The organism is Streptomyces sp. NPDC002643, from assembly GCF_053592555.1.
This window is the reverse complement of the sequence record NZ_JBSFVY010000021.1, coordinates 129074-179293: the sequence shown is the minus strand read 5'-3', so window position 1 is coordinate 179293 and position 50220 is coordinate 129074. Positions and strand designations below refer to the sequence as shown.

At 70.8% G+C, this 50220-nt stretch carries 44 protein-coding genes; 24 read left to right on the top strand and 20 right to left on the bottom strand.

Going from position 1 to position 50220, the window contains the following annotated elements:
- Positions 1-181: 181 nt before the first annotated feature.
- On the top strand, positions 182-832 hold the full coding sequence (locus tag ACWD4G_RS29445) for a class I SAM-dependent methyltransferase (RefSeq protein ID WP_451298650.1): 651 nt from the start codon (positions 182-184) through the stop codon (positions 830-832).
- A gap of 49 nt (positions 833-881) precedes the next feature.
- On the opposite strand, the gene ACWD4G_RS29440 is transcribed toward ACWD4G_RS29445, so the two are convergent.
- Positions 882-3107 (bottom strand): restriction endonuclease, encoded by a 2226-nt coding sequence (locus tag ACWD4G_RS29440; protein WP_451298648.1) that lies wholly within the window; start codon positions 3105-3107, stop codon positions 882-884.
- A 222-nt stretch (positions 3108-3329) separates the two neighbouring features.
- Between ACWD4G_RS29440 and ACWD4G_RS29435 the strand changes: the two genes are divergently transcribed.
- The 3 genes from ACWD4G_RS29435 to ACWD4G_RS29425 all read left to right on the top strand — a co-directional run bounded on the left by ACWD4G_RS29435 (position 3330) and on the right by ACWD4G_RS29425 (position 6667).
- A complete protein-coding gene (locus tag ACWD4G_RS29435) occupies positions 3330-4289 on the top strand; it encodes an N-acetylmuramoyl-L-alanine amidase (RefSeq protein ID WP_451298646.1) in 960 nt (319 codons plus the stop codon).
- Positions 4290-4667: 378 nt separating this feature from the next.
- Positions 4668-5519, top strand: a complete 852-nt coding sequence (locus ACWD4G_RS29430) for a hypothetical protein (protein WP_451298644.1) — start codon at positions 4668-4670, stop codon at positions 5517-5519.
- 116 nt (positions 5520-5635) lie between these two features.
- Complete coding sequence (locus tag ACWD4G_RS29425) at positions 5636-6667, top strand: LLM class F420-dependent oxidoreductase (protein WP_451298642.1); 1032 nt, start codon at positions 5636-5638, stop codon at positions 6665-6667.
- A 251-nt stretch (positions 6668-6918) separates the two neighbouring features.
- Here ACWD4G_RS29425 and ACWD4G_RS29420 read toward each other — a convergent pair whose 3' ends face one another.
- Genes ACWD4G_RS29420 through ACWD4G_RS29410 form a run of 3 tightly spaced genes read right to left on the bottom strand, consistent with a single transcriptional unit; the run spans position 6919 to position 10111 of the window.
- On the bottom strand, positions 6919-7989 hold the full coding sequence (locus ACWD4G_RS29420) for a prenyltransferase (protein WP_451298640.1): 1071 nt from the start codon (positions 7987-7989) through the stop codon (positions 6919-6921).
- On the bottom strand, positions 7986-8732 hold the full coding sequence (locus ACWD4G_RS29415; RefSeq protein WP_451298638.1) for a class I SAM-dependent methyltransferase: 747 nt from the start codon (positions 8730-8732) through the stop codon (positions 7986-7988). Before ACWD4G_RS29415 ends, ACWD4G_RS29420 begins: the two co-directional genes overlap by 4 nt.
- Positions 8726-10111, bottom strand: coding sequence for a glycosyltransferase family 4 protein (locus ACWD4G_RS29410; RefSeq protein ID WP_451298636.1), 1386 nt, complete (start codon positions 10109-10111; stop codon positions 8726-8728). The genes ACWD4G_RS29415 and ACWD4G_RS29410 overlap by 7 nt, the downstream gene beginning before the upstream one ends.
- Before the next feature lie 256 nt (positions 10112-10367).
- Here ACWD4G_RS29410 and ACWD4G_RS29405 point away from each other — a divergent pair, with 256 nt between their 5' ends.
- Together ACWD4G_RS29405 and ACWD4G_RS29400 are read left to right on the top strand one after the other, a co-directional pair.
- Positions 10368-11000, top strand: a complete 633-nt coding sequence (locus ACWD4G_RS29405; RefSeq protein WP_451298634.1) for a TetR family transcriptional regulator — start codon at positions 10368-10370, stop codon at positions 10998-11000.
- A gap of 354 nt (positions 11001-11354) precedes the next feature.
- Positions 11355-12377 carry a YihY/virulence factor BrkB family protein gene (locus tag ACWD4G_RS29400; protein ID WP_451298632.1) on the top strand — a complete coding sequence of 341 codons (1023 nt, stop codon included), beginning with the start codon at positions 11355-11357 and terminating at the stop codon, positions 12375-12377.
- Positions 12378-12404: 27 nt separating this feature from the next.
- On the opposite strand, the gene ACWD4G_RS29395 is transcribed toward ACWD4G_RS29400, so the two are convergent.
- Together ACWD4G_RS29395 and ACWD4G_RS29390 are read right to left on the bottom strand one after the other, a co-directional pair.
- Positions 12405-12638 (bottom strand): ferredoxin, encoded by a 234-nt coding sequence (locus ACWD4G_RS29395; RefSeq protein ID WP_451298630.1) that lies wholly within the window; start codon positions 12636-12638, stop codon positions 12405-12407.
- The gene (locus ACWD4G_RS29390; RefSeq protein WP_451298628.1) at positions 12638-14152 is read right to left on the bottom strand and encodes an aldehyde dehydrogenase; all 1515 of its coding nucleotides are present in this window, start codon (positions 14150-14152) and stop codon (positions 12638-12640) included. The genes ACWD4G_RS29395 and ACWD4G_RS29390 overlap by 1 nt, the downstream gene beginning before the upstream one ends.
- 256 nt (positions 14153-14408) lie before the next feature.
- Here ACWD4G_RS29390 and ACWD4G_RS29385 point away from each other — a divergent pair, with 256 nt between their 5' ends.
- A complete protein-coding gene (locus ACWD4G_RS29385; protein WP_451298626.1) occupies positions 14409-15437 on the top strand; it encodes an MBL fold metallo-hydrolase in 1029 nt (342 codons plus the stop codon).
- Here the strand turns inward: ACWD4G_RS29385 and ACWD4G_RS29380 are convergent.
- Together ACWD4G_RS29380 and ACWD4G_RS29375 are read right to left on the bottom strand one after the other, a co-directional pair.
- Positions 15418-16647: a Cmx/CmrA family chloramphenicol efflux MFS transporter gene (locus ACWD4G_RS29380; RefSeq protein ID WP_451298624.1), complete on the bottom strand. Its 1230-nt coding sequence runs from the start codon at positions 16645-16647 to the stop codon at positions 15418-15420. The two genes, ACWD4G_RS29385 and ACWD4G_RS29380, sit on opposite strands and share 20 nt — an antisense overlap.
- A gap of 315 nt (positions 16648-16962) precedes the next feature.
- Complete coding sequence (locus ACWD4G_RS29375; RefSeq protein ID WP_451298622.1) at positions 16963-17673, bottom strand: phosphotransferase; 711 nt, start codon at positions 17671-17673, stop codon at positions 16963-16965.
- A 409-nt stretch (positions 17674-18082) separates the two neighbouring features.
- Here ACWD4G_RS29375 and ACWD4G_RS29370 point away from each other — a divergent pair, with 409 nt between their 5' ends.
- From ACWD4G_RS29370 to ACWD4G_RS29350, 5 genes are all read left to right on the top strand, one after another.
- Entirely contained in the window at positions 18083-18493 is a 411-nt protein-coding gene (locus ACWD4G_RS29370; RefSeq protein WP_451298620.1) for an aggregation-promoting factor C-terminal-like domain-containing protein, read from the top strand.
- Positions 18494-18813: 320 nt separating this feature from the next.
- Complete coding sequence (locus ACWD4G_RS29365) at positions 18814-19539, top strand: hypothetical protein (protein ID WP_451298618.1); 726 nt, start codon at positions 18814-18816, stop codon at positions 19537-19539.
- Between the two features lie 277 nt (positions 19540-19816).
- A complete protein-coding gene (locus ACWD4G_RS29360; protein ID WP_451298616.1) occupies positions 19817-21415 on the top strand; it encodes a sensor histidine kinase in 1599 nt (532 codons plus the stop codon).
- A gap of 191 nt (positions 21416-21606) precedes the next feature.
- Positions 21607-22002: a sensor histidine kinase gene (locus tag ACWD4G_RS29355; RefSeq protein WP_451298614.1), complete on the top strand. Its 396-nt coding sequence runs from the start codon at positions 21607-21609 to the stop codon at positions 22000-22002.
- Positions 21990-22676 carry a response regulator transcription factor gene (locus ACWD4G_RS29350; RefSeq protein ID WP_451298612.1) on the top strand — a complete coding sequence of 229 codons (687 nt, stop codon included), beginning with the start codon at positions 21990-21992 and terminating at the stop codon, positions 22674-22676. Before ACWD4G_RS29355 ends, ACWD4G_RS29350 begins: the two co-directional genes overlap by 13 nt.
- A 120-nt stretch (positions 22677-22796) precedes the next feature.
- Here the strand turns inward: ACWD4G_RS29350 and ACWD4G_RS29345 are convergent, their stop codons facing one another.
- Positions 22797-23129: an ATP-binding protein gene (locus ACWD4G_RS29345; protein WP_451298610.1), complete on the bottom strand. Its 333-nt coding sequence runs from the start codon at positions 23127-23129 to the stop codon at positions 22797-22799.
- A 229-nt stretch (positions 23130-23358) separates the two neighbouring features.
- Between ACWD4G_RS29345 and ACWD4G_RS29340 the strand changes: the two genes are divergently transcribed.
- Positions 23359-24216 carry a helix-turn-helix domain-containing protein gene (locus ACWD4G_RS29340; protein ID WP_451298608.1) on the top strand — a complete coding sequence of 286 codons (858 nt, stop codon included), beginning with the start codon at positions 23359-23361 and terminating at the stop codon, positions 24214-24216.
- Entirely contained in the window at positions 24176-24460 is a 285-nt protein-coding gene (locus ACWD4G_RS29335) for a DUF397 domain-containing protein (RefSeq protein WP_451298606.1), read from the top strand. Before ACWD4G_RS29340 ends, ACWD4G_RS29335 begins: the two co-directional genes overlap by 41 nt.
- Here ACWD4G_RS29335 and ACWD4G_RS29330 read toward each other — a convergent pair.
- Complete coding sequence (locus tag ACWD4G_RS29330; RefSeq protein ID WP_451298604.1) at positions 24443-28786, bottom strand: nSTAND1 domain-containing NTPase; 4344 nt, start codon at positions 28784-28786, stop codon at positions 24443-24445. The genes ACWD4G_RS29335 and ACWD4G_RS29330 overlap by 18 nt on opposite strands.
- 355 nt (positions 28787-29141) lie before the next feature.
- A complete protein-coding gene (locus ACWD4G_RS29325; RefSeq protein ID WP_451298602.1) occupies positions 29142-30311 on the bottom strand; it encodes a steroid 3-ketoacyl-CoA thiolase in 1170 nt (389 codons plus the stop codon).
- A gap of 231 nt (positions 30312-30542) precedes the next feature.
- Here ACWD4G_RS29325 and ACWD4G_RS29320 point away from each other — a divergent pair, with 231 nt between their 5' ends.
- Positions 30543-31778 (top strand): cytochrome P450, encoded by a 1236-nt coding sequence (locus ACWD4G_RS29320; RefSeq protein ID WP_451298600.1) that lies wholly within the window; start codon positions 30543-30545, stop codon positions 31776-31778.
- A gap of 22 nt (positions 31779-31800) precedes the next feature.
- Positions 31801-32541, top strand: a complete 741-nt coding sequence (locus ACWD4G_RS29315) for a VOC family protein (protein WP_451298598.1) — start codon at positions 31801-31803, stop codon at positions 32539-32541.
- Positions 32542-32555: 14 nt separating this feature from the next.
- On the opposite strand, the gene ACWD4G_RS29310 is transcribed toward ACWD4G_RS29315, so the two are convergent.
- On the bottom strand, positions 32556-34580 hold the full coding sequence (locus tag ACWD4G_RS29310; RefSeq protein WP_451298596.1) for a bifunctional glycosyltransferase 87/phosphatase PAP2 family protein: 2025 nt from the start codon (positions 34578-34580) through the stop codon (positions 32556-32558).
- Positions 34581-34929: 349 nt separating this feature from the next.
- On the opposite strand from ACWD4G_RS29310, the gene ACWD4G_RS29305 reads away from it, so the two are divergent.
- Both ACWD4G_RS29305 and ACWD4G_RS29300 read left to right on the top strand, forming a co-directional pair.
- The gene (locus ACWD4G_RS29305; RefSeq protein ID WP_451298594.1) at positions 34930-36438 is read left to right on the top strand and encodes a DUF2330 domain-containing protein; all 1509 of its coding nucleotides are present in this window, start codon (positions 34930-34932) and stop codon (positions 36436-36438) included.
- A gap of 148 nt (positions 36439-36586) precedes the next feature.
- Positions 36587-37258 carry an O-methyltransferase gene (locus ACWD4G_RS29300; RefSeq protein ID WP_451298592.1) on the top strand — a complete coding sequence of 224 codons (672 nt, stop codon included), beginning with the start codon at positions 36587-36589 and terminating at the stop codon, positions 37256-37258.
- A gap of 75 nt (positions 37259-37333) precedes the next feature.
- Here ACWD4G_RS29300 and ACWD4G_RS29295 read toward each other — a convergent pair whose 3' ends face one another.
- A complete protein-coding gene (locus tag ACWD4G_RS29295; RefSeq protein ID WP_451298590.1) occupies positions 37334-37729 on the bottom strand; it encodes a hypothetical protein in 396 nt (131 codons plus the stop codon).
- Between the two features lie 138 nt (positions 37730-37867).
- Here ACWD4G_RS29295 and ACWD4G_RS29290 point away from each other — a divergent pair, with 138 nt between their 5' ends.
- Positions 37868-38269, top strand: coding sequence for a DnaJ family domain-containing protein (locus tag ACWD4G_RS29290; protein ID WP_451298588.1), 402 nt, complete (start codon positions 37868-37870; stop codon positions 38267-38269).
- A 134-nt stretch (positions 38270-38403) separates the two neighbouring features.
- On the opposite strand, the gene ACWD4G_RS29285 is transcribed toward ACWD4G_RS29290, so the two are convergent.
- Both ACWD4G_RS29285 and ACWD4G_RS29280 read right to left on the bottom strand, forming a co-directional pair.
- On the bottom strand, positions 38404-38835 hold the full coding sequence (locus ACWD4G_RS29285) for a hypothetical protein (protein WP_451298586.1): 432 nt from the start codon (positions 38833-38835) through the stop codon (positions 38404-38406).
- A gap of 14 nt (positions 38836-38849) precedes the next feature.
- Entirely contained in the window at positions 38850-39512 is a 663-nt protein-coding gene (locus ACWD4G_RS29280) for a hypothetical protein (RefSeq protein WP_451298584.1), read from the bottom strand.
- 135 nt (positions 39513-39647) lie between these two features.
- Between ACWD4G_RS29280 and ACWD4G_RS29275 the strand changes: the two genes are divergently transcribed.
- Positions 39648-40217 (top strand): GNAT family N-acetyltransferase, encoded by a 570-nt coding sequence (locus ACWD4G_RS29275; RefSeq protein WP_451298582.1) that lies wholly within the window; start codon positions 39648-39650, stop codon positions 40215-40217.
- Here the strand turns inward: ACWD4G_RS29275 and ACWD4G_RS29270 are convergent.
- The gene (locus ACWD4G_RS29270) at positions 40192-42345 is read right to left on the bottom strand and encodes a DHA2 family efflux MFS transporter permease subunit (protein ID WP_451298580.1); all 2154 of its coding nucleotides are present in this window, start codon (positions 42343-42345) and stop codon (positions 40192-40194) included. The genes ACWD4G_RS29275 and ACWD4G_RS29270 overlap by 26 nt on opposite strands.
- Positions 42346-42838: 493 nt before the next feature.
- On the opposite strand from ACWD4G_RS29270, the gene ACWD4G_RS29265 reads away from it, so the two are divergent.
- Positions 42839-43849: a peptidoglycan-binding domain-containing protein gene (locus ACWD4G_RS29265; protein ID WP_451298578.1), complete on the top strand. Its 1011-nt coding sequence runs from the start codon at positions 42839-42841 to the stop codon at positions 43847-43849.
- Positions 43850-43973: 124 nt separating this feature from the next.
- Positions 43974-44312, top strand: coding sequence for an antibiotic biosynthesis monooxygenase family protein (locus ACWD4G_RS29260; protein ID WP_451298576.1), 339 nt, complete (start codon positions 43974-43976; stop codon positions 44310-44312).
- A gap of 45 nt (positions 44313-44357) precedes the next feature.
- On the opposite strand, the gene ACWD4G_RS29255 is transcribed toward ACWD4G_RS29260, so the two are convergent.
- Positions 44358-45686, bottom strand: coding sequence for a hypothetical protein (locus tag ACWD4G_RS29255; RefSeq protein ID WP_451298574.1), 1329 nt, complete (start codon positions 45684-45686; stop codon positions 44358-44360).
- Positions 45687-45857: 171 nt separating this feature from the next.
- Complete coding sequence (locus ACWD4G_RS29250) at positions 45858-46232, bottom strand: winged helix-turn-helix transcriptional regulator (RefSeq protein ID WP_451298573.1); 375 nt, start codon at positions 46230-46232, stop codon at positions 45858-45860.
- Between the two features lie 52 nt (positions 46233-46284).
- Between ACWD4G_RS29250 and ACWD4G_RS29245 the strand changes: the two genes are divergently transcribed.
- Positions 46285-47202: an NAD(P)-dependent oxidoreductase gene (locus ACWD4G_RS29245; protein WP_451298571.1), complete on the top strand. Its 918-nt coding sequence runs from the start codon at positions 46285-46287 to the stop codon at positions 47200-47202.
- A gap of 133 nt (positions 47203-47335) precedes the next feature.
- Here the strand turns inward: ACWD4G_RS29245 and ACWD4G_RS29240 are convergent, their stop codons facing one another.
- Both ACWD4G_RS29240 and ACWD4G_RS29235 read right to left on the bottom strand, forming a co-directional pair.
- Complete coding sequence (locus ACWD4G_RS29240) at positions 47336-48010, bottom strand: HAD family hydrolase (protein WP_451298569.1); 675 nt, start codon at positions 48008-48010, stop codon at positions 47336-47338.
- Positions 48011-48224: 214 nt separating this feature from the next.
- Positions 48225-48806, bottom strand: a complete 582-nt coding sequence (locus ACWD4G_RS29235; RefSeq protein ID WP_451298567.1) for a TMEM165/GDT1 family protein — start codon at positions 48804-48806, stop codon at positions 48225-48227.
- A gap of 484 nt (positions 48807-49290) precedes the next feature.
- On the opposite strand from ACWD4G_RS29235, the gene ACWD4G_RS29230 reads away from it, so the two are divergent.
- Positions 49291-49935, top strand: a complete 645-nt coding sequence (locus ACWD4G_RS29230) for an HNH endonuclease family protein (RefSeq protein ID WP_451298565.1) — start codon at positions 49291-49293, stop codon at positions 49933-49935.
- The last annotated feature ends 285 nt before the right edge of the window (positions 49936-50220 follow it).

The following is a 50220-nucleotide window of genomic DNA, read 5'->3' as shown; positions in this document are numbered from 1 at the left end:
GGCTCAGCAAAGTTCACGCCATCCAACCCCCGAGCAGTACGTCCCGCCTGCGACGGACTGACACACCGGCCCGGCCCCGCCCCACCCCACCCACCCCACGCGCCCCCCGACCGCCTGTCAGTGCCCCGTGACAGCATTGGCCCCCACACGACCACCAGGCACGACAACCACGGAGGACCCCATGTCCGAGGCGCCCAAGCCGGAGATCCTCACCGCGTTCGAGGCGGCCAAGGGGTTCATGCCCGTGGATGAGGGGCTGGCCCTCTACGCGGCGGCCGTAGAAGCAGGGCGCTTGGCGCTGCCACTGCTGGAGGTCGGTACGTACTGCGGTCGCTCCACGATCCTGCTGGCCGACGCCGCCCGCCAGTCCGGGACCACGGCGATCACCGTCGACCACCACCGGGGCAGCGAGGAGCAGCAGCCGGGGTGGGACTACCACGACAAGGACACCGTCGACCCCGAGGTCGGCCGCATGGACACGCTCCCCACGTTCCGCCGCACCCTCCACAGAGCGGGCCTGGAGGATCACGTGGTCGCCGTAGTGGGCCGCTCCCCCCAGGTCGCCGCCTTCTGGAAAACCCCGCTCGCCCTCGTCTTCATAGACGGCGGCCACACAGACGAACACGCCACCGCCGACTACGAGGGCTGGGCCCCCCACATCGCCGCCAACGGCCTCCTCGTCATCCACGACGTCTTCCCGAACCCCGTGGACGAGTTCACCGGCCAGGCCCCGTACCGCATCTACCTCCGCGCCCTCGCCTCCGGCGCCTTCACGGAAGTATCCGAGCAGAACTCGCTGAGGGTCCTACGACGCACGGGCACGGGCATCTGACCCAAGCCACACCGATCCCGAAACCCCTACTCCGCCCCATCCCGAGCCCCTACTCCACATCGATCCCGAAGTCCTGGACAAGCTCCTCCAGCCCACCCCGATACCCCCTCCCACCGAGCACGAAGTCCCAGTCGCCCCCCGCCCGCCGGCGGAACGACCCGAGGACCAGGGCGGTCTCGCCGGGCCGGCCGTCGGAGACGTCGAGCGTGCCCTGTTCGGCCCGTGAGGCGTCCAGGAGTCGGATACGGGCATCGGTGAAGCCGGACAGATCGGCGTCGGGGTTCACGGCCGGATCGACCGCCGCCACCAGGACCAGCCGATCGGCCGTGGCCGGGAGCGCGTCGAACGACACCTGGATCGCGGCCTTGTCGGGCGGGGCGACGGCGGACAGGGCCCGGACGGCGCCGTCAGGGGTGTGGGAGTTGTTGAAGAAGACGAAGTGGTCGTCGCTCAGAACGCGGTTGCCGTGGCAGACGAGCGCGCAGACATCGAGGGCGACTCCACCACCCCAGGACATGCCGAGCACGCTGTGGTCGTCCGAGCCCCCGGCGGAGGCCGCGCCCCCACCGCCGTCCGGACCCATGGCTGCCGACACCCGGGCGTCCGGACCGGCCCCTGCCGGGACCCGGGCGTCCGGACCCGCCCCTGCCGGGACCCGGGGATCAGCGGCCGCCCCCGCCGACACCCGAGGGTCCGCTGCCGTGCGCTGGGCGGGAACGGGCCCCCGGCCCCCCGCCCCCAGGCGCCCCCGCAGCCCATGCCGATGCAGAAGGTCGACGAGCTCGGCGCCGGAGACGAGTTCGAGCGGCTTGCCGTTCGCGAAGGTGTGGGAGCCGGGCCCGAACTTGGAGGTGGTCACAAGGACACCCTTGTTGGCGCCGTTGGCCTGGACGGTGCCGTAGAGGTCGCGGACGGCGGTCGGCGGCACGGTGTTGCGGTAGCGCTTGACCTGGACGACGATCTTGCCGCCCCGGATCGGCGTGGGGTCGAGGGCGTCGACATCGACACCGCCGTCGTTCGAGCGCTGAGTAGTCACCGCCTGCATCCCCATGGCCCGGAACAGCTCCGCGACCAGCGCCTCGAAGGCGAGCGGGTCCATCTCCAGCAGATCGGGTTCCTCGTCGCCGCCGTGGGTGACGACGCCGTTGCCGACGTCGTCGGGCCGCCGGCCGGGCCGTACGGGCGCGCGCTGGTCCGGCTTGGCGGACAGCTGCCCACGCAGCCCGTCCGAAAGACAGTCGACCGCGCTGACCTGCGCCAGATGCAGCCCGGCAAACACCGAACGCGAGGCCATGACGGTCAGCAGGAAGATCTCGGTACGCCGCCCGGTGGCCGGATCGTGATCATCGACGAACCCGTTCAACGCGACCGACTCCAGCGCGCCGAACTCGTCGGCGGCGAAGAGATCGTGCAGCACCAGCAGGGCGCACTGGGCGAGGACGTCCCGGTAGAGGGAGCGCCGCTGGGTGACCGGGCGGGGCCGCTCCTTGTCCTGGTCGGTGCTCGGCATGTAGACGACGGACTTCGCCTCGGGGACGACGTCGTAGCGGGGCAGCTCCCAGTCCAGGACGAGTTGGCGGGCGGCGGAGTCGTACGCGGCCGAGACGCGGCGCGGGAAGCCGTCGGGCCAGGCGGCGGAGGCGTAGAGGGCGGCGGAGAAGTAGTCGACGACGGCGTCGGGGTCGCCACCGCGCAGAGCCGTGGTCATCTCGATGATCCCGGCGTTGTGGCGCCGGATCTCGGCCCTGCGACCCTCCGCCCACTCGTCGTACTGCCGCTGGTACTGGGCCAGTTGGTGCTGCCGCTGGGCCTCCGCGGCCTGGGCGGCGTGCCAGTCGTGCTCGAAACGGGCCCGCGCCTCGGCCTGAGCCTGGGCACGACGCTGGGCGCCCCATCCACCGGGCTGGGCCTGGTAGTGGTTGGGGTCCGGCATGGGCACGGGGTGGGCGAGCGGGCCGGGGGCGAACGGCTCCAGTTGCTCGGACCGGGTGAGCGAGCCCGCCCGGAACGCCGGCGCCCGGCACCCCGCGACGAGCAGCCTCTCCAAGCCATCGACGGCCGCGTCGAGCTCCTGGCTGCGCCGCCGGGCCTCGGCCTCGCGATGCGCACGGTACGCCGCCTGCTGCTCGCGTTGACTACGAGCCAACTCCCGCTCGTGCGCACGCTGTTGGCGCTCGTACTCCCGCTGCTGCCTGGCCCGCGCCTCCAACTGGCGCTGCTGCTGACGCTGTGCCTCGGCCCAGATCCCGACCAACCCGTTGGAACGACGACTCATCCGCTACAGGCCCTCCCCACAGGGCCGCGCGCGTCGCGCGGCGAAGCCCTGCCCCACAACCAGACGTAACTGCACGACTCTATCCGGCGACGACGAATACGCCCATTCGAGGGCCGACAGGGTCAGCGGGGCCGGGGGCGGGGAAACGCCACGGCATCTCGAAACGGGGTCCGGTGGTGCCGTAGCCGGTGCCGGCGGCGTGGGCCCCGTATGGTGGCAGGCGTGTCGTACGTAGGTCCGGACTTCGATCCGCCCCAGCAGCGCCGTTCCGCCCTCCGTCGTCCGCTGACCGTGGCGGTGGCCGCGGTCACGGTGGGGGCGGTGGCCGGTTGGGGTGTCTGGCAGGCCGTCGGCGCCTCGGGGAACGGCGGCGACGGGTCCGACCGCGCGGCGGCTCCCCAGCCCCGATCGACGACCCCGCCCCCGACAAGCCCCACGCCGCCCTCCGACGACGCCGGCAAGGACGGCGGCACCCCCACCCCATCGCCCTCCGCACCGGCCGCCGACGGCCCCCTCAAGGGCAAGGTCGTCGTCATCGACCCGGGCCACAACCCGGGCAACTTCCAGCACACGGCCGAGATCAACCGCAAGGTGAACATCGGTACGACGATGAAGGAGTGCGACACGACGGGGACGTCGACCAACGACGGTTACCTGGAGGCGAAGTTCACGCTGGACGTGTCGCGGCGGGTGCGGGAGATCCTCCAGGCCCAAGGCGCCACCGTGAAGTTCACACAGGACGGCGACCGGTCCTGGGGCCCGTGCATCGACGAGCGGGCGCGGATCGGGAACGAGGCGAAGGCGGACGCGGTGGTGTCGATCCACGCGGACGGTTCGGGCACCGGCAACCGCGGCTTCCACGTCATCCTGCCGGGCGCGGTGCACGAGGGCGCCGCCGACACCCGCCCCATCGTCGACTCCTCCCACGACCTCGGCGTCCGTATCGCCGGCAAGTTCGTACGCGCCACCGGCAGCGCCCCCTCCAACTACATCGGCGACGGCACCGGCCTCGACACCCGCACCGACCTCGGCGGCCTCAACCTCTCCACCGTCCCCAAGGTCTTCATCGAATGCGGCAACATGCGCGACCCCCAGGACGCCGCCCTCCTCACCAGCCCCGACTGGCGCCAAAAAGCGGCCCAGGGAATCTCGGACGGCATCACGGGCTTCCTGGAGATGTGAGCCAAACCCCGTCCCCCGTCACACATCGGGACCTGGGCGGTCTCAATCTCTCAACAGTTCCGATGGTGTTCACCGAGTGCGCCGGTTCGCGCGGTATCCATGACGCGGCACCGGCCGATCAGCGGGTGCCTGGCGGCAGAACGGGGCACAGGGATTCTCCAGCGCGTTTCTGGGATCTCTGAGGGAATCGTGAGATTCCTGCGAGGGTAGCGGGCGGGTCGTGATCGTCGGACAGATCCCGGCGGACACCCACGTCGGACGGGCGATATGGTCGTCCTACGATGAGGGGCCACCCCCGCGCTTCCCACCTGGGCCTGAGGGCGACATGGTGACAGCGACGCCTCCACCGATGACGAGACGACTGACGAAGGACCTGAAGTGAATATCCGCTCCCTCACCAGAGGCGACGGCGTCGTGATCGGAGCAGCGGTATTGCTGTTCATCGCGTCGTTCCTCGAGCTCTACTCCATCGACGGGGTTCCCGACAGCTACGACATCCCGAACGCCTGGGAGAGCGGGCCGACCCTGCTCAGCGTCTTCCTCGCGGGGATCTTCGGTGCCGCCTTCATCGTCGTCGCCCGGGGTCTGCCGCAGGCGCCCAAGGTCGCGGGTCTCGACCTCGGCCAGTTCGGTATCGCCTTCACGGTCTTCGCGGCCTGGAGCGCGCTCGGCAACATCTTCGACCCGGCCTCCGGCATGGACAACATCGGCACCGACTCGGACAGTGGCTTCGAGTCCGGCACCGGCCTCATCCTCGCCCTGATCGCCACCCTGATCATGGCCGCCGCGGCTGTCGCCACCCCCCTCGTCCCCGCCCTCAAGGCCGCGCTGGTGGGCGCCCCGCGCCCGGCCGCGCCGCAGCCCTACGGTGCTCAGCCGCCCGGTGGTTACGGCTACCCGGGTGCCGGTGCGCAGGCGCCGTTCGGTGCGGGTCAGCCGCAGCCTGGACAGCCGGGGCAGCCGGGGCCGGGTGCGCCGTTCGGTGGTCCGCAGCAGGCCGCAGCGGCTCCGCAGCAGCAGCCGCCGGCCGCCGACTTCTCGCCGTTCTGGTTCGCCGTCCCGGTGGCCCGCCCGCTGTTCGCGGAGGACGGTTCCCAGTCGACCATCGCCGAACTGGCCCCGGGTACCTGGTACCTGGCGGTCGAGCAGCGCGGCCCCGCGCTGGTGGCCCAGACCCAGGACGGCCGTCGCGGTGTCCTCCAGGACACCAGCGGCATCCAGCGCGGCTGACCCGCACCACAAGCCCGCACGGCCCCTCACCCCTTTCGGGTGCGGGGCCGTTGTCGTACAGTCGCAGCCCCACCCCTAAGCTGACGCACCGTCAGAACAGAACCGGAGGCTGGCGCATGCGGCTCGGTCTCGTACTCGGCTACTGGGGGCGCGGCCCCTCGCCCGACCACATCCCGCTCGCGCGGGAGGCCGAACGGCTCGGCTACGACTCCGTCTGGACCTCCGAGTCCTGGGGCTCGGACGTGTTCACCCCGCTCACCTGGATCGCCGCGCACACCTCACGCATCAAACTGGGCACGGCGATCGCGCAGATGGCCGCCCGTTCACCGACCACCACCGCGATGCACGCCCTCACCCTGGACCACCTGTCCGGCGGCCGTGTCCTCCTCGGCCTCGGCCTCTCCGGCCCGCAGGTGGTGGAGGGCTGGTACGGCCGCCCGTTCCCGTCCTCCCCGCTCACCGCGACGAGGGAGTACGTCGATGTCGTACGCCAAGTCCTCAGACGCGAGGCCCCCGTTCAACTGAACGGCCGCTTCCACCCGCTCCCGTACGGCAACGAACCGAACGCGGCCCCGGGCGGCTCCAGCACCGGTCTCGGCAAACCCCTCAAGTCCATCACCCACCCCCTCCGCCCCGACCTCCCGATCCTCCTCGGCGCCGAGGGCCCCAAGAACATCGCGCAGACCGCCCGCATCGCCGACGGCTGGCTTCCGCTGTACTGGTCGCCGAGCCGGACGGAGATGTACGAGACCGCGCTGACGGACGCGCCCGAGGACTTCCTCGTCGCCCCCATGGCCCGGGTCACGGTGTGCGACGACATCGCCGAGGGCTTGCTGCCCGTCAAGGCCATGCTCGGCTTCTACATCGGCGGAATGGGCCACGCCAAACGCAACTTCCACGCCGACCTCATGGCCCGCATGGGCTACGAGGAGGAGGCCCGCCGCATCCAACGGCTGTTCCTGGAGGGGCGACGCGAGGAGGCGGTACTCGCCGTACCGGACGCGTTCGCCGACGAGATCTCACTAGTCGGCCCGAGGGAACGCATCGCGGAGCGACTGGAGTCATGGCGAAAGGGCCCGGTCACCGACCTGCTGGCCATGTCCCCCGACCCCCACACGCTGCGCGTACTCGCCGAACTCAACTCCTGAGCGCCGAATAGCTCGGGGGGCAGTGTAATTTCGGCGACTGCGGGTGGTGTGTGGTTGCTCGCGCAGTTCCCCGCGCCCCTTAAAAGCACGGGGTGCCCCCAGGTCTTTTAGGGGCGCGGGGAACTGCGCGACCAGCCCCCACCCACCCGCACCCGCCCCACAACCCCCACCCCCGAGCTATTAGGCAGGGGGTCAACGGGGCGCAGCCCCTGGGGATGGGACGGGTAGGGGCGGCGGGGGCGAGAGAAAACTCAACAACACCCCGCGTCATCAAGCCCCCGAGGCAACCTCTCCCCACCGAACACCGCACACGTCGCCTCGTCTCCCCCCAACGCCGCCACAGCCAGCACCAACGCCCCCGCGGTCCACGACGTCAACTCCTCCGGCCAGACGGCCCGGTCCTCGAACACGAACCCCGTCCAGTACAACCCGGTACCGGCATCCCGCAGATGCTGAATGGACTGCAGGATCTCCAACGCCCGATCCGACTCCCCCATCACCCACAGCGCCAACGCGAGCTCGGCGGACTCCCCACCCGTCACCCAAGGATTGGGAACCACACACCGCACCCCCAACCCGGGCACGACGAACCGCTCCCACCCCTCCTCGATACGCGCCTTGGCCTCCGCCCCCGTCAACGCCCCACCCAGCACGGGGTAGTACCAGTCCATGGAGTAACGGCCCTTGTCGAGGAACCGCTCGGGATGCCGCCGTATCGCATGCCGCAGCACCCCCACCGCCAACTCCCAGTCCGGCTGCGGTTCCTCCCGCTGCTCGGCGATGGCGAGCGCGCAGCGCAGCGCGTGGTGGATGGAGCAGGACCCGGTGAGCAGGGCGTCGGTGACGGCCGTGCCGTCGTCCTCCCGCTTCCACCCGACCTGCCCGCCCTGCTGCTGAAGCCCCAGCACGAACTCCACGGCCGCGTAGACGCTCGGCCACATGCGGTCGAGGAAGGTGTCGTCGCCGGTGGCGAGGTAGTGGTGCCAGACGCCGACGGCGATGTACGCGACGAAGTTGGACTCGCGTCCGCGGTCGGTGACGGCGTCGGCGTCGCCGTCGGTGTAGGCGGCGTACCAGGAGCCGTCCTCGTTCTGGTGCCGTCGCAGCCATTCATAGGCGCGCTCGGCGGCGTCGTGCTCACCGGCCGCGTCCAGGGCCATCGCGGCCTCGGTGTGGTCCCAGGGGTCCAGATGGTGCCCGCGGAACCACGGTATGGCGCCGTCCTCCCGCTGTACGGCGAGGAGCCCGCGTACGGTCGCGGCGGCCTGCTCGGCGGTGAGGACCCCGGGCAGGACGAGGTGTTCTGTCCGGGGCGTGGTCACTTACCGACCGCCTGAGAACTCACCGTAGGCAGATGCGGCTTGGTCGCGTACACCACGAAACTCTTGCCGATCAGCGGATTGAGCGCCTGCTCGGCGACCCGCGTGGCGAGCGGCTTCTTCATGATGTCCCAGACGAGCAGCTGGTGGTACGCCCGCACGGGCAGCGCCTTGTCGTTGTCGACGCCGAACGCGCACTTCAGCCACCAGTACGGCGAGTGCAGCGCGTGCGCGTGATGGGTGCCGTAGGGCCTCAGACCGGCCTCGCGGACCTTGCCGATCAGCTCGTCCGCCTTGTAGATGCGGATATGGCCGCCCTCGACCTCGTGGTACGCGTCGGACAGCGCCCAGCAGACCTTCTCGGGGCCGTAGCGCGGCACGGTGATGGCGATGCGTCCGCCGGGCCGCAGCACGCGCACCATCTCGGCGAGCACCCCCTTGTCGTCGGGGATGTGCTCCATGACCTCGGAGATGATGACGACGTCGAAGGACTCGTCGGGGAAGGGGAGGGCGAGGGCGTCGCCCTCCATCGCGGTGGCGGTGGCGCCCTCGGGTGCCTCCCCGGCCTCCTTCATCGCGGCGAACCACTTGGCGACCTCGCGGATCTCCTCGCCGTTCTGGTCGAGGGCCACGACCTGGGCGCCGCGCCGGTAGCACTCGAAGGCGTGCCGGCCCGCTCCACAGCCGAGGTCCAGGACACGGTCCCCCGGGGCGAGGGGGAACCGGGAGAAGTCGACGGTCAGCACGTGGCCCTGCTTTCGGGGTAGACGCCGGTGTCACTGGTGGGGGTGGCGGAGTGGACGCCGCTGATGGGGGTCGCGGACTCGATCGCCTCGCGGTAGCGGGCCACCGTGCCCTCGGCGGCCCGGGCCCAGGTGAAGTGCCGTAGCACCCGTTCGCGTCCGGCGTGGCCGAGCCGCTCGCGCAGACCGGCGTCGCCCAGGAGCCGGCTGAGCCCGGTGGCCAGGGCGCCCGCGTCGCCCGGGGGCACCGCGAGACAGGTCTCGCCGTCGGCCCCGGCGACCTCGGGGATGGCCCCGCCGGTGGTGGCGACCAGGGGCGTACCGGTGGCCATGGCCTCGGCGGCGGGCAGTGAGAACCCCTCGTACAGCGAGGGGACGCAGGAGACCTCGGCGGAGCGGACCAGGTCGACCAGCTCGGCGTCGGAGATGCCCTTGACGAACTCGACGGCGCCTTCGAGGCCGTACCGTTCGATGGCCTGGGCGACGGGCCCGTCCTCGGCGCGCTTGCCGACGACGACGAGGTGGGCGGCCGGGTGTTCGGTGCGCACCTTGCCGAGCGCCTCGACGAGGAAGACGAGCCCCTTCAGCGGGACGTCGGCGCTGGAGGTGGTGACGATCCTGCCCGGTATTCGGGCCACGGACGGATCGGGCGAGAAGAGGTCGGTGTCGGCGCCGATGTGCACGACGTGGATACGGTCGTCCCGTACGCCGAGGTGGTCGACGATCTCCTGCCTCGACGTGCCGGAGACGGTGAGCACGGACGGCAGCCGCCGGGCCACCCGCTTCTGCATCCGCGTGAAGGCGTACCAGCGGCGTACGGACATCCGCCGCTGCCGGCCCTCGGCGGCGTCCAGCTCCAACTGCCGGTCGACGGTGATGGGGTGGTGGATGGTGGTGACGAGGGGCGCGCCGATGTCCCCCAACAGCCCGTACCCGAGGGTCTGGTTGTCGTGCACGACGTCGAACTCGCCGCGTCGGGCCCGTAGATGGCGTCGGGCGCGGAGCGAGAAGGTCAGCGGCTCGGGGAACCCTCCGGTCCACATGGTGGCCACTTCGAGGGCGTCGACCCAGTCGCGGTACTCGTCGCGCTTCGGCGTTCGGAAGGGGTCGGGCTGCCGGTACAGGTCCAGGCTCGGCAACTCGGTCAGGGACAGCCGGTCGGCGTACTCGGCGCCCTCGTCGAGCACCGGGTACGGCTGGGAGCCGATCACCTCGACGCGGTGCCCGAGACGGGCCAGCTCCCGCGAAAGGTGCCGTACGTAGACGCCCTGGCCGCCGCAGAACGGGTTCCCTTTATAGGTGAGGAGCGCGATGGTGAGCGGTCGCCCGCCGTCGGCAGCGAGGTCATGCCGGGACCCCGCCTGACTGGCCTCAGCGGTCACTCCTGGCCCCCTTCTCACTGCGATTTCCCGTGAGATTACGACGAGACGGTAATCTAGAACAAGTTTCAGAGTTGATCGTTCAAGAGGCTTTGAATCTACCGGCTGGTAGAACCGCTGTGAGGGGTGGATCAGGTGATTCACGCCACGGCAGGCGCGTGGGTAGAACGGCGCCGACGCCCTGGCATGCTGTCTGATCGCACACCCTCACCGACCGTCACGACTCACCGACCCTCACGACCGTCACGGAACGAGAACGATGCCCGCGGAAGTCAAGGTGGAAGCCAGTAGCGCACAGCAGGACGCCCCGCCGCTCACGGAGCGCCAGGAGGCCCGCCGCCGACGCATTCTGCACGCGAGCGCGCAACTCGCCAGCCGGGGCGGTTTCGACGCGGTCCAGATGCGCGAGGTCGCGGAGTCCTCCCAGGTGGCCCTGGGCACCCTGTACCGCTACTTCCCGTCGAAGATCCACCTGCTGGTGGCGACGATGCAGGCACAGCTGGAGCACATGCACGGAACGCTCCGCAAAAAACCGCCGACGGGCGAGACGGCGGCGGAGCGCGTGTCGGAAACCCTGATGCGGGCCTTCCGCGCCCTGCAACGCGAGCCCCATCTCGCCGACGCCATGGTCCGCGCCCTCACCTTCGCCGACCGCAGCGTCAGCCCCGAGGTCGACCAGGTCTCCCACCAGACGACGGCGATCATCCTCGACGCGATGGGCCTGGACCACCCCACCCCGGAGCAGCTCTCGGCGGTCCGCGTCATCGAACACACCTGGCACTCGGCCCTGATCACCTGGCTCTCGGGCCGCGCCTCCATCGCCCAGGTGAAGATCGACATCGAAACGGTCTGCCGCCTGATCGACCTGACGGCGCCGGATCAGCGGACCTGAGACGCGGGCGCACGGAGGAAGCGCGAAGGAAGCCGAAGGAACCGGCGCGCGAAAAGACGCCGCGCACACGAAACGACCTACGAGACGGGTTCCCTGCGCCGGTATTACCCGGATCAGGTAATGGGGGTCGCCGTCGGGCCCTGTCCTGCTGCCCTTCGGCCTCTCAGCCCTACCGTCGACGTCGGCACCAGCGGAAGTACTTGCCTCTCGCGGATGTCGGCTACTCCGGTCGGACTCCCTCACTCGCCTCGTAGGTCTACTTTCAGAATAGAACAGACATACAGGGATGCAACCCCGCGAACAGAATTTTTTACCCATGTGGTACGGCCGGGCCCGCCCGGATACCCGGGGGGAATGACACGCACCCTGAAACGGCATACGAAGTTCGCCGGACGCGACGCCGGTCCGGCCGAGCAGGTGGAGCGGCAGGCGCCGGACAGCCCGACCGACCTGCCCAAACGCTCCTGGACGGCGGTGCTGAAAGGCACGGTCAAGGAGTTCAGGAAGGACGAGCTGACCGATCGGGCCGCGGCGCTGACGTACTACGGGCTCCTCGCCCTGTTCCCCATGCTCCTGGCCCTGATCTCGCTGCTCGGCGTCGTCGGGCGGTCGACGACCCAGCAGGTGCTGGACAACATCGACAACCTGGCCCCGGGCGCCGCGCGGGATGTGCTGCGGAGCGCGGTGGAGCAGATGCAGGGCAACGCCGGCCTCGGCTCGGCCATGGCGATCGTGGGTCTGCTGCTCGCGATATGGGCGGCCTCCGGCTACGTCGCCGCGTTCATCAGAAGCGCCAACGCGGTCTACGACATCCCGGAGGGGCGCCCGGTGTGGAAGGTGCTGCCCGTGCGCGTCGGTGTGACTGTGGCACTGATGGTGATGGCGGCGATCGCCTCGGTGATCGTCGTGTTCACCGGCGCGTTGGCCCGGGAGATCGGCTCGACCCTGGGCATCGGCGACACGGCGCTCACCGTGTGGTCGATCGCGAAGTGGCCCCTGCTGGCGCTGCTGGTCACGCTGATGATCGCGATCCTGTACTGGGCGACACCGAACGCCCGGGTCCGCGGCTTCCGCTGGATCACACCGGGCAGTTTCCTGGCCCTGCTGATCTGGATGGCCGCCTCGGCCGGGTTCGCGGTGTACGTGGCGAACTTCGGCTCGTACAACAGGACTTACGGTACCTTCGCCGGTTTGATCATCTTCCTGGTCTGGCTGTGGATCACCAATCTGGCGATCCTCCTGGGACTGGAGTGCGACGCGGAACTCTCCCGCCAACGCGCCGTCGCCGGCGGCCACCCCACCGAGAAGGAGCCGTACGTGGAGCCCCGCGACACCCGCAAGTGGGACGAGGAGGACCGCCGCCGCCTCGAAACCTGAGGCGGGCCCCGCGTGCGCGGAGGCCGTCTACTCCTCCGGCGGGAACACCGGCTCCCCGCTGTCCAGCAGGGTGATCGTGATGGCCTCGACCGGGCAGCCCTCGGCGGCGTTCAGGATGTGTTCGTGGGCGTCGGTCTCCGGGGTGGTGGGGTGGGACTGCATGGCGGAGTCGAGGCGGAAGGTGTCGGGGGCGTGGTGGGTGCACTGGGCGGAGCCGATGCAGAGGGAGCGGTCGACTTCCAGGTGCCAGCGGTCGCCCATCAGCCGACGCCCTTCCCCGCGGCGACACCGGCGCCGGTGTCGGTGTCGGTGTCGGTGGGCGGCTCGTAGCCGGGGGGCAGGTGGATCATCTTGTGTTCCAGGAACTCGCCGTATCCCTCGGGGCCGAACTCCCTCCCCAGCCCGGAGTTCTTGTAGCCGCCGAACGGGCCGAGCATGTCCAGGCTGAAGGTGTTGACCGAGTACGTTCCCGTCCGGACGCGGCGGGCGACGTCGATGCCCCGTTCCGTGTCCGCCGTCCACACACTTCCGCTCAGCCCGTACTCGGAGTCGTTGGCGATCCGGACGGCGTCCGCCTCGTCCCCGTACGGGAGGAGGCAGATGACCGGGCCGAAGATCTCCTCGCGGGCGATGCGCATGGTGTTGTCGACGTCGCCGAAGAGGGTGGCCTCGACGTACCAGCCCTGGTCGAGTCCGGCGGGGCGGCCTCCGCCGGTGAGGATCTTGGCGCCCTCCTCCTGGCCGATCCGGATGTAGTCGAGGCTGCGGCGCTGCTGCCGTTGGGCGACCAGCGGGCCGAGTTCCGTCGCCGGGTCGAGTGGATCGCCGATCTTCAGCGCGCTCGCGACCGCCGCGAACGCCTCCGCGAACTCGTCGTAACGGCTGCGCGGGACGAGGATGCGGGTCTGGGCCACACACGCCTGGCCGTTGATCATCCAGGCGAAGGGGGCGATACCGGCCACGGCCGTCTGGGCGTCGGCGTCCGGCAGGATCACCGCCGCCGACTTGCCACCCAACTCCAGCGTCACGCGCGTGAGATTGCGCGCGGCGACCTCCATGACCCGTTTGCCGGCCGCGACCGACCCCGTGAAGGAGACCTTGTCCACGCCCGGATGCCCGACCAGGTACTCACTGACCTCCCGGTCGGCGGGCAGGATGGACAGCACCCCCTCCGGAAGGCCCGCCTCCGCCGCGATCTCCGCCAGCAGATAGGCGTCCAGCGGGGTTTCGGGCGACACCTTCAGGATCGCGGGGCAGCCGGCGAGCAGCGCCGGGGCGAGTTTGGCGGCGGCGGTGAACTGCGGGACGTTCCACGGCACGACCGCCGCGACCACCCCGACGGGCTCCCGCCGCACCAGGATCTTCCCGAGCACACCGTCCCGGTGCTCCTCGTACGTGAAGCCGCGCGCCGTCGTGATCGCCGCGTCCCACACCATCAGCGAGGCGAGCGCCTGCACCATCACGCTGGAGGTGTACGGGGTGCCGTTCTGCGCGCTGATCAGGCGGGCGAACTCCTCGTGCCGTACGGCGAAGGCGTCCTTGATGCGCGTCACGACCGCGATCCGCTCTTCGAGCGTCATACGCGGCCAGGGGCCCTCGTCGAACGCGCGCCTCGCCGCCGCCACCGCGCGGTCGACGTCCGCCCGTGAGGCGTGCGGGACTCGGCCGATGACCTCGGCCGTGTGCGGTGAGACGACTTCGATGACGTCCGTGCCCAGGGGGTCGGTCAACTCCCCGCCGATGAACAGCTGTCCGTGTTCCACGAGTTCGGTCATGGCCGACTGCCTCCCCGGGGACGTTCGCTTCTGACTATCCATCAGATATGGAACTGATACCAGTTCCAGTTGGAGGAGTCCACGGGTTGCTCCGCAGGTTGTGCCGGGCGCCTATTAGCTCGGGCCGCTGGGGAGTTGTGGCGGGTGCGGATTGGATGTGGTTGCTCGCGCAGTTCCCCGCGCCCCTTTCAGGGGCGCGACCCTGCTGCAACAAGTTCTAGTTATAGTTGGGCGGGACACAGCGAATGGGGGCCCCATGGCGCAGGTGTACGACCACGGTGGCGGTGTGCGGTCGGTCAGGGTGCCGATTCCTGACAATCCGCTCGGCCATACCCTCGTCTATGTCGTCGACACCGATCGTGGGCCGGTGTTGGTCGATACCGGGTGGGACGATCCGGGGTCCTGGGACACCCTTGTGGCGGGGCTCGCGGCATGCGGTACGTCGGTCTCCGAGATCCACGGTGTCGTCATCACCCACCACCACCCCGACCACCACGGGCTGTCGGGGGCCGTACGCGAGGCATCCGGCGCGTGGATCGCGATGCACGCCGCCGACAGCGCGATCGTACGGCGCACCCGGAGCACCGACCCCGGCCGCTGGTACGCGTACATGACGGCCAAACTCATCGCGGCGGGCGCCCCCGAGGACCATCTCGCGCCCCTCCGCACGCCCCGCACCCCACGCAACCTCCCCGGTTTCGCCCCCGCCGTGCCCGACCGCGAGATCGTCCCCGGCGAACTCCTCGGCCTCCCCGGCCGCCGGCTCCGCGCGATCTGGACGCCGGGACACACCCCCGGCCATGTCTGTCTCCACCTGGAGGAGGCCCACCCGGCCCAACTCTCCGGCCACGGCCGCCTGTTCTCGGGTGACCACCTCCTCCCCGAGATCACCCCGCACATCGGCCTGTACGAGGACCCCGACGACACCACGGTGACCGACCCGCTCGGGGACTACCTCGACTCCCTCGAACGCGTCGGCCGCCTCGCCCCCGCCGAGGTACTCCCCGCCCACCAGCACGCGTTCACGGACGCCCCCGCCCGCGTACGGGAGTTGCTGGCCCACCACGACTCCCGCCTCGCCGACCTCCTCACCCTCCTCTCCACTCCCCTCACCGCCTGGCAACTCGCCGAGCGCATGGAGTGGAACCGCCCCTGGTCCGACATCCCCTTCGGCTCCCGCAACATCGCCGTCTCGGAGGCCGAGGCCCATCTGCGGCGACTGGTGAAGCTGGGGCGCGCGGAGGCGGTGGCGGGGAGCGAGCCGGTCACTTACGTCGCGGTGTGACGGGCCGGGTGCGGATGCGGGATCGTGCATCGGGAGCGCGCCCGGCCAACCAGACCGCCCCGGCAGCCCCCGCCAGCGCGACGCTGGTCCATACCGCCCATCGGGCATCGAGCGTCGCCTCGGTCGCGGCGCCCGCCAGCAGCGGGCCCGCGAACGCGCCGACGTTCAAGGCGACCGTGGCGAACGAACCGTTCAGCGAGGGGGCGCGGGACGCCACGACCATGACGTGGTGCACGAGCGCCGATCCGATCCCGAAGGACAGCGCGCCCTGCACGACGGCCGCGAGGAAGAGCGGTGCGGGGTACGCGCTGGTCGCCCCCAGCACCGCCCAGCCGACCGGCAGGACGTACAGCGCGCGGACCAGGCCCCGCCCCCACCGCCCGTCCCCCAACCGTCCGTCCCCGAGCCGCCCGGCCGCCGTCACGCCGATGAACGCGCCGGCGCCGAACGCGGCGAGCAGCCCGGGGACCGCGATACCGGGCAGGTGGGCCACGTCCGTCGCGATGACGCCGAGGTAGGCGAAGGTCGCGAAGGTGGCGCCGTTGACGAGGGCGGCGAGGGTGAGCGCCAGCCGTACGGGGCGGGAGCCCAACTCCCGTACCTCGCGCCGGAGGGACGGCCCAACCTGACGCCGGGCCGGGGAGCCCCCGGAGGCCGCGGCCCGCTCCCCCGGCCGTGCCGACCGGAACACCAACGCCAGCGCCGGCAGGCACAGCGCGGCGACCGCCCAGAACACCGAGCGCCAGCCGGTCCGTTCGCCGAGGAGCGCGCCGGCGGGTACGCCGATGACGCAGGCCAGGGTCACCCCGGACAGCAGGATCGCGGTGGCCCTGGCCCGTCGGCCGGGAGCCACCAGTTCCGTCGCGAGGGTCATCGCCACCGCCAGGAACCCGGCGTTGACGACGGCGGCGACGACCCGCGTCCCGAAGAGCACGGGGAAGCTCGTACTGACCGCGCCCACCACATGGACGACGACGAACGCGGCCAGGAACCCGGCCAGCGCGGGCCTGCGTGGCCAACGGGCGCTCAGCACAGCCATGGCCGGGGCGCCGACGATCATCCCGACCGCATACGCCGAGGTCAGGCTCGCGGCGGCCCCCACGGACACGGACAGCTCGCGAGCGATGCCCGGCACGAGCCCGGCCAGCATGAATTCCGAGGTGCCTTGCGCGAACACGGCAAGGCCGAGGACGTAGAGAAAGAACGGCAAGAGTCGACTCCAGCGAGGAAGACGCGGTCAGAGACATCCGCGCGCCGGGCATCGACAGGGCATCCACAAGCCAACGACAAGACACCGGACCACGCGAAGGGCACGTCCGGCCGCTGGGGCGAGCCCGACCGCCGTAACGAACGGTCAGGTGTCAGTACTCGGCCGTGTGTCAGTACACGACCAGATGTCAGTACGCGACTCGCCGCCGGGCGACCGGCGGCTGCGCTCTGTTGGACTCGGGACTCGTCACCCGCGGAACAGTAGCCACGACACCGACGCCCCTCAACCGCATTACCCGGTCTCGGTCGTCGCCGTTCACCGCGGCGGCAGCGGCGGGTCGCACAGGGACCGGATCAGTTCCTCGGCCCGGCCCAGGAGCCGGACCTCGTGATCGCTCATCGTCGCGTCGGCGGACCGCCTGCTCCGGGCCTCGGCCAGGCCCTCCGCCGTCAGGCCGGGGGCGCCACCCCGCCGATCCAGCAGACCGACGAGGACCGCATGGGCCACCCCCGCCCGTGGATCACCCTCCGCGACCGCGACCTGCGCGAGGATCACCGCCGACATGCCCCAGTCGAGTCCGGGCGACCCCTCCTCGGTGTTGTCCCAGTCGATGACGACGGGGCCGCGGGGCGTGAGGAGGACGTTCTCGGGGTGCAGGTCGAGGTGGAGGATGCGGGCCTCGGGGGACGTGGAGCGGCGGGGCGGGACGGCGTGGAGGTCGTGGAGGAGGCGGGCCAGGAGGGTGCCCGCCTCGGGTGGGCGCAGGGTGCCCGCCGTGATCGCGTCCACCAGGGTCGGGCCCGTCAGGCGTTCCAGGACCAGGTCCGTGCGGGTCGCCTCGCGGACCCGGGGGACCGGGTAGCCGTGGCCGCGTACGTGCTCCATGACCTCCGCCTCGGCGAGCGCGTCACCCCGGCCGTCGCGGTACCGGCGCAGCACCCATGCCCCGCCGCGACCACTCCCGGCGTCCTCGATCTCGTACACATCCGCCGTGCGCCCGGAGCCGAGCAGTCTCCCCGTCCTCATGCGGCGAACCTACCCACCGATCCGGGAGAGCGCGGTCACATTCGGGGCGGTCGATCCGTCGACGGTGTGCCGTGTTCCGCTCACCCTCCGTCAGTGGAGCCGTGAACCACCCCATAGGAGGCACGTCACATACGAGGCGGGGTCGTAGATCCAATGGGGTGGCGTGGGCATGACGGAATGGCCTCTGACCTGCGGATTGAGAGGCACGTCACAGAAGGGGTGTTCGCGGCACATACGGCCACAACTAGCAAAAGGGGTGATTGCGGACGCTTCGCCCGGCTGCTTCTCTGGACGAGTCGCAACGGCGCCGACGAGCCCACCCGGCCTCGGCGCCGACGTACGCCCCCACCACACATCACGTGGTGAAGGCATGCCCGCGACAGCCATGTCCCCGAAGAAAAGGTTCCCCGTGTCCTTCACCGTTCTCCGCCGCATCGCCACTCCGAAGAAGGCCCTCGCCGGTGTCGTCCTCAGCGCCGCCACCGCCGGTACGCTCCTCGTCGCCGCGCCCGCCCAGGCCGCGTCGGAGGCCTCCCAGGCTCAGGCGACCGCGAAGAAGATGATCGGGAACTCGGCCCAGTACAGCTGCTTCGCCAAGATCGTCGACCACGAGAGCGACTGGAACTTCAAGGCGACCAACTCCTCCTCCGGCGCCTACGGCCTGGTCCAGGCGCTCCCCGGCTCCAAGATGGCCTCCGCCGGCTCCGACTGGAAGACCAACCCCAAGACCCAGATCAAGTGGGGCCTGGACTACATGAAGGACCGCTACGGCAGCCCCTGTGGCGCCTGGAACTTCTGGCAGTCCCACAACTGGTACTGATCGGCCCCGCAGCGGTCGAGCAGCGGTTGAGCAGCTGAAGGCGGCGGCCCCGGATTCCCGGGCCGCCGCCTTCGCCATGCCCGGGGCCGCCACCATCGCCATGCCAGGGCCGCCGCCTTCGCCATGCCCGGGGCCGCCACCATCGCCATGCCAGGGCCGCCGCCTTCGTCCCGCCCCGGGCCGCCGCCTTCGTACTGCCCTCCTGGACAGTGCCCCAAGAGACAATTTCGCCCCACAGCGCACGCCCGTAATTTCGTCGCGGCAGCAAACACCACCGCGGGTTCCGCCGCAGGGACCGCAGCCCGACAAAGGGACAACACGTGCACAACCGCATCACCGCCGTCGCCATCGCCACCGCCGCTTCCGTCGCCATGGTCGGCGGCGCCGGTCAGGCCTTCGCCGCCGATCAGGCCACCGCCAAGGCCGCCGCCGCGCCCTCGAAGCTGACCGTGTCCGCGTACAAGGCCTGGCTGAAGAAGGCCCCGGGCGGCGCCGCCACGCTCGCGAAGTTCGGCAAGCTGTCCAAGGCCAAGCAGCAGACGTTCGTGAACTACCTGCAGAACGCCGCCGTCATCAAGGCGTTCAAGGCCGACCACAGCGGTTCGGCCGCCAAGGGCGGTACGAAGACGGTCTACTTCGACAAGAAGAAGGAGGTCGCCTTCGTCAGCACCGTGGCCTCCACCGCCCGCAAGGCCTCGAACGGCACCACCACGCTCAACCTGACCGTCACCGCGAGCGAGCGCATCTTCGGCATCCAGGTCACCAGCGTGACGACCCAGCTGACGTACCAGACCGGCAAGGACCACATCATCAACGGCAAGGGCCAGAAGGTCAGCAACAAGGGCGTCAACCACAACGCCGCGTTCGCCTTCAAGGCCGCGAAGAGCAAGATCGAGCCCGAGGCCAACATGCTCGACGGTGTGACCAACTGGACGGCCACGCCCAAGGTCAAGAGCGCCGGCACCAAGGCCGTGAACAAGGTCCAGGTCGCCATCGGCCTCGGCGACCACGCCTGGAGCCACGGCTTCGTCAACGGCAAGCGCTGACGCTCCCCGCCCCGGCCCACCAAGGCCGAAGGCACCCCCAGCCGAAGGCACCCATCGCCCAAGGCGCCCATAGCTGAAGGCGGCGGTCCCGTCCCCCCGGGCCCGCCGCCTTCTCCCTTCCCCCGTACTCCCCCGTACCCCCGTTCTCCCCCGAGGTGGTGCGTCTTCAGGTTCGCAGCGGGCGGCCGGCGGCTCTGCGGGGGCAACCCTCCAACCGGCGGCGGGTTTTCCCTCTCTTCCCGGTACAAAGCGGGCCCCCGGCATCCACAATGGCTGCATGCGAGCAGGCCAGACGCGCGTGCCCTTCTCCCTATGGCCGTCCGGCGCTCGCGCCACCCGGCCCACGCCCGGCACTCGCACCACCCGGCACACACCCGGCGCACGCGCCACCCCGCCCGCCTCCGGCACCGAGACCCGTACGCCGCGCGCGCTCGGCGCGGCCGGTGTCCTGCTCGCCCTCACCGCGCTCCACGGCACCTGGTACACCGCCCCGTACCCCCACTGGCTGTGGATTCCCGTGCAGTTGGCCGGTGTCTCGTTCATCCTCTGCGGCGCGGCCCTGCGGCTGCGCCGCCCGGCGAACGGCACCGGGCCGCTGATGATGCTCGTCGGGTTCACCTGGTACATCGGTGACCTCCAACTCAGCGACAGCGAAACCCTGTTCGCGATCGGCTTCTGCGCCTACCACCTCACCTACGCCGCCATCGGCCACCTGGTCCTGGCCCTGCCCTCCGGCCGTCTCCACCACCGCCACGAGCGGATCGTCGTCGCCCTGCTGTACGCGGCGTCGGTCGGTACGCAGATCGTCCGGTACGTCGCCGAGTACCCGCCGCAGCCCCAGCAGTGGGGCGACCCGGAAGCGCCGTACACGATCTGGTCGCCGATCGGCAGCGCGACGGTCGCCCTGCTGACCGTGCTGACCGCCGCCCTCGTCGTACGCCGCTGGGCCACGGCCGGGCGGCCGGTGCGCCGGGCGTACGCGCCGGTGTGGACGACGATGCTGGGGCTGGGGCTCGTGGTGGTGCTGGGGGCGGGCGCGGCGGCGCTGCGCGCGGCGCCGGACATCCAGCGGTTCGCGCTGCTCGGGTACGCGCACGGCCTGATCGTCACGCCGGTCGCGCTGGCGGCGGGCCTGGTACGGGTGCGGATGTCCCGGGTCCGGGTCGCCGATCTCGTCGTACGGCTGGAGGAGTCCGCCGAGCCGGAGCATGTGCGGGAGGCCATCGCCGAGGCGCTGGGCGATCCGGGGCTGGAGCTGTGGTTCCCGGAGGCGGAGGTGATGGACGCCGGCAGCGACCGCCCCCGGTACGTAAGGGCGGACGGGCTCATCGCCGGGCACCCGCCCGAGGACACCGCCGACAGCCATGTCACCCCGGTCGTCCGACGCGGCGAACCGCTCGCCCTCGTCGTGCACGACCCGGCGCTGAGCGAGCAACGCCCGCTGGTCGACACGGTGTTGGCGGCGGCCGGGCTCGCCCTCGACAACGCCCGGCTGCTGGCGGCCCAGCGCGCCCAGCTAGAAGAGGTACGGGCCTCACGCGCCCGGCTCGTCCTGGCCGCCGACGCCGAACGCCGCCGTATCCAGCGGGACCTGCACGACGGGGTCCAGCACAAGCTGCTGGTCATCTCGATGCTGGTGGACCGAGCCGCCGCCCATGTCCACGGCGGTGACGGCGGCACCACCGGCGGTCCTCACGGCGGCCCCTACGGCGATGACCTCGCCGCCGCCTCCGCCCACCTCACCGAGGTACTGCGCGAGCTGCGCGCCCTCGCCGAGGGCATCCACCCTCCCGCGCTCGCCGAGCAGGGCCCAGGGCCTGTCGTTTGGATCACGCCTGGGCCGCGGGGCGTGGCACGCACTCCCCCACTGCCTTAAGGGCGTGGGGGGACCCCCAGCGGCGTTGTCGTCGGTTGCCAACGCTCCGCGTTGACGCCCTCCTCCGCCTTGCAGCTGCACGCACCACACCCCGCTCACCGGCAGCATCAAGGCGCCCTAGTCCGAAGCCGGCGTGATCCAAACGACAGACCCTAGCCGCCGCCGTCGAAGTCCTCGCCGAGCGCGCCCCGTTGCCGATCCTGGCCGACATCCCAGACGACCGGCTCTCCGAACACCTGGAACGCACCGCGTACTTCATCATCACGGAGGCCTTGAGCAACGTGTACAAGCACGCGGAGGCGACCCGGGTTCAGGTGCGGGTGGAGTTACGGCCCGCCGAGACCCCCCACACGGCCGGCACCGCCGAGTCCCCGGACAACACCGGCACACCCCACCGATCGGCGGCCGGACCGCCCCTCCTCCTCATCCGGGTCACCGACGACGGCACCGGCGGCGCCGACCCCACCCGTGGCACCGGGCTGCGCGGCCTCGAAGACCGCGTCGGCGCCCTCGGCGGACGGCTGCGCGTGCACAGCCCGCGAGGAACCGGCACCCAACTCCTCGCGGAGCTGCCATGCGGATCGTGATCGCCGAGGACTCCGGCCTCCTGCGGCACATGCTGGCCGACACGCTCACGGGACGGGGTTTCACGGTGATCGCGCAGGCGGCCACCCTCCCCGAGGTGCTCCAGGCGGTGGCCGCCGACCCACCCGATGTCGCCATACTGGACATCCGTATGCCGCCCGACCACCGCGACGAGGGCCTTCAGGCCGCCGAGCGCATCCGGGCCGACCACCCCGCCACCGGCCTGCTCGTCCTCTCCCACTACGCGGAGACGTCGTACGCGATGCGGCTGCTCAACGCGGCGGACCACGCCGTCGGTTATCTGATCAAGGACCGGGTCCGGGACCCCGACCGGCTCGTCGACGCGATCAAGCGGGTCTCGTCCGGGGAGGTCGTGGTGGACCCCGAGGTCGTCCAACGGGTCCTCACCCGCCCCCGTACGACCGACCCGCTGGCCGCGCTGGTCCCCGTCGAACGCCGGGTACTGGCCCTCATGGCCGAGGGCCACTCCAACACGTCCATCGCCTCCCGCCTCAGCTACAGCCTGAAGACGGTGGAGAAACGAGTGACCGCGATCTCCCAGAAACTGGGCCTGCCCCACCCCGAGAGCCACGAGCGGGCCCACGTCAATCTGCGGGTGCTGGCCGTACTGGCGTACCTCCGCAGCACCGGCCCCGACCCGCGGTCACCGGCGTGACCCGGCCCCCGGTCGCCACGAACACCTCCCAGTCGTACCGGTCGCCCTGGAACAGCACGGGCCGCCGCCAGGCGTCCAGCCCGACGACGACCACCGGACCCCGGTACTCGCGGTCACCCATCACACGCCCGCCTCTCCACTGCCGTTGTCACTGCCGTCGTCGCTGCCGTTGCGGCACTCGAACCACACCGTCTTGCCCCCTTCGAGCCGATGCCCCACGCCCCACTTGTCGACGACGGCGTCCAACAGCACGAGCCCGCGCCCGCGTTCGGAGTCGGGCGCCAAGTCGTGCCGTACGACGGGCCGTTGCACCACTCCGTCCCCGACCTCGACGCGCACCCCGGACTCGACCTTCCGCACGAGCACCGTGGCCCGCCGGTCCGGTACATGCCGTACGACGTTGGAGAGCAGCTCGGTGATGCCGAGTTCGACGGCATCGGACAGTTCGGCCATGTCCCACTCATCGAGGAGAGAGCGACAGATAAAGCGGATGTGGTGGGCCGAGTGATCACCAACGGTGAGGGTCATCCGGTGCTGGGGAGGGGGAATCCACCCCAGAATCAGCGAAGGAAAGTAGCCGTTCACACCACAAGCGTGACGCAACGCCACTACTGTGAGCGACAGATTGGGCGCAACCCGTGAAAGGGTTCGCTTTAGGCTTCAAGTAGGGAGCTGCACGCACATGACCAACACCACCCAGCTTGACGACCTCGACCCCAGCGCCTCGCCACTCCACTTCTACGGCTACGAGTTGCGGCGCTGCCGCGAGGGTGCGTGCCTGACGCAGAAGCAGTTGGGGCAAGTCCTCGGCTATACCTCGTCGCTGGTTGGCCAGATCGAGACGGCGAAGAAAGTCCCGACACTGGGCTTCAGCGAGCGATCGGATGCGGCGCTGGGGACCGATGGAATGTTCACGCGCCTCCATCCGCTGGTGATCCGCAGTCAACTACCGGCCTGGTTCCGGGAGGTGGCGGAGATCGAGGAACGCGCGTACGAGATCTGCGCCTACCAGAACTCCGTGGTCCACGGCCTGCTCCAGTCCGAGGACTACGCCGACGCCGTGATGGGCGGCTTCGACCCGAACGGCAAGGAGAACCGCCTCGCCGTACGGCTGGCACGCCAGCGCATCCTCGAAAAGGAGCAGGCGCCGGTTCTGTGGGTGATCCTCGGCGAGGCTGTGCTGTACCAGAAGATGGGCGGCGCCGACGTCATGCGAGGCCAACTTCAGAAACTGTTGGCCTTCGAGACGAACCCTCGGATCAACATCCAGATCCTGCCCTTCGACGTCGGCGCGCACGCGGGACTAGCAGGCTCATACACACTCTTCCGATGCGCGAACGACCCGGACATCATCTATAGGGAGGGCATCGGGACTGGGTATTCGAGTGCTGACCCGGACCTCTTTCAAAACGCTGCGCTCCGTTACGATCATCTTCGAGCCGCCGCCCTCTCCCTGAAAGACTCGGCGGAGCTGATCCGACGGGTGATGGAGGAACGCTATGAAGAACAACGCGATCGCGGCATGGACCCAGTGGCGTAGGTCCAGCTTCTCCAGCGACGAAGGCGGCGAGTGCATCGAATGCGCCCCCCTCGGCCCCCTCGCCTGGCGTAAGTCCAGCTACTCCACCGAAGAAGGCGGCGAGTGCGTGGAAGTCGCCCTACCCCCCACCCCCTCCATATCCATCCGCGACTCAAAGAACCCGGCGGGGCCACAACTCACCCTCACCCCCGCCGCGTTCAACAGCTTCCTCAGTTGGACGGCGGCCTCAGCAGGCTCCGCCTGAACTCTCCCCCTCCGGCAGATACAGCGCCCTCTCCTGCTCGCTCAAATCCCGCTGGACCGCCCGGCAGATGCCGGTGATCGCCTGCCCCGGTCCGGGGAGCGACGCGTCCCACAGGCGTAGGCGGCCCTCGGAGTCGCCCGTGGCGAGGGTGTGGCCATCGGGGCTGAAGGCCATCGCGTCGGGCCCGCCGGAGTGACCGGCGAGGCTCGCGCGGGCGAACCCCGTGTCGACGTCCCACAGACGGACCGTGCTGTTCATCGCGGCGGTCGCCAGTGTGCGGCCGTCCGGGCTGAACACCACCTTGACCGGCGCTTCCGAGGTACCGGCGGTGAGGGTGTTGTCGAGGCGCCCGGTGTCGGTGTTCCACAGACGGGCCGTGCCATCGGAGCTGCCGGAGGCGAGCGTACGGCCGTCCGGGCTGAACGACAGGGACTCGACCTGCCGGTACATGACGAAGTCGTCGGCCGAGGTGGGCGTGGGGGTGGGGCGCGCGGCGGGGTCCGTGAGGGTCGTACGGACCCGGCCGGTGGCGGCGTCGCGGAGCTGGATCTTCTCGTCGTCGCCTCCGCCGAGGGCGAAGACGTCACCGGTGGGGCTGAAGGCCACCGGCCCGCCTTGGTCGTAGCGGGGGAAGGAGACCCGTGCGCGGCCGGTCTCCACATCCCACAGGGTCAGCCCGTCGCCTACCGTCACCAGGGTCTTTCCGTCAGGGCTCAACGCCATGTTGTTGACGAACTCGCTCGGGAGCGTGCTCCGCAGTCGGCGGCCGGTGACGTCCCACAGCTCGACCCTGGCGTCGTCGGTGAGGATGAGGGTCTTGCCATCGGGGCTGTGGAGCAGGGACTCGACCATGGCCAACTCGCCGTCGAGTGTGGCCTCGGTGCGGCGGGTGGCCGTGTCCCACAGCCGCACCGTGCCCTCGATGTTCATGAATTTCGCGCCCATGCTCGTGTCGTCGACGCTGGCGAGGGCGAGCGTGTCGCCTTCGGGGCCGTACGCCAACGACCGGAGCCTGCCGCCGGGGACGGTCACCGTCGTCCGGGGCCGATGCCCGCTCACGTTCCACACCCGTACGCTCACCCGGTCGCGGCCCGCGAACTGGCTTGCCTCGTTGCCCGCCGCCACCCGCTTGCCGTCCGGGCTGAACGCCACCGACATCACGGGGGTGAGATGGCCGGTGAGGGTGGTCGTGGTCCGCCCGGAGGCGAGGTCCCACAACCGCACCGTGCCGTCGTAGCTGCCGGCGGCCAACGTGTCGCCGTCCGGGGCGAAGTCCATGGTCTCCACGCGGCTGCTGGCACTGGTGAGGGTGGTCCGCAGGGTGCCATCGGCGGTGTTCCAGAGGTGGACCGTGCCGTCCTCGGTGCCGGTGGCGAGGGTCTTGCCGTCATCGCTGAACGCCAGCGAACTCACCACCCCCGTACCGCTCTTGAGCGTGAACAGCACCCGCCCGGTGCCAAGGTCCGACAGCTGGGCCGTATGGTCCCGGGTGCTGGTGGCGAGGGTGCGCCCGTCCGGGGAGAACGCGGCGGCCATCTCCAGGCCGGTGGGGGCCTTGAGGCGCGTGACGACCCGGCGGTCGGCCACGTCGTACACCTCCCCGGTCTCCCGTACGGCCAACGCCCGGCCGTCATGGGAGAATCCGACCCCGGCCAGGCTGTTCTCCTCGCCCACCTTGACCGTGAGCGTGGCCCGCACCCGCCCGGTCGTCGCGTCCCGCAGCCGCGCCTCCTCGCTGCCGCTGGTGATGAGACTCCTGCCGTCCGGGCTGTAGGCCACACCGCGTACGAGAGCGGAACCGCCTGCGCTGAGCACCTTCCGGGTACGTCCCGTCGCCGTGTCCCACAGTCGTGCCGTGCCGTCGAAGCTGCCGGTGACGAGCGTCCCGCCATCGGGGCTGTAGGTGAGCGTGCTCACGGTGCCGGTGTGGCCGGTCAGCCGGTGTTCGAGCGGCACGGCCGAGGCGGCGTACAGGCTCCGGGTGGCCTCGCGGGTCGGGCTCGTGCGGTACGCCTTGATGGCGAGGAGTGCGGCCAGGTCGGTGTCGCTGTCCAGCAGGGCGGTGGACTGGGCGGCCAACTGGCGTGACAGGCCCTGGCGTTGGGCGTCGACGGCGGCCTGGCGCTGTGAGTAGGCGACGGCCGTGGCGGTCAGGGCGAGGGCGAGGAGACCGGCGAGGGCGGTGACGAGGACACGCAGCCGACGCGTGGTGCGGGCGGCGGCCCGCTCCTCCTGTTCGAGTGCGGCGACACTGGCGCCGAGGAAGGCGGCTTCCAGAGCGGTGAGGTCGTCGCTGTGCTCCTGACCGCCGAAGTACTCGCGCGCCGTGGCCAACCGGCTCCCCCGGTACAGCGCCCCCGCGTCCCGCCCCAGCTCCTCCCAGGCCCTGGCCGCCTCCGTCAGCTGCCGATGCGCCCGCAGCCGGTCCCGGTCCTCCTCGATCCAGCCGCGCAACCGGGGCCACGCGGTGATGAGCGCCTCATGGGCCAGCTCCACGCCGGCGTCGTCGGGAACGGCGGAGTCGTCGAGTGTGAGCAACCGGCCCCGGGTGAACGCCTCCAGCACCTGGGCGACCGCCCGGCCGCCGGTGCCCGTGGCCGTGCCGGTCGTCCCCAACTCGGCCCGGGTGGCGGGCCGCCGGGTGTCCGGGGTGCCGTCGCCGGGCGAGATCAGCCGCAGCAACATCCGCCTGGCGATGGCCGCCTCGCCCTCGTCGAAGCCGCTGTGGATGTCCTCGGCGGTCTTCGCGATGGCCCCTTCGAGCCCACCGGCGGCCTCGTACCCGGCCAGAGTGAGCGTCTTGCCCCGTCTGCGCCGCCAGGTCTCCAGCAACACATGCGACAGCAACGGCAACCCGCCGGGCTCATCGCTGATCTCCTCCACCAGCCGCGTCGTCAGCGCCCGCTCCACGGTCAGCCCGGCCCCGGCCGCCGGCTTGACGACGACATCCCGCAACTCCGCCGAACTCATCGGCCCCGCCAGCAGATTGGCGTCCCCCAACGCCTCCGCCAGCTCCCGATGCTCGGCACAACGCCCGTAGAAATCCGCCCGCACGGCGATCAGCACCCGCAACCGGCTCCCCGGCTCCCGGGCGGTCAACAACAGATCGATGAACCGGGCCCGCTCGGCGGAGTCATGGCAGAGGGTGAAGACCTCCTCGAACTGGTCGATGATGACGAGGGTGTCACCGACCTCACGGGTGCCACCGTCCCTACGGGGGCCACCGTCCCCACGGGAGTCGCCGCCCTCAGCGGATTGGCCATCCCCACGGGAGTCGCCGTCCCCACGGGGGCCACCGTCCCCACGGGAGTCGCCGCCCCCACGGGAGTCGCCGCCCTCAGCGGATTGGCCATCCCCACGGGAGTCGCCGTCCCCACGGGGGCCGCCGTCCCCACGGCCGTCGCCGCCCTCAGGGGATTGGCCATCCCCACGGCTGTCACCGCCCCTACGGCCGTCGCCGACCCCACGGGAGTGGCCATCCCCACGGGAGTCGCCGACCCCACGGGAGTGGCCATCCCCACGGGAGTCGCCGTCCCCACGGGAGTGGCCATCCCCACGGCTGTCACCGCCCCTACGGCCGTCGCCGACCCCACGGGAGTGGCCATCCCCACGGGAGTCGCCGCCCTCAGGGGATTGGCCATCCCCACGGCTGTCACCGCCCCTACGGCCGTCGCCGACCCCACGGGAGTGGCCATCCCCACGGCCGTCGCCGACCCCACGCGTACCGCCGCCCCCGCTGGAGGCAACGGCGTCCTCGACGATGTCGTACGTCCGGGAGAGTTGATCGCCGGGCGTGAGAATCCGTATCCCGGAGAGCTTCGGCCCCTCCCCCTTCGCCTCCCGCAGCACAGGGATCAACCCGGCGCGCAGCAGCGACGACTTGCCGATCCCGGACGGTCCGAACACCGCCGCGAACCGGCGTCGGCCCATCAGCGCGACCAGCTCCCGGGTCAGCCGCTCCCGGCCGAAGAACAGCCCGCTGTCACCGGTCCCGAACCGGGCCAGCCCCCGGTACGGCGGCTCGGCCCCCTCCTCGTCCTCCCCGGCTTCTTGGGCGGCGACTTCCTCGACGGCCTGCCGCCACCGCTCCTCCCACTCCCCGGGGTCGCCCCCGCAGGCCGCCGCGAACGCGAGCGTCACCGGCAGCGTGGGCAACTGCTCCCCGCCCGCCGCCTGGGACAGCGTGGTGATCGAGTAACCGGCCCGCTCGGCCATCACCCGATAGGTGAGCCCACCCGCCTCCGTCCGCAACTTCCGCAACTCGAAGGCGAACCGCTGCACCGGCCCGGCCCCAGGATCGACCGGCACCTCTCTACGCCCCGCCACGGTTCCGTTCCCTTCCCAGCACCCCCGTACGACGTCGAACGGCCAACCTACGCGACGGCCGACGAAGCGGAGAGATTGCCTCCGGCCATTGTTTGGCCGCCGGAACACCCCTGCCAAACAATGCGCGACCCGGTGAAATGAAGAATGTGAGCGGCACGGGGGATCGCTCGCACAGGGGGATCACGGGGGATACGGGGGAATCGGGCGGCAACGGGGGTCGCTCGCGGGGAGGGGCCCTGTCGGCCGGAGCCAACCGACCGGCAGGGCCTCGTCCTTGTACGGCATCCTCGTACGGCGTCCGCAGCGGGGACGTACGAGCGGCGGGCCTCCCACGCCCACCGATGCTTACCGGCGCCTACAGGCGCTGAAGAATCGTCCCCGTCGCCAACCCGCCCCCGGCGCACATCGTGATGAGCGCGAACTCCTTGTCCGTGCGCTCCAGCTCATGCAGCGCGGTGGTGATCAGCCGCGCGCCGGTCGCCCCGACCGGATGCCCGAGCGCGATGCCACCCCCGTTCACATTCACTTTCTCCAAGCCCTGCTCGAAGACCCGCGCCCAGCTGAGCACCACGGACGCGAACGCCTCGTTGATCTCGACCAGGTCGATGTCCTTGAGCGACATCCCGGCCTTGCCGAGCACGGCCTTGGTGGCGTCGATCGGCCCGTCGAGGTGGAAGTGGGGGTCGGCGCCGACGAGCGCCTGGGCGACGATCCGCGCCCGGGGCCGCAGCTTCAGCGCCCGCGCCATCCGCTTGGACGCCCACATGATCGCCGCCGCCCCGTCGCTGATCTGCGAGGAGTTGCCGGCGGTGTGCACGGCGGTGGGCATGATGGGCTTCAGCCGGGCCAGCCCCTCCATGGACGTGTCGCGCAGCCCCTCGTCCCGGTCCACGAGCCGCCACATACCCTGTCCGGCCGCCTGCTCCTGCTCCGTCGTGGGCACCTGGACCGCGAACGTCTCCTTCTTGAACCGCTCCTCGGCCCAGGCGGTGGCCGCCCGCTCCTGCGAGAGGACCCCGAGGGAGTCGACGTCCTCGCGCGTCAGCCCACGGTGACGGGCGATCCGTTCCGCCGCCTCGAACTGATTGGGCAGATCCACGTTCCACTCATCGGGGAACGGCTTCCCGGGCCCGTGCTTGGACCCCGACCCCAACGGCACGCGTGACATGGCCTCGACGCCACAGCTGATCCCCACGTCGATCACCCCCGCCATGACCATGTTGGCCACCATGTGCGAGGCCTGCTGGGAGGAGCCGCACTGGCAGTCGACGGTCGTCGCGGCCGTCTCGTACGGCAGGCCCATGGTGAGCCAGGCGGTGCGTGCGGGGTTCATGGACTGTTCGCCGGCATGGGTGACCGTACCGCCGACGATCTGTTCGACGCAGTCGGCGGGGATACCGGTACGGCCGAGGAGTTCGCGGTAGGTCTCGCCCAGGAGGTAGGCGGGGTGGAGATGGGCGAGCGCGCCACCGCGCTTGCCGATGGGCGTGCGTACGGCTTCGACGATCACGGGTTCGGCGGGCATGGGTGCGGGGTCCTCTCCTCCGGAACCACAGAACTACGGAACCACAGAACTACGGAACTGCGGAGCACATAACTAGTACGCGTTCTAGTTCTGTTCAGCAGTGTGCTGACGGCGGCTCCGCCACCGCAAGGGGCGTGCGGCAATTGGGAAGGCCCTACCCCTTGCTACTTCTAGAACCCGTTACTACGGTCACCGCGAATCCAAAAGCTGATGCTCCGTCAGGAGTTGCCGATGCCCTGTCCAGCGCTGCCCGACGGGTTCGACTTCACCGATCCCGATCTGCTGCACCACCGCGTCCCCCTCCCGGAGTTCGCCGAACTGCGCCGCACGGAACCGGTCCACTGGATTCCGCAGACCCCCGGTGTCGCGGGCTTCGAGGACGAGGGCTACTGGGCCGTCACCCGGCACGCGGACGTCAAGTACGTCTCCACGCACCCCGAGTTGTTCTCGTCCTACCTCAACACGGCGATCATCCGCTTCAACGAGCACATAGAGCGCGACGCCATCGACGCCCAGCGTCTGATCCTGCTCAACATGGACCCGCCGGAGCACACCAGGGTGCGGGGCATCGTGCAGCGGGTGTTCACCCCCCGGGCCATCCGCGCCCTGGAGGACGCCCTGCGCACCCGGGCCCGCAACATCACCGAGGAGTCCGTGGCCCGCTCCGGCCCCTTCGACTTCGTCACCCAGGTCGCCTGCGAACTCCCCCTCCAGGCCATCGCCGAACTGATCGGCATCCCCCAGGAGGACCGCATCCGGATCTTCGAGTGGTCGAACCGGATGATCTCCTACGACGATCCCGAGTACGCCATCACGGAAGAGGTCGGCCAGCAGTCGGCGATGGAACTCATCGGCTACGCCATGAACATGGCCGCCGACCGCAAGCAGTGCCCGGCGAAGGACATCGTCACGACCCTGGTCGCGGCCGAGGACGAGGGCAACCTCGCCTCCGACGAGTTCGGCTTCTTCGTCCTGATGCTGGCGGTGGCCGGCAACGAGACGACCCGCAACGCCATCACCCACGGCATGCACGCCTTCCTCACCCACCCCGACCAGTGGGACCTCTACAAACGCGAACGCCCCGCGACGACCGCCGAGGAGATCGTCCGCTGGGCGGCCCCCGTGAACTCCTTCCAGCGCACGGCCACCCAGGACACCGAACTGGGCGGCAAACTGATCAAAAAGGGCGACCGGGTGGGCATCTTCTACGCCTCCGCCAACCACGACCCGGAAGTCTTCTCCTCCCCCGACACCTTCGACATCACCCGGGACCCCAACCCCCACCTCGGCTTCGGCGGCGGAGGCCCCCACTTCTGCCTCGGCAAGTCCCTCGCCGTCCTCGAAATCAACCTCATCTTCAACGCGATAGCCGACACCATGCCCCAACTGAAACTGGTCGGCGACCCCCGCCGCCTCCGCTCGGCATGGATCAACGGCGTGAAGGAACTCCAGGTCAGCGCCGTATAGCCGGTCCCCTAGGATCGCCGGCATGGCGCTGCGACCCGTTCACGTGATCATGAAGGCCCTTGATCCCCCGGCCGTCGGCCGGTTCTGGGCGGAAGCGCTCGGCTGGACCGCCTACAGCCCCGGCGTGACCACCTACGTCGGACCCGCCGGCGGCCTCGTCTGGCCGCACCCGGTCGCGATCGGCATCGACCTCGTTCCCGACCCGGAACCCAAGACGGCGACGAAGAACCGGGTGCACCTCGATCTCGCCACCACCTCCGCCGCCCACCAGGCGGAGTTGGTCGCACGCCTTGAGGCTCTCGGCGCGACACCCGCCGACGTGGGCCAGGGCGATGTGCCGTGGACGGTGCTCGCCGACCCGGAGGGCAATGAGTTCTGTGTGCTGGAGCCCCGGGAGACCTACCGGGACACCGGGCCGATCGCCGCGGTGGTGATCGACTGCGCCGATCCACGGGCCATGGGCCGGTTCTGGGGCGAGGCGATGGACTGGACCCTGCGCGAGGTGTCCGGCGACCAGGCGGTGCTGCGCTCCGCCGAGGACGTCGGCCCCTACGTCGAATTCCTTCGCACGCCCGCCGGGAAGACCGTGCCGGACCGCGTCCATCTCGACCTGCTGCCGTACCCCGGTGACGACCATGCGGCGGAGGTGGCCCGGCTGCGGGCGCTCGGCGCCACCGACCTCGACGTCGGCCAGGGCGACGTCCCGTGGACGTGCCTGGCCGACCCGGAGGGCCACGCGTTCTGCGTCCTCACCCCGTCCTGACGGGGCGACCAGCCCTAGACCGGTTCCTGGCGGCTCGCCTTCCGCAGGTCCGGCTCCGGTTCCTCCCGTACCGCCACCTCCGTCACGGTCCTCGCCCTCGGCCCCGTCAGCAGGTAGGTGATGCCGAAGCCCGCGCCGACCACCGCCGCGCCGCCCACCGCGTCGAGAATCCAGTGGTTGCCGGTGGCGACGATGGCGGCGACCGTGAAGGTGGGGTGGAGGAGGCCGAGGGCCTTCATCCACCATCTCGGGGCGATGATCGCGATCGTCAGACCGCACCACAGGGACCAGCCGAAGTGCAGGGACGGCATCGCGGCGTACTGGTTGGTCAGTTCGGTGAGTTTGCCGTAGTCCGGCCTGGAGAAGTCCTGGACGCCGTGGATGGTGTCGATGATGCCGAGGCCCGGCATCAGACGCGGCGGAGCGAGCGGGTAGAAGAAGAAGCCGATCAGGGCCAGGACCGTGGTGAAACCGATGGCCGTGCGGGCCCAGCGGTAGTCGGCGGGGCGGCGCCAGTACAGGACGCCCAGGATGGTCAGCGGGACCACGAAGTGGAACGACGTGTAGTAGAAGTCGAAGAACGCCCGCAGCCAGTCGACCTTCACCACCGCGTGGTTGACCCAGTGCTCGATGTCGATGAACAGGGCCTTCTCGACGGAGAGGATCTGCGACGCGTGCTCCTCGGCCACCGCCCGGCTGCCGGTCGCCTCCAGACGGGTGCGCTGGTACACCGCGTAGGTGACGCGGATCAGGAGGAGTTCCAGGAGGAGGTTGGGGCGGGTGGCGACCCGGCGCAGCAGCGGGGCCCAGCTGAAACGGGTGTCGGCCTTCGGCGCGTACGCGGTGGGGATCGGTCTGCGGTAGTACTCCGAGGTGCGCGACAGGAACGGTACGACCAGCGCGGCGGCCAGCGCGGCCAGCAGGACGACGTTGTCGCGGAAGGGATGCAGGGCGCCCATGTTCGGCACCATCATCTTCGCCGGCAGGGTCATGACGAGGACGACGGCGACCGGCCACACATAACGCGACGAGGCCTTTTTGCCGACCCGGCCGACCACCGCCAGCAGCACCCACAGCAGCTGGTGCTTCCAGGAGGTGGGGGATACGGCGACCACGACACAGCCGGTGATCGCCACCGCCAGCAGCAGCTGGCCGTCGCGGGCGTAGTGGATGGCCCGGCGCATACCGAGGACGGCCACGGCCGCGGCGAGCGCGAAGAAGAGCGCGATCTCCAGCGGGCCCTCCAGGCCGAGGCGGAGCAGCGCGCCGTGCAGGGACTGGTTGGCGAGGTCGTCCGCCCGGCCGCCGAGGCCGACACCGGCCAGATGGTGCACCCAGTACGTGTACGAGTCGCGCGGCATCGCCGCCCACGCGAGCGTGGTGGCCCCGGCGAACGTGACCCCCGTGGCCGTGGCGGCCTGGCGGCGGCCGGTGAACCACAGCAGGGGGATGAACAGCAGCACGGTCGGCTGCAGGGCCGCGGCCAGACCGATGCAGAGCCCGCTCCAGCGCTCGCCCCGCACCGCGAAACAGCCCGCGAGCACCAGCAGCACCGGGATGATGCTGGTCTGGCCCAGGTAGAGGGTGTTGCGCACCGGCAGCGACAGCATCAGCAGGGTGACCGCGACGGGCGCCGCGAGCAGCGTGGAACGCCTGGTCACCGGCTGGGGCAGGGCCCGCGCGGCGACCAGACCTAGGGCGACGACCAGCAGGAGGGTGCCGAAGGTCCAGCCCCAGCCGAGCGCCTGTTCGGCCGTTCGGGTGAGTGGCTTGAGGACGAGGCCGCCGAAGGGCGTACCGGTGAACCTCGTCGAGTCGTACAGCGAGCCGTTCACATGCAGGACTCCGCTCGGCCCGACCCAGGTCTCCAGATCCGTCAGCCGCTCGCCTCTGGGCGTGCCCAGCACGACCGCGATCTGCCGCACCGCCAGGACCCCGGCGACCAGCCACAGCACCGCCCTGACCGTACTCAGCCGCGCCGCCGTCAGGCCCGTGCCCGTGGCACCGCCCGGCCTGCTCCGCTCCGCGTTCGTCGCCACGCCCTGTTGTCCTCCCGCCCCGTTGCCGTCCCGTCGAGGAGGCTCGGACCGCCCCCCGCTGTGAGACGCGGGCAACCCTCGCTTCACCTGAGGGTCGCCCTTGTTTTGTCCGGATGACGATAGTGCGCGGAAGGTCGTCTGCCATCTCGGGGGGCGCGGCTGGGATCACGGATACGCGGTGGCCCGTCACGGACAGGGGGCGGCGGATCACGGATGCACATCACTGGTACGGCTGTGACGGGGCACGGACAAACAGCTGGGAGCATGTCTGCGAGCAGGTCGCGGGCCCGTACGGGGCCGCGGCGAGCACAACGGTGAGCATGGACGCACGGCAGAGGGAGCACGGGGGATGAACGGATTCGTACGGGGGCGCACGCGTTCCGGTTCCGGGGAGCGGGTGGCGCGCGGGGCACCCGGGCGGCTGCTGGTCGTGGTGCTGGCGCTGCTCGGGTTCCAGCTGGCCTCGTTCGTGGCACCGGCGTACGCCTGCGGCTGTGGCGCGATGGTGCCGGACGCCGAGCGGAACGTGTACGTCAACCGCGAGACCTCCCTCGTCCGCTGGGACGGCGGCGAGGAACAGATCGTGATGCGGCTGACGGTCGCCGGTGACGCCCGTACGGCGGCCTGGATCATGCCGGTGCCGAACCGGGCCACCGTGGAGCTGGGCGACGCCACCCTCTTCGACCAGCTCACCGAGGAGACCGCCCCCGAGTACGAGACCCGGGAGTACTTCTGGCCGCGCTCCGGCGACTGGCCGTTCGACGAGACCGATGGCACCTCGGCGGGGGCCGCGCCCGGCGCGGACGGCCGTGTGGACGTCGTCGACCGCGAACGGCTCGGCCCGTTCGACGTGGCCCAGCTGACCGCCACCGACTCCGGCGCCCTCGCCGACTGGCTCGACGAGAACGGCTTCCAGCTCCCCGAACGCCTCGACACCGCCCTGGAGCCGTACGTCCAGCAGAAGTGGGAGTACGTGGCGATCAAGCTGGCCCCGGAGCACGCGTCCGGTGACACCCCGCTCGCCGGCACCCTCGACCCGCTGCACCTCACCTTCGCCAGCGAGGAGCCGGTGTACCCGATGCGGCTGTCCCGCCTCGCGACGACCCCGCAGGCCCTCGACCTGTACGTCCTCGCCGGGCACAGGATGCGGCTCGGTTCGGCGATCGGGGGCGACGAGCCGGAGGTGACGTTCGCCGGACGCGTCGTCACACCCGACGGGGCGCTGGGCGCGCTCAGCGGGGGCGACACGGACTATCTGACCGCGTTCGAGCAGGACTTCCCGCAGCCGGAGCGGATCTCCGGCGACCACACACTGCGCCGGGCGGCGACCGACGAGCCCTACCGAGAGGTGATCTACGTGAACGACATGTGGACCGTGGCCGGCATCCCCGGCTGGCTGTTCTCCTTCGGCATCGGCATCGGCATCCTGGCGATCAAGGCGGTGGCGGTCGGCATCGTGCTGCGCCGAAACGCGAAGCGACAGCTGCCGCCGGTCCCTCCGGGGGTGTACGGGGCGGGGGGCTATCCGGCGCCGGGTGTGTATCCGACGGGGGCGTACCCGCCGGGGGCTGCCGTGGCGCCGGGCACGTACGCGCCGGGGGCGCACGGGGCGCAGGTGCCGGGGGCGCACGGGGCGCAGGTGCCGCCGCCGGGTGGGCCGGGGCAGCCGGGCACGTATCCGGCGGGTGGGCCGGTGGCTCCGGGCGCGCACCAGCCGGGGGCTGCCACGGGACCGGGTGGGGCTGTGGCGCCGAACCAGGCCGGGGCGCCGGACGGGGACGCCGTGCCGCCCGCCGCGCCCGTGCCACCCGCCGCGCCCGTGCCTCCCGCGGCCGGAAAGACCGACTCCGCCGACTGAGCCCTTTACCGTCGATCTAGCCACAACACCCGACCGGTGACCGACCGGAGACCGACCCGTCCCCGACCGGTCACCCACCGGGCACCGACCGGACATCGATCAGCCCTGAAGGGCGTCAGAACCCCAGGGGCACAGGAGGCAGCGCTTCATGAGCGAGTCGAAGACCTGGGACGACGTCGACGACTACTTCATCACCCACCTCTCCCCCGACGACGAGCACCTGGCGGCGGCGATGCGCGACAGCAGGGCCGCCGAGCTGCCGCCGGCCAGTGTCACCGCCAACCAGGGCAAGTTCCTCCAGCTCCTGGCCCAGATCCAGGGCGCCCGGCGCATCCTGGAGATCGGCACCCTCGGCGGCTACAGCACGATCTGGCTGGCCCGCGCCCTGCCCGCCGACGGCCGGCTGATCTCCCTGGAGTACAGCCCGCTCCACGCGGAGGTGGCCTGCCGCAACATCGCGCGGGCCGGTCTGGACCCGCTCGTGGAGGTACGGGTGGGCCCGGCCCTGGAGTCGCTGCCCAAGCTCGCCGACGAGAACCCCGAGCCCTTCGACCTGGTCTTCATCGACGCCGACAAGGCCAACAACCCGCACTACGTGGAGTGGGCCCTCCGGCTCACCCGCGCGGGCAGCGTCATCGTCGTCGACAACGTCGTACGCGGCGGCCGGGTGACCGACACCGACTCCACCGACCCGAACATCCGGGGTACCCGCGCCGCGATCGAACTCATCGCCGCCCACCCCAAGTTGACCGGCACGGCGATCCAGACGGTGGGCGAAAAGGGCTACGACGGCTTCGCGTTGGCGAGGGTGCTGGACTGAGACGGCCAGGGCGAGGCCGCCGGAGCAGGGCCTCCCGGCCCCTCTCCTCCGCCCTTCCCCCTCCCCCGGTGTCGGTCAGGGCTCGTGGAAGAAGCCGACGTTGATGCTGCGGGGGGCGGTGCGGTCGACTATGACGAGTTCGCCGGAGCTGTTGGCGGGGAGCTTGGCCGTGCCGCCGTACGGGAGGGGCTGGGGCTGCTGGCCGAGGAGGGCGAGGCGGACCTCGGAGGAGGGGTCGGCGTGGGTGCCGCGCAGCCAGGTGACCTGCCAGGTGCCCTCGGGCCCGCACAGGAACTCCAGATGTACGCGTGATACGAACAGCCAGTCGTCCGGGGTCGCCAGGCGGCACACCGTCCGGTCCCGGCCCACCCGGAGCACGGCGCCCGGCTCGCTGGGCGCGTCGGCCATCTGCATCCCGGCCGTCGCCCCGGCGTCAGCCTCGGACACCGAGGCCATGGTGAGTTCGAGCACGTGCCGCTCCTTAGAGGTCCTTGAGGTCCACAGGGGCCAACGCCCCAATTGTCGTCGCACACGCCGCGCTTGGCGCACCGCCGCCGAATGATAATTCCCCAGCTCGTCCGGTTGTGTGGCCTCCGGCACAATGGACGCATGACCGAGCGAAAGCCACCCGGTGTCAGCTTCGAGTCCTTCGTCGACAAACAGATCCGCGACGCCGAGTCCCGAGGCGACTTCTCGTCCCTCCCGGGCGCGGGCAAACCGCTGCCCGACACCGACGTGCCCTACGACGATCTCTGGTGGGTCAAACAGAAGATGGCCCGCGAGGGCATGTCGGTACTGCCCCCGACCCTGGCCCTCCGCAAGGAAGCGGAGGACGCTTTGGCGGCGGCCGCCGAGGCCCCCTCCGAACGCGCCGTCCGCACAATCATCACCGACATCAACACAAAGATCCGCGCCATGATGTTCCGCCCCCCACCGGGCCCACCCCTGGGCCTGAAGCCGTACGACGTGGAAGCGGTGCTCCAGAACTGGCGGGAGCGGAACGCCTCATAGCTCGGGGGTGCGGGCAGGACGGCGACTGCGGGCCGTAGCGGGCTGGTCGCGCAGTTCCCCGCGCCCCTTAGGCATCCGGCCGGCACCCGGCAGCCACACGTCTCCCGCGTCCTCCTCCCCCCAGCTGCGTGCAGCTACATCCGCAACAGCCTCTCGGTCAGCTCGCGATAGTCCCGCAGGGCCAGGCGCAGTTGCTCGGTATCCCCGCTGTCGCCGGAGGCGGCCTCACGCCCGGGCTCGGCGGGCCCCTGCCAAGAGGCCCGCAACGTACGCCGACGTTGCTTCACCGCGTCACCGACCCGCGCCGCCACCTCCTCCAGCACATGATCGGCCTCCTCCACAGCCGTACGCGGCCCATCCACAAACCCACCGACCGCATGCCGCAGCCGCGACCCGAGCTTGTCGCACTCCTCGTGCGGCAACAGCCGCGCCCCGCCAGCGGTGTCGTCACGGTGATGCCCCGCCACGATGGGCGCCCCGGGACCACCGGTGGGATGGGTCGCGGAACCGCCGGAACCCGCGGCACCCGCAGAACCCCCGGCGCCTGTCCTCATGTCATCAGTCATGTCACTCATCCCCCTCAACTCCCCTTCGCATGACGCCTGGTGAACGCCCACGGCATAGGGGCCCGCCCCGGGGAACGACCGGAACGACCCTCGCGGTCCGCCCGTGCCTCCTCCCGGCGCCCCGCCGCCACAAGCTCGTCGAACAGCCCTCGCGCCTCGACCATGGCCTCGCGCATCTCCTCGGTGCCATCACGCCCCTCCGCGGCGCCCGGAGCGGTACGGGCCGCGCGATGCACCCGGCGATAGCCCTGCACATGGCGACCGTGATGCACGGACAGCGCCTCCAACCGGGCCTCGTAACGCTCCCCGTCGGGGAACCCCCGCGCCCCCGCCACCTCGCCGAGCAGCCGGTCCGCCTCCGCGACGGCCTCGCGCGGTGACTCGACGAACCGTTCCTGGGCCGCCGCCCAGCGGACCTCGTACCGTCGCCGCTCCTCGGCCCGCAGCGGCTGCCGCTCCAGCGACCCGTACCGTTTCAAGCGCTCTGTTAGCTCACACGCGGCGGCCCGTTCGTCGCCGTCGTGGCGGGCCAGGGTCCGGTCGTACTCCGGCCCGAACCGCCGCCTCAGCGAACCGCCGTCGCCGACGCCCGCACGGGCACGCGGCAGCAGCACGGCCGCGACGACGACAACGACCGCCACGATCACGATCAAAGCGATGATCATGCCTGTGGACATGAATGCCTTCCAGGTCTCCGGCCCGCCCTCCTCGGATCAGTGGGCCGCCTTCCGCACCGGGTCACCCGAACGTCCCGCTTCAAACAGCGGAAAAGGGCGCGCGCCCACCCCCACCGACCGCCGACAATGCCCGCCATGACCCGTACGACACCGGCATCCACCACACCCACGACAACGACCACGCCCCCGGCCGCCACCCCCGCCGGCGTCTGGACCGTCACCCCCGAGCCCTTCGACTCCCCCGTCGCCCTCGCGCTGTGGCGGGCGTACTACACCGAGGTCAGCGACCGCTGGTATCTGCTGCACGAGGGGCATGTCACGGACCCCGACGAGCTGGAGCGGGAGATCGCGGCGGACAGCGGAGCGTATCTCGCGCCGCCGGGCGGGGTGCTGTTGGTGGCGCGGTACGAGGGCGAGCCCGTCGGGACGGCGGGGGTGCGGCTGACGGACGACACGGCGACGGCCGAGCTGAAGCGGGTCTTCCTGCGCGAGGAGGCCCGTGGCAGGGGCGGCGCCGCCCTGCTGGTGGCGGCGGCCGAGGACGCGGCCCGCTCCCTCGGGGCCGAACGGATCGTCCTGGACACCCGTGGCGACCTGATCGAGGCCCGCACCCTCTACGCCCGCCTCGGCTACGAGGAGACCGAGCCCTACAACCACAACCAGTACGCGGACCACTGGTTCACGAAGGACCTGAGGTCGGCCTAGCGGTGCCCGGCCGATCCTCGTACGGCTGATCCGCACGCGGCCGAGCCCCGTGCGGCCGAGCCTCGTGCGGCCGCTCCGAGTCCGACCCGCACAACTCGGCGTTCAGCTCCTCCACGAGCCGGACCAGATGGGTCGGGCGGTCGGGCCCCCACCAGTCGCCCAGCAGTTCGGCCAGTGACTCCTCGCGGGCCTTGGCCAGCTTGTCGGCGGCCTCGTGGCCGGTGGTGGTCAGGATGAGGTCGAGGCCCTCGCGGCGGGCGAGCCCGCGCTCCTCCACCTGACGCGTCGCGGCCATGATCACTTCCAGCGGTACGGTGCTGCGCTCGGCGAGCACCGCGGGCTCGGCCCAGCCGTACCGTCTGATCCTCAGCAGCAGCCACCCGGCGGCGGGCAGCAGGTCGTAACCGGCCCGCGCGGTGATCGTCCGGTAGATCTCGCGCCGTCCCTCCCGCGATCCCAGCAGCGACAGCGCCCGGCACACCTCGTCGTAGGAGGACCGTTCGACGGGGTTGCTGGCGAAGGTCTCCGAGCCGTCCGGCGCGGTCACCGAGCCGCGCAGCCGGTCCTCGCGCAGCGCCAGGGCGAGGAGGAAGCCGAATACGGCGACGGGGGCGGCGTAGAGGAAGACGTCGGTGATGGCGGAGGCGTAGGCGTCGAGGACGGGCGGGCGCAGGGCGGAGGGCAGCTCGGCGATCTCGCGTGGGTCCGCCTTCAGCCCGTCGACGCTCACTCCGGGCGGCAGCGCGGTGCCCGCCAGCGCGTTCGTCAGCTTGTCGCCGAGCCGCCCGGCGAAGATCGTGCCGAAGACGGCGACGCCGAACGAGGCGCCGATGGAGCGGAAGAAGGTCGCGCCGGAGGTGGCGACGCCGAGATCCTTGTAGGAGACGGCGTTCTGCACGATGAGGACGAGTACCTGCATGACGAGGCCGAGGCCGGTGCCGAAGACGAAGAAGTAGGCGGCCATCTCGGCGTCGCCGCTGTCCGCGTCGAGTTGGTGCAGGAGCAGCAGCCCGAGGGTGGTGACGGCGGTGCCGGCGACCGGGAACACCTTCCAGCGGCCGGTGCGGCTGACGATCTGCCCGGAGAGCGTCGACGACAGCAGCAGCCCGAAGACCATCGGCAGCATATGGACACCGGACATCGTCGGTGTCACATCGTGCACGACCTGGAGGAACGTCGGCAGATACGTCATCGCGCCGAACATCGCGAAGCCGATGACGAAGCTGATCACGGCGGAGAGGGCGAAGGTGCGGACGCGGAAGAGCTTGAGGGGCAGTACGGGTTCGGCGGCCCGCCGCTCGACGGCAACGAAGGCGACGGCGAGCAGTACGCCCAGCACGGCCAGGCCGATGATCTGCGGGGAGCCCCAGCCCCAGGTGGTGCCGCCGAGGGAGGCGACCAGGACGAGACAGGTGGCGACGGAGGCGATGAGGAGGGTGCCGAGATAGTCGATGACATGGCGCTCACGGCGGCGCGGGATGCGCAGTACGGCGGCGATGACGGCCAACGCGACCGCTCCGACCGGCAGATTGACGTAGAAGACCCAGCGCCAGCTCAGATGCTGGGTGAACAGCCCGCCGAGCAGCGGCCCGAGCACACTGGTCGTGCCGAAGACGGCGCCGAACAGCCCTTGGTAGCGCCCCCGTTCGCGCGGGGGGACCAGATCGCCGACGATAGCCATCGACAGCACCATCAACCCACCGCCGCCGAGGCCCTGGACGGCCCGGAAGGCGATCAACTGGCCCATGTTCTGTGCCATTCCGCACAGTGCCGACCCGATGAGAAAAATCACGATCGCGGTCTGAAACAGCTTCTTTCGGCCGTACTGATCGCCGAGCTTCCCCCACAGCGGGGTCGCCGCCGTCGCCGCGAGCAGGTACGCCGTCACGACCCACGACAGATGCTCAAGACCGCCGAGATCGCTGACGATGGTCGGCAGCGCCGTCGACACGATCGTCTGGTCCAGCGCGGCCAGCAACATCCCGAGCAGCAGGGCGCCGATGGAGACGAGAACGTCACCGGTCACCTGTTCGGTGGGCGGGATGTCGTGACGCGGAGGGGCGGTCGGCACGGCGCCGGCGGGCCCGTCGCCGCTGCCGCCGTCCGTGTCGTCGATCTCGTCGGCCATGTAGACCTCCCGAGGACGCGTGGGTCTCGTACAGCGTCCCCAGTGTCCTCCTCGTCGGCTGTCCACTCCATCGTGATCGCTGTGACTGGTTCTGGCCTGTCGGACACATCCGGAATCAGTGATTCCTGGGGCGCCTGGGAGATTCTGTGACGGCCGTTTGCTTAAACTCTGGAGTCTTCACGGGGAGGGACGACACGTGAGTGAACCGAACAGCCATATATGCCCGGAATGCTCGGCCCCCAGGGGCCTGGACGGAAGCCCGTCCTGCGGCTGCGCCCGCCGTGTCTCAGAAGCGCTCCTCGAAACACGGACGGCGGAAGCCGCAGCCGCCGAGGACTTCGACCCTCTGCGCATCCGCCCGTATGTCGAGCTGGGGGGCGGGAAGCCCGATGAGCGGCGGGACGGCTATGGCTTAACGATTCAGCAGAGGCCGGCGGGGCCCGTTCCGGGCGGGCCCGGGGCGCCTGAGGACCCGCCCACGCTCGCGATACCGATGACCACGGCGATGCCGACGGTAGCGACGGGCACAGCGACACCGGCGGCCACGGCGGCGGGGACCACCACAGCGGGGACCACCGCACCGAGGGGCGCCGCGGCGGGGGCCGCGATCCCGCACCCCGACGAAGTACACCCGTTCGAGGGCCGGGACGGCGTCGGCGATGGCCCCGAGGGCTACGGGAGCGGCGGCCGGACCCCCGACACCCCCGAGCCGTACGACGCCCATGGCGCCCTCTCGCCCCCTCCGCCCTCCGCGTCGACCGCTCCACCCACCGGTCCGCCCTCCTCGCCGGGCCGGCCCTCCTCCCCCGGGCGCTCCTCGACCCCCGCCTGGGCGGCCGGCCCCCGCCGGCGCCGGCGTCGTACCGGCCTCGTCGTCGCCCTCGCCGGAACCGCCGCCGCGGGTGTCATGGCCGTAGCGGCGGTCACCAGCGGACTCTTCTCGTACGACAAGCCCGAGCGGGACAGCGCGCTGCCGGAGGATGTACGGGCGAGTGCGCCGGACACCTCGGTGGACGGGGACTCGACACCGGCTCAGACGGAATCCGGGGGCGACGGAACCGGAGGGGCGCCCGCGCCGACGACTCCGGCGGACGACCGGCCGCGCGCCGAGCCCACCGAGCGCCCCTCCCCGTCCCCGTCCCGGAACTCCCCCTCGCCCTCGGCGCCCGCCTCCGCCTCCCCTCCCCTCAGCAGCCCCAGCGCCTCGGCCTCGATCGGCGCGAACGGTTCCGGCGCGGACGACTCGGGCGCGGCGGACAGCCAGCCCGTGGACACCAAGGTGCTCCGCCTCGGCGACGACGACCCCGAGGTCATCGAACTCCAGCGCCGGCTCAACGAGTTGAGCTTCTACTTCGGCGACTACGACGAGAACTTCGACGCCCAGGTCGAGCAGGCGGTCATCGACTACCAGATCAAACGCCAGATCCCCGAGGCCCAGGAGGAGCGGGGCGTCTACGGCCCCGTCACCCGCGCCGCGCTGGAGTCCGAGACGACGGAACCGTGAGCCGCACGCGGCAGCGGCAGGCGCCTCGGGGCGGCTCTTGGGGACGGCTCTTCCGGGCGGCTCTTGGGGGCGCCCGGCGGGGTCGGCCACCGGGGTTCCGTACCCCTTGGTGCAGGATGAGGCCATGAGCATCGTCAAGATCAACGTCCTCACGGTTCCCGCCGAGCAGCGCGAGGTGCTGGAGAAGCGGTTCGCTTCCCGCGCCGGTGTGGTCGAGAGCTCCGACGGCTTCGAGTGGTTCGAACTGCTCCGCCCGGTCGACGGCACCGACAACTACCTCGTCTACACCCGCTGGCGCGACGAGGCCTCCTTCCAGGCGTGGATGGAGGGCCCGATGCGGCAGGCCCACCAGGGCGGCGGCGGTGGCGAGGGCGGCGAGCGGCCGAGGCCCGCCGCCACCGACTCCACCGTCTGGAGCTTCGAGGTCATCCAGCAGACCGGCCCGAAGACCGCCGAGGCCTGACCGTCCACCGCACGCCCCGACAGGTGACCTCCCGCGTGCGGGCGGTCACCTGTTCCGGTCCAGCACCTTGTCGTCGGCGGAGGCGTTGCCCGTCATCCCGTTGACGGCCGCCTGGAGCCGTAGCCAGGTCGGGTCCGTACCGGCGGCGGTGGTCACCGTAGCCAGGTCGTCCGACTCCCAGGTCCGGGTCCCGTCGGTCAGGACGAGATGGGACTCCAGATCGCCGTCGGGGTCGTCGGGGACCTCGGAGGTGGCCTCCAGGAAGGCGGTGACCGCGGCCCTGGCCGAGTCGCGGCGGGCGGCCTCCACGCCGGCGGAGTCCACGGCCGTGCCCCTCGCGGAACCGGCGTCCACGGACAGGAGTACGAGTTCGCCACCGCTGCCCGCGACGACGAGTCCGCCCGTGGCCATGGCGCCCAGCGCGGAGACCCGGGAGCCGGTCAGCACCTCGTGCTCGACCGCGTTGTCGGCGTCGATGTCGATCTCGACGAGGGTCCCGGTCGGCGTCCCCACCCAGAGCACACCGGGTTCGGCCCCGAACGCGATGTTGTGCCGCGACCACGCCCGCATCTGCGCGCGCCACTCCTCCGGATACGGGTAACCCGGGCTGGGCGCACCGAGGTTCGTCGCCAGAACGCGTTGCAGCGAGGGAAACTCGAACACTTCCAGTGAGTTGTCGTACGCGTTGCCGCGTATCGCGAAATGGCGTCCGTCCGCGCTGAACACCGGCTTCTCGTAACCGTCGCAGTCGAGGATCAGCGCCCGGCGCAGTATGCGCATGGCGGCCGGTGTCGTCCCTCGGTCGACGCGCGCGAAGAGGCCGATGGTGGCGCCCTGGTCGCTGAGGTAGGTGAGCACCAGCCCTCCGGCGGGATGCTCCGCCACCCCGGTGTCCCACCACGGTCCGATACCGACCGTGCCCGAGTCGAGGTCGAGGACGTCGGAACTCTCCCAGTCGTCCTCCTCCTCGCGCCGTGACGAGGGCGACGCCCACAGGGTGCGTCCGTCCGGGGCGAACGCCAGATCGTGGTAGTGGACGTCGGGCAGTGGCTCGGCCGGCGCCGAGAGCCCGTCGGGGGTCCAGCGCACGACTCCGTCCTCGTCCGCCACCATGAGCAGCGGGCGCTCCGGATGCCATGCCACCGCCGGTCGCCGCCGCTGCTGAGCCCACCCGTCGCTGCCGGCGTACACGGTCGACTCGGCGCCGACGGTGGCGAGTTGGCGTAGGCGCCCGCCCTGGCCGTCCCAGATGTGCACGGCCGGGCGCTCCGAGTCCAGGCCGGCGATCAGGGGAAGTCGCGGATGGCACACCACTCGTTCGACGAAAGGTCCACGGGCCACGCGCACACGCGCCACAGTCTCAAGAACAGTCACGCGCACACCGTAGTTCTCCAATCCATCGGGTACCCACAAAAAGGTGGGTACTTGGCGGTCCGTCCGAGCCGCGCCACCCTTGGGGAGGGCGGTCGAGCAACCGCCCGGAACGCATAAGGGAAGCGGACGTGAAATGCGGGTGGCGACAATGTGACCACGGATTACGGGAGTTCACGCCCCCGACCGGGCCGCCGACCGGTCCTCCGACCTGGCCTCGACGAGTTTCTCCAGACGGCGGTGGCCCCAGTCGGAAAGGGGGCCCAGGGCCTTGGCGAGTTCCAGGCCGAAGTCCGTCAGTGAATACACGGTCTTGAGCGGCAGCACATCGTGCACCTCCCGGTGCACCAGCCCGTCCGTCTCCATCTCGCGCAACGCCTGAGTCAGCACTTTCTCGCTGATTCCCGGTAGCGACCGGCGTAATTCCCCGGGGCGTTGAGGCCCTGATTCCAGTAGCCAGAGCAGAGATGTCTTCCATTTGCCGTCGATCACGGCGATCGCGGCGGTCACCCCGCACACATTCGGGTCCTGGGCGCGGCTGCGCGTCATTCTCACCCCGTCCTTCGATGCACAATTACCCATTTTCTCAAGGGAGTCGAGCATGTCCTCGTTCACCGGCCACCCCACCCCCACGGTCACCGTACTCGGCCTCGGTCCCATGGGCCGGGCGCTGGCCGGCGCGTTCCTGGACGCCGGTGTGCGGACCACCGTCTGGAACCGTACGCCGGGCCGGGACACCGACCTGGTCGCGCGCGGCGCCATCGGTGCCGGGTCGGCCGAGGAGGCCGTCGCGGCGAGCGATCTGACCGTCGTCTGTGTCGTCAACCACGACGCCTCGGACGCGATACTGCGGCGGTCCGAGGTCACCGCCGCGCTCAAGGGCCGTACGGTCGTCGGTCTGAGCGCCGACACCCCGGACCGGGCCAGGGAGTCCGCCGACTGGGCCGCCGGGCACGGCATCCGCTACCTGGACGGGGCGATCATGTCGACGACCACCTCGGTCGGCACCCCGGAGGCGGTGTTTCTCTACAGCGGCCCCGCCGACCTCCATCGCGCCCTTCTGCCGGTGCTGAGCGCGCTGGGCGGCACCCACACCCATCTCGGCGAGGACTACGGCCGGGCGGCGGCGTACGACATCGCGCTGCTCGACATGTTCTGGACGGCGATCGCCGGTTACCAGCATGGCCTGGCGGTGGCGCGGGCGGAGGGGATCACCGCACGGGAGCTGCTGCCGCTGGCCCAGGGGGTCGCCGAACTCCTGCCGATGCTCTTCGAGGTGGGCGCGGAGCAGGTCGACAGCGGACGGCACTCCGGCGAACTGAACCCGCTCACCTCGGCCGTGTCGACCATGGCCCATGTCGTCCATGTCGCCGAGTCCCACGGCATCGACGCGGGCATCATGCGCGCCGCGGAGTCCGCCGCCCGCCGCGCCATCGACCTGGGCCACGGCGCCGACGGCTTCAGCAGTCTGACCGAGGGGTTCAGCCGTCTGACCGAAGGGTCCAGCCGTCGCGCCTGAGAAGCGGGCGTACGAGGCGCGGCGTACGAGGAGCGGGCGTACGAGGAGCGGGCGTACGAGGCACGGGCGCGCCGGGAACGGGTGTACGAGGTGCGGTCGGCGCTCGTCGGGGCGGTGTACGCGCTCCGGCCGACTAACCGATGCGCACCCGCAGCGTGCCGTCGCCCGCCGTCTCGACCCGTACCGCTCGCAGGTCCGGCACCACGACGTCCGGGCCGTGGAGGCGGGCCCGGTCGCCGACGCCCACGACCCGCATCCCTGCGGAGCGCCCGGCCTCGATACCGGCGCCGGAGTCCTCGAAGACGAGGCACTCCTCGGGGGCGACCCCCAGTTCGGCGGCGCCCTTGAGGAAGCCCTCGGGATCGGGCTTGCTGGCGCCGACGGACTCGGCGGTGACCCGTACCCCCGGCAGGGGCAGTCCGGCGGCGCCCATCCGGGCCGTGGAGAGGGCGACGTTCGCCGAGGTCACGAGGGCGTGCGGGAGTCCGGCGAGCGAGGCGAGGAACTCCGGGGCGCCCGGTATGGGGACGACGCCCGCCAGGTCAGCGGTCTCCTCGTCCAGCATCCGCGCGTTGTCGGCGAGGTTCTGCTCCATCGGACGGTCGGGCAGCAGCACCGCCATCGTGGCGTAGCCCTGGCGCCCGTGGACGACCGTGACGACCTCGTCGCCGTCCAGGCCGTGCCGGTCGGCCCAGCGCCGCCAGACCCGTTCGACCGCGGCGTCCGAGTTGACGAGGGTGCCGTCCATGTCCAGCAGGAGGGCACGGGCGGGCAGAACCATGGGCGCGGTGGGCACGGCGGCGGTCATCGGCGACTCCAAGCAGAGACTCCCGGCGGAGAGAGAACAAGGTGGTCCCGCCCGCCGGTCAGGGAAAACGGGCGGGAGCCACTTTGTTCCCTCACGGTACAAAACATCTCCGGCTCCCGCCACCACCCCGACCAACCCTTCACCTTCCGTTCAGAGCCTGTGTCATATCCCCGGCCAGAAGCCGCGTGCCCGGCCAGGGAAATGACACAGGCCCTCAGCCGGCGGCGGCCTCCCACAGGCTCCACACCCCGAGCCCCACCATCAGCACAGCGGCGATCCGGGTGATCAACCCCAGCGGCACCCTCTTCATCAGCGCCTTGCCCCCGACGATCCCCAGCCCGGCCACGGCCCACAGTGCGAGCACCGCGCCGAGGCCGACGGAGAGCGGGTCGTCGTAGCGGGCGGCGAGGTTCGCGGTCATGATCTGGGTCAGATCCCCGAACTCGGCGACCAGGATGAGCATGAAGCCCGCCCCGGAGACCTTCCAGAAGCTCTGGTTCTCGGGCCGCCGGATCTCCTCGTCACCCTCGTCCTTCTTCATCAGCAGCATCGCCGCGCCCGCCAGGAACAGCACACCGGTGAGCGCGTGCACGAGCCGCTGCGGCAGGAGCGTGAGCACGCTGCCCGCCGCCACGGCCAGCGCGACATGCACGGCGAAGGCGGCGGCGACACCGGCGAAGACGTACGAGGCGCGGTAACGGGTGCCGAGTACGAGACCGGCGAGGGCGGTCTTGTCGGGGAGCTCGGCGAGGAAGACGACGCCGAAGACGACCGCCATGACACTGAAGCTGATCAAGGTTTCCTCAATCGGTCGGGGCCACCCCACCGAGAGAAATCATTGCGCTGACGCGACGCGACACCTCGGCACGGCAGCACACACATCACCCGTACCGGACGGCACGGATGTGCACTGCTTTGCCGAAGGTCTCGCTGGCGAGCCGCCGAGGATGTCCGTCGAGGACGTCCACGGGTCCCGCTCCGGGCGCCGGCTCAGACGAGCTGAGCAGTATGTCGACGGTCCCGGCGAAGAGCTACTCCCCTTCTGCGCCGACCATCTTATGTCACGAACGCCGTCACTCACCTTTGTCACGAACGCCGTCACACATCTTGTCGTGTCATGAGCACGTCATTAACTTCTCACCAAACACACATCCGCCCGTAACACGGCGCGGCCACTCTTCAATCGCTCGCCCGCTCATCGCTCGTCAGCTCGCCGCACCGCACGACCGCATCCGTCCCCCCGAGCGCTCCAACACCCCCACCCCCCGAGGGAGTTCGCAATGTCGAAGTTCTACGCGCGTCGACGCACCAGCATACTCGCCGCTCTCACCGGACTCATAGCCTCGGTCGGACTGTTCAACAGCCCGACCGCCTCCGCCGCGCTCCCCACCCCCGTCAGCGCCTCCACCGCCCGCACGTACCTCTCCCAGCTCACCGTGGCCACCGAGGACCGCACCGGCTACGACCGGGACCTGTTCAACCACTGGATCACCATCAGCGGCACCTGCAACACCCGCGAGACGGTCCTCAAGCGCGACGGCGAGGACGTCGTCACCAGCTCCGCCTGCGCCGCCACCAGCGGCACCTGGTACTCCCCGTACGACGGCGCCACCTGGACCGCCGCGTCCGACCTGGACATCGACCACCTCGTGCCGCTGGCCGAGGCCTGGGACTCCGGTGCCGACAGCTGGAGCAGCGCCACCCGCCAGGCGTTCGCCAACGACCTCACCCGCCCGCAGCTCATCGCGGTCACGGACAACGTGAACCAGTCCAAGAGCGACCAGGACCCGGCCGAGTGGATGCCGTCGGTCACGTCGTACCGCTGCACCTACGTCCGCGCCTGGGTCCAGGTGAAGTACTACTACGACCTCTCGGTCGACTCCGCCGAGAAGAGCGCGCTCACCAGCTACCTGTCGAGCTGCTGACCCGGTACCACCGGTCCGGCCACTGACGTGGCGCCACTGGTCGGACCACCGCCCCGCAGCCACCCGTCCGGCCGCCGGTCCCGGAGAGCACGCGTCCGGCCGGTGATGCCGTCCGCGCCGAGGCGCGCGCCGGAACTCCGGTGTTCCCCCCACCGCCTCGGCCCGGAACCTCCCCGCCGGCCTCCGTCGTTCCGTACCGTACGGGGCGACGGAGGAGCGGGGGGTGCCCACGGGCGCGGGGGCCCACGGGTGGGACGGCGGCTGGTGGTGGGGGTTTTGATTTTT

Excerpts from the sequence above, each read along its gene's own strand:
- ACWD4G_RS29445 (WP_451298650.1), top strand. The coding sequence starts at position 182 with ATGTCCGAGGCGCCCAAGCCGGAGATCCTCACCGCGTTCGAGGCGGCC.
- ACWD4G_RS29440 (WP_451298648.1), bottom strand. The coding sequence starts at position 3,107 with ATGAGTCGTCGTTCCAACGGGTTGGTCGGGATCTGGGCCGAGGCACAG.
- ACWD4G_RS29425 (WP_451298642.1), top strand. The coding sequence starts at position 5,636 with ATGCGGCTCGGTCTCGTACTCGGCTACTGGGGGCGCGGCCCCTCGCCC.
- ACWD4G_RS29405 (WP_451298634.1), top strand. The coding sequence starts at position 10,368 with ATGCCCGCGGAAGTCAAGGTGGAAGCCAGTAGCGCACAGCAGGACGCC.
- ACWD4G_RS29400 (WP_451298632.1), top strand. The coding sequence starts at position 11,355 with ATGACACGCACCCTGAAACGGCATACGAAGTTCGCCGGACGCGACGCC.
- ACWD4G_RS29395 (WP_451298630.1), bottom strand. The coding sequence starts at position 12,638 with ATGGGCGACCGCTGGCACCTGGAAGTCGACCGCTCCCTCTGCATCGGC.
- ACWD4G_RS29390 (WP_451298628.1), bottom strand. The coding sequence starts at position 14,152 with ATGACCGAACTCGTGGAACACGGACAGCTGTTCATCGGCGGGGAGTTG.
- ACWD4G_RS29385 (WP_451298626.1), top strand. The coding sequence starts at position 14,409 with ATGGCGCAGGTGTACGACCACGGTGGCGGTGTGCGGTCGGTCAGGGTG.
- ACWD4G_RS29375 (WP_451298622.1), bottom strand. The coding sequence starts at position 17,673 with ATGAGGACGGGGAGACTGCTCGGCTCCGGGCGCACGGCGGATGTGTAC.
- ACWD4G_RS29360 (WP_451298616.1), top strand. The coding sequence starts at position 19,817 with ATGCGAGCAGGCCAGACGCGCGTGCCCTTCTCCCTATGGCCGTCCGGC.
- ACWD4G_RS29350 (WP_451298612.1), top strand. The coding sequence starts at position 21,990 with ATGCGGATCGTGATCGCCGAGGACTCCGGCCTCCTGCGGCACATGCTG.
- ACWD4G_RS29345 (WP_451298610.1), bottom strand. The coding sequence starts at position 23,129 with ATGGCCGAACTGTCCGATGCCGTCGAACTCGGCATCACCGAGCTGCTC.
- ACWD4G_RS29340 (WP_451298608.1), top strand. The coding sequence starts at position 23,359 with ATGACCAACACCACCCAGCTTGACGACCTCGACCCCAGCGCCTCGCCA.
- ACWD4G_RS29335 (WP_451298606.1), top strand. The coding sequence starts at position 24,176 with ATGAAGAACAACGCGATCGCGGCATGGACCCAGTGGCGTAGGTCCAGC.
- ACWD4G_RS29325 (WP_451298602.1), bottom strand. The coding sequence starts at position 30,311 with ATGCCCGCCGAACCCGTGATCGTCGAAGCCGTACGCACGCCCATCGGC.
- ACWD4G_RS29320 (WP_451298600.1), top strand. The coding sequence starts at position 30,543 with ATGCCCTGTCCAGCGCTGCCCGACGGGTTCGACTTCACCGATCCCGAT.
- ACWD4G_RS29315 (WP_451298598.1), top strand. The coding sequence starts at position 31,801 with ATGGCGCTGCGACCCGTTCACGTGATCATGAAGGCCCTTGATCCCCCG.
- ACWD4G_RS29305 (WP_451298594.1), top strand. The coding sequence starts at position 34,930 with ATGAACGGATTCGTACGGGGGCGCACGCGTTCCGGTTCCGGGGAGCGG.
- ACWD4G_RS29300 (WP_451298592.1), top strand. The coding sequence starts at position 36,587 with ATGAGCGAGTCGAAGACCTGGGACGACGTCGACGACTACTTCATCACC.
- ACWD4G_RS29290 (WP_451298588.1), top strand. The coding sequence starts at position 37,868 with ATGACCGAGCGAAAGCCACCCGGTGTCAGCTTCGAGTCCTTCGTCGAC.
- ACWD4G_RS29285 (WP_451298586.1), bottom strand. The coding sequence starts at position 38,835 with ATGACTGATGACATGAGGACAGGCGCCGGGGGTTCTGCGGGTGCCGCG.
- ACWD4G_RS29280 (WP_451298584.1), bottom strand. The coding sequence starts at position 39,512 with ATGTCCACAGGCATGATCATCGCTTTGATCGTGATCGTGGCGGTCGTT.
- ACWD4G_RS29275 (WP_451298582.1), top strand. The coding sequence starts at position 39,648 with ATGACCCGTACGACACCGGCATCCACCACACCCACGACAACGACCACG.
- ACWD4G_RS29270 (WP_451298580.1), bottom strand. The coding sequence starts at position 42,345 with ATGGCCGACGAGATCGACGACACGGACGGCGGCAGCGGCGACGGGCCC.
- ACWD4G_RS29265 (WP_451298578.1), top strand. The coding sequence starts at position 42,839 with ATGACCACGGCGATGCCGACGGTAGCGACGGGCACAGCGACACCGGCG.
- ACWD4G_RS29260 (WP_451298576.1), top strand. The coding sequence starts at position 43,974 with ATGAGCATCGTCAAGATCAACGTCCTCACGGTTCCCGCCGAGCAGCGC.
- ACWD4G_RS29250 (WP_451298573.1), bottom strand. The coding sequence starts at position 46,232 with ATGACGCGCAGCCGCGCCCAGGACCCGAATGTGTGCGGGGTGACCGCC.
- ACWD4G_RS29245 (WP_451298571.1), top strand. The coding sequence starts at position 46,285 with ATGTCCTCGTTCACCGGCCACCCCACCCCCACGGTCACCGTACTCGGC.
- ACWD4G_RS29240 (WP_451298569.1), bottom strand. The coding sequence starts at position 48,010 with ATGACCGCCGCCGTGCCCACCGCGCCCATGGTTCTGCCCGCCCGTGCC.
- ACWD4G_RS29230 (WP_451298565.1), top strand. The coding sequence starts at position 49,291 with ATGTCGAAGTTCTACGCGCGTCGACGCACCAGCATACTCGCCGCTCTC.